The 57,671-nt window shown below is 74.6% G+C and carries 45 protein-coding genes and 1 riboswitch (2 of these 46 cut by a window edge); of the genes, 23 read left to right on the top strand and 22 right to left on the bottom strand.

Annotated features, from left to right (window positions below; all coding sequences use genetic code 11):
- Positions 1-711, bottom strand: the 5' portion of a protein-coding gene (locus ACFCY1_RS04715; RefSeq protein ID WP_375873492.1) for an EamA family transporter. Its footprint begins 414 nt before the window's first position; the window shows 711 of its 1,125 coding nt (coding positions 1-711); it begins with the start codon at positions 709-711; the stop codon falls past the left edge of the window.
- A gap of 132 nt (positions 712-843) precedes the next feature.
- Here ACFCY1_RS04715 and ACFCY1_RS04710 point away from each other — a divergent pair, with 132 nt between their 5' ends.
- The 5 genes from ACFCY1_RS04710 (at position 844) to ACFCY1_RS04690 (ending at position 4,682) form a co-directional block, all read left to right on the top strand.
- The gene (locus tag ACFCY1_RS04710; RefSeq protein WP_079272471.1) at positions 844-1,287 is read left to right on the top strand and encodes a gamma-glutamylcyclotransferase family protein; all 444 of its coding nucleotides are present in this window, start codon (positions 844-846) and stop codon (positions 1,285-1,287) included.
- A gap of 61 nt (positions 1,288-1,348) precedes the next feature.
- Positions 1,349-2,632 (top strand): precorrin-6y C5,15-methyltransferase (decarboxylating) subunit CbiE, encoded by a 1,284-nt coding sequence (cbiE, locus tag ACFCY1_RS04705; protein WP_375873491.1) that lies wholly within the window; start codon positions 1,349-1,351, stop codon positions 2,630-2,632.
- Positions 2,629-3,390 carry a precorrin-4 C(11)-methyltransferase gene (gene cobM, locus ACFCY1_RS04700; protein WP_074004354.1) on the top strand — a complete coding sequence of 254 codons (762 nt, stop codon included), beginning with the start codon at positions 2,629-2,631 and terminating at the stop codon, positions 3,388-3,390. Before cbiE ends, cobM begins: the two co-directional genes overlap by 4 nt.
- Positions 3,390-4,127, top strand: coding sequence for a cobalt-precorrin-6A reductase (locus ACFCY1_RS04695; RefSeq protein ID WP_375873502.1), 738 nt, complete (start codon positions 3,390-3,392; stop codon positions 4,125-4,127). Before cobM ends, ACFCY1_RS04695 begins: the two co-directional genes overlap by 1 nt.
- A 51-nt stretch (positions 4,128-4,178) precedes the next feature.
- Entirely contained in the window at positions 4,179-4,682 is a 504-nt protein-coding gene (locus ACFCY1_RS04690; RefSeq protein ID WP_375873490.1) for a DinB family protein, read from the top strand.
- A 158-nt stretch (positions 4,683-4,840) separates the two neighbouring features.
- Here the strand turns inward: ACFCY1_RS04690 and ACFCY1_RS04685 are convergent, their stop codons facing one another.
- On the bottom strand, positions 4,841-6,370 hold the full coding sequence (locus tag ACFCY1_RS04685) for a UDP-N-acetylglucosamine 1-carboxyvinyltransferase (protein WP_049649821.1): 1,530 nt from the start codon (positions 6,368-6,370) through the stop codon (positions 4,841-4,843).
- A 147-nt stretch (positions 6,371-6,517) separates the two neighbouring features.
- Positions 6,518-7,738: a cobalt-precorrin-5B (C(1))-methyltransferase gene (locus ACFCY1_RS04680; RefSeq protein ID WP_375873489.1), complete on the bottom strand. Its 1,221-nt coding sequence runs from the start codon at positions 7,736-7,738 to the stop codon at positions 6,518-6,520.
- A 334-nt stretch (positions 7,739-8,072) separates the two neighbouring features.
- Between ACFCY1_RS04680 and ACFCY1_RS04675 the strand changes: the two genes are divergently transcribed.
- Entirely contained in the window at positions 8,073-9,812 is a 1,740-nt protein-coding gene (locus tag ACFCY1_RS04675; protein WP_107418848.1) for a TIGR03767 family metallophosphoesterase, read from the top strand.
- A 97-nt stretch (positions 9,813-9,909) separates the two neighbouring features.
- Here ACFCY1_RS04675 and ACFCY1_RS04670 read toward each other — a convergent pair whose 3' ends face one another.
- From ACFCY1_RS04670 to ACFCY1_RS04660, 3 genes are read right to left on the bottom strand one after another with little or no spacing between them, the layout of a single operon-like run.
- Positions 9,910-11,427 carry a precorrin-2 C(20)-methyltransferase gene (locus tag ACFCY1_RS04670; protein WP_375873488.1) on the bottom strand — a complete coding sequence of 506 codons (1,518 nt, stop codon included), beginning with the start codon at positions 11,425-11,427 and terminating at the stop codon, positions 9,910-9,912.
- On the bottom strand, positions 11,424-12,050 hold the full coding sequence (locus tag ACFCY1_RS04665; RefSeq protein ID WP_049649824.1) for a precorrin-8X methylmutase: 627 nt from the start codon (positions 12,048-12,050) through the stop codon (positions 11,424-11,426). The genes ACFCY1_RS04670 and ACFCY1_RS04665 overlap by 4 nt, the downstream gene beginning before the upstream one ends.
- A complete protein-coding gene (locus ACFCY1_RS04660; protein ID WP_375873487.1) occupies positions 12,047-13,414 on the bottom strand; it encodes a hypothetical protein in 1,368 nt (455 codons plus the stop codon). Before ACFCY1_RS04660 ends, ACFCY1_RS04665 begins: the two co-directional genes overlap by 4 nt.
- 214 nt (positions 13,415-13,628) lie before the next feature.
- Positions 13,629-13,714, top strand: a riboswitch (cobalamin riboswitch).
- 47 nt (positions 13,715-13,761) lie between these two features.
- Between ACFCY1_RS04660 and ACFCY1_RS04655 the strand changes: the two genes are divergently transcribed.
- The 3 genes from ACFCY1_RS04655 (at position 13,762) to lnt (ending at position 19,447) form a co-directional block, all read left to right on the top strand.
- Positions 13,762-14,022 (top strand): hypothetical protein, encoded by a 261-nt coding sequence (locus tag ACFCY1_RS04655; RefSeq protein ID WP_147409322.1) that lies wholly within the window; start codon positions 13,762-13,764, stop codon positions 14,020-14,022.
- Positions 14,019-17,642, top strand: coding sequence for a cobaltochelatase subunit CobN (gene cobN, locus ACFCY1_RS04650; RefSeq protein ID WP_375873486.1), 3,624 nt, complete (start codon positions 14,019-14,021; stop codon positions 17,640-17,642). Before ACFCY1_RS04655 ends, cobN begins: the two co-directional genes overlap by 4 nt.
- A 206-nt stretch (positions 17,643-17,848) precedes the next feature.
- Positions 17,849-19,447, top strand: coding sequence for an apolipoprotein N-acyltransferase (lnt, locus tag ACFCY1_RS04645; RefSeq protein WP_375873485.1), 1,599 nt, complete (start codon positions 17,849-17,851; stop codon positions 19,445-19,447).
- Here lnt and ACFCY1_RS04640 read toward each other — a convergent pair.
- The 3 genes from ACFCY1_RS04640 to gdhA form a co-directional block, all read right to left on the bottom strand.
- A complete protein-coding gene (locus ACFCY1_RS04640; protein ID WP_375873484.1) occupies positions 19,423-20,187 on the bottom strand; it encodes a VOC family protein in 765 nt (254 codons plus the stop codon). The genes lnt and ACFCY1_RS04640 overlap by 25 nt on opposite strands.
- 225 nt (positions 20,188-20,412) lie before the next feature.
- Positions 20,413-21,288 (bottom strand): GyrI-like domain-containing protein, encoded by an 876-nt coding sequence (locus ACFCY1_RS04635; RefSeq protein WP_375873483.1) that lies wholly within the window; start codon positions 21,286-21,288, stop codon positions 20,413-20,415.
- A gap of 157 nt (positions 21,289-21,445) precedes the next feature.
- Positions 21,446-22,840: an NADP-specific glutamate dehydrogenase gene (gene gdhA / locus ACFCY1_RS04630; protein WP_074004345.1), complete on the bottom strand. Its 1,395-nt coding sequence runs from the start codon at positions 22,838-22,840 to the stop codon at positions 21,446-21,448.
- A 331-nt stretch (positions 22,841-23,171) separates the two neighbouring features.
- On the opposite strand from gdhA, the gene ribA reads away from it, so the two are divergent.
- On the top strand, positions 23,172-23,801 hold the full coding sequence (gene ribA, locus ACFCY1_RS04625; RefSeq protein WP_049659023.1) for a GTP cyclohydrolase II: 630 nt from the start codon (positions 23,172-23,174) through the stop codon (positions 23,799-23,801).
- 137 nt (positions 23,802-23,938) lie between these two features.
- Here the strand turns inward: ribA and ACFCY1_RS04620 are convergent, their stop codons facing one another.
- The 3 genes from ACFCY1_RS04620 to ACFCY1_RS04610 form a co-directional block, all read right to left on the bottom strand.
- Positions 23,939-27,520 carry a hypothetical protein gene (locus tag ACFCY1_RS04620; RefSeq protein WP_375873482.1) on the bottom strand — a complete coding sequence of 1,194 codons (3,582 nt, stop codon included), beginning with the start codon at positions 27,518-27,520 and terminating at the stop codon, positions 23,939-23,941.
- A gap of 318 nt (positions 27,521-27,838) precedes the next feature.
- On the bottom strand, positions 27,839-29,956 hold the full coding sequence (locus tag ACFCY1_RS04615) for a bifunctional diguanylate cyclase/phosphodiesterase (protein ID WP_079272470.1): 2,118 nt from the start codon (positions 29,954-29,956) through the stop codon (positions 27,839-27,841).
- Positions 29,957-30,095: 139 nt separating this feature from the next.
- The gene (locus tag ACFCY1_RS04610; protein ID WP_049659216.1) at positions 30,096-30,902 is read right to left on the bottom strand and encodes an SAM-dependent methyltransferase; all 807 of its coding nucleotides are present in this window, start codon (positions 30,900-30,902) and stop codon (positions 30,096-30,098) included.
- A 248-nt stretch (positions 30,903-31,150) separates the two neighbouring features.
- On the opposite strand from ACFCY1_RS04610, the gene ACFCY1_RS04605 reads away from it, so the two are divergent.
- The 7 genes from ACFCY1_RS04605 (at position 31,151) to ACFCY1_RS04575 (ending at position 39,249) form a co-directional block, all read left to right on the top strand.
- Positions 31,151-31,660, top strand: coding sequence for an SRPBCC family protein (locus tag ACFCY1_RS04605; protein ID WP_375873481.1), 510 nt, complete (start codon positions 31,151-31,153; stop codon positions 31,658-31,660).
- Between the two features lie 50 nt (positions 31,661-31,710).
- Positions 31,711-32,958, top strand: coding sequence for an aminotransferase class I/II-fold pyridoxal phosphate-dependent enzyme (locus ACFCY1_RS04600; RefSeq protein WP_375873480.1), 1,248 nt, complete (start codon positions 31,711-31,713; stop codon positions 32,956-32,958).
- A gap of 273 nt (positions 32,959-33,231) precedes the next feature.
- Positions 33,232-34,512: an ergothioneine biosynthesis glutamate--cysteine ligase EgtA gene (gene egtA / locus ACFCY1_RS04595; RefSeq protein WP_241853032.1), complete on the top strand. Its 1,281-nt coding sequence runs from the start codon at positions 33,232-33,234 to the stop codon at positions 34,510-34,512.
- Positions 34,509-35,915: an ergothioneine biosynthesis protein EgtB gene (gene egtB, locus ACFCY1_RS04590; RefSeq protein ID WP_375873479.1), complete on the top strand. Its 1,407-nt coding sequence runs from the start codon at positions 34,509-34,511 to the stop codon at positions 35,913-35,915. Before egtA ends, egtB begins: the two co-directional genes overlap by 4 nt.
- Positions 35,915-36,664, top strand: a complete 750-nt coding sequence (egtC, locus tag ACFCY1_RS04585; protein WP_074004339.1) for an ergothioneine biosynthesis protein EgtC — start codon at positions 35,915-35,917, stop codon at positions 36,662-36,664. The genes egtB and egtC overlap by 1 nt, the downstream gene beginning before the upstream one ends.
- 44 nt (positions 36,665-36,708) lie before the next feature.
- Positions 36,709-37,680: an L-histidine N(alpha)-methyltransferase gene (egtD, locus tag ACFCY1_RS04580; protein ID WP_074004338.1), complete on the top strand. Its 972-nt coding sequence runs from the start codon at positions 36,709-36,711 to the stop codon at positions 37,678-37,680.
- A gap of 141 nt (positions 37,681-37,821) precedes the next feature.
- Positions 37,822-39,249, top strand: coding sequence for a sugar porter family MFS transporter (locus tag ACFCY1_RS04575; protein ID WP_375873501.1), 1,428 nt, complete (start codon positions 37,822-37,824; stop codon positions 39,247-39,249).
- 107 nt (positions 39,250-39,356) lie between these two features.
- On the opposite strand, the gene ACFCY1_RS04570 is transcribed toward ACFCY1_RS04575, so the two are convergent.
- Positions 39,357-40,019 carry a TetR/AcrR family transcriptional regulator gene (locus ACFCY1_RS04570; RefSeq protein ID WP_375873478.1) on the bottom strand — a complete coding sequence of 221 codons (663 nt, stop codon included), beginning with the start codon at positions 40,017-40,019 and terminating at the stop codon, positions 39,357-39,359.
- A 173-nt stretch (positions 40,020-40,192) separates the two neighbouring features.
- Between ACFCY1_RS04570 and ACFCY1_RS04565 the strand changes: the two genes are divergently transcribed.
- The 4 genes from ACFCY1_RS04565 to ACFCY1_RS04550 all read left to right on the top strand — a co-directional run bounded on the left by ACFCY1_RS04565 (position 40,193) and on the right by ACFCY1_RS04550 (position 45,143).
- Positions 40,193-41,356, top strand: coding sequence for an acyl-CoA dehydrogenase family protein (locus ACFCY1_RS04565; RefSeq protein WP_375873477.1), 1,164 nt, complete (start codon positions 40,193-40,195; stop codon positions 41,354-41,356).
- Positions 41,357-41,427: 71 nt separating this feature from the next.
- A complete protein-coding gene (locus ACFCY1_RS04560; protein WP_375873476.1) occupies positions 41,428-42,627 on the top strand; it encodes a thiolase family protein in 1,200 nt (399 codons plus the stop codon).
- Between the two features lie 177 nt (positions 42,628-42,804).
- On the top strand, positions 42,805-43,563 hold the full coding sequence (fabG, locus tag ACFCY1_RS04555) for a 3-oxoacyl-ACP reductase FabG (protein WP_375873475.1): 759 nt from the start codon (positions 42,805-42,807) through the stop codon (positions 43,561-43,563).
- 209 nt (positions 43,564-43,772) lie between these two features.
- Complete coding sequence (locus ACFCY1_RS04550) at positions 43,773-45,143, top strand: S8 family serine peptidase (RefSeq protein WP_049655521.1); 1,371 nt, start codon at positions 43,773-43,775, stop codon at positions 45,141-45,143.
- Positions 45,144-45,277: 134 nt separating this feature from the next.
- Here the strand turns inward: ACFCY1_RS04550 and ACFCY1_RS04545 are convergent, their stop codons facing one another.
- Positions 45,278-47,563, bottom strand: a complete 2,286-nt coding sequence (locus tag ACFCY1_RS04545; RefSeq protein ID WP_375873474.1) for a hypothetical protein — start codon at positions 47,561-47,563, stop codon at positions 45,278-45,280.
- Between the two features lie 172 nt (positions 47,564-47,735).
- On the opposite strand from ACFCY1_RS04545, the gene ACFCY1_RS04540 reads away from it, so the two are divergent.
- Both ACFCY1_RS04540 and ACFCY1_RS04535 read left to right on the top strand, forming a co-directional pair.
- Complete coding sequence (locus tag ACFCY1_RS04540) at positions 47,736-48,284, top strand: HAD domain-containing protein (RefSeq protein WP_375873473.1); 549 nt, start codon at positions 47,736-47,738, stop codon at positions 48,282-48,284.
- A gap of 15 nt (positions 48,285-48,299) precedes the next feature.
- On the top strand, positions 48,300-48,602 hold the full coding sequence (locus ACFCY1_RS04535; RefSeq protein ID WP_063780422.1) for a hypothetical protein: 303 nt from the start codon (positions 48,300-48,302) through the stop codon (positions 48,600-48,602).
- A gap of 63 nt (positions 48,603-48,665) precedes the next feature.
- On the opposite strand, the gene ACFCY1_RS04530 is transcribed toward ACFCY1_RS04535, so the two are convergent.
- The 8 genes from ACFCY1_RS04530 to ACFCY1_RS04495 all read right to left on the bottom strand — a co-directional run.
- Positions 48,666-52,727, bottom strand: coding sequence for a LysM peptidoglycan-binding domain-containing protein (locus ACFCY1_RS04530; protein ID WP_375873472.1), 4,062 nt, complete (start codon positions 52,725-52,727; stop codon positions 48,666-48,668).
- The gene (locus tag ACFCY1_RS04525) at positions 52,727-53,176 is read right to left on the bottom strand and encodes a hypothetical protein (protein ID WP_049658128.1); all 450 of its coding nucleotides are present in this window, start codon (positions 53,174-53,176) and stop codon (positions 52,727-52,729) included. Before ACFCY1_RS04525 ends, ACFCY1_RS04530 begins: the two co-directional genes overlap by 1 nt.
- Positions 53,177-53,336: 160 nt before the next feature.
- Positions 53,337-53,714: a pilus assembly protein gene (locus tag ACFCY1_RS04520; protein ID WP_375873471.1), complete on the bottom strand. Its 378-nt coding sequence runs from the start codon at positions 53,712-53,714 to the stop codon at positions 53,337-53,339.
- 104 nt (positions 53,715-53,818) lie between these two features.
- Positions 53,819-54,193 carry a TadE/TadG family type IV pilus assembly protein gene (locus ACFCY1_RS04515; protein ID WP_234348625.1) on the bottom strand — a complete coding sequence of 125 codons (375 nt, stop codon included), beginning with the start codon at positions 54,191-54,193 and terminating at the stop codon, positions 53,819-53,821.
- A gap of 38 nt (positions 54,194-54,231) precedes the next feature.
- Positions 54,232-54,531 carry a hypothetical protein gene (locus tag ACFCY1_RS04510; protein WP_049658132.1) on the bottom strand — a complete coding sequence of 100 codons (300 nt, stop codon included), beginning with the start codon at positions 54,529-54,531 and terminating at the stop codon, positions 54,232-54,234.
- Between the two features lie 59 nt (positions 54,532-54,590).
- Positions 54,591-55,469 (bottom strand): type II secretion system F family protein, encoded by an 879-nt coding sequence (locus ACFCY1_RS04505; protein ID WP_049658133.1) that lies wholly within the window; start codon positions 55,467-55,469, stop codon positions 54,591-54,593.
- A complete protein-coding gene (locus ACFCY1_RS04500) occupies positions 55,466-56,431 on the bottom strand; it encodes a type II secretion system F family protein (protein WP_375873470.1) in 966 nt (321 codons plus the stop codon). The genes ACFCY1_RS04505 and ACFCY1_RS04500 overlap by 4 nt, the downstream gene beginning before the upstream one ends.
- Positions 56,431-57,671, bottom strand: partial view of a CpaF family protein gene (locus ACFCY1_RS04495; protein WP_074004329.1) — the 3' portion only. It continues 400 nt past the right edge of the window; 1,241 of the gene's 1,641 nt are visible here — the last part of the coding sequence; the start codon falls outside the window, past its right edge; it ends in the stop codon at positions 56,431-56,433. The genes ACFCY1_RS04500 and ACFCY1_RS04495 overlap by 1 nt, the downstream gene beginning before the upstream one ends.

Genomic DNA, 57,671 nt, shown 5'->3' with positions numbered 1-57,671 from the left:
GCCGGCCAGCATCTGGTAGGCGCTCGCGGCGAGCACGTTGCCGGGCATCGGGATCTTCTTGCTCACGAAGGAGCCGGTCGCCCAGAGCAGGGTGGCGCCGATGATCAGGATCACGCCGCCCGGCTCGATCGACCCGCCGATCGCGGGGGCCGACAGGACGCCGAGGCCGACCAGTCCGAGCAGCACCCCGGCCAGCTCGGCGGGCTTCGGGCGATCGCCGCCGAACGCCGTCAGCACCACCATCCACAGCGGGACCGCGGCCACCAGCAGGGCCGCCAGGCCGGAGGGGACGGAGGTCTCGCCCAGGACCACCAGTCCGTTGCCGCCGGTCAGCAGCAGCAGCCCGACCAGGGCGGAGGAAGCCAGCTGGCGCCGGGTCACCTTCAGGCCGGCCGGGCCCTGGCGCACCAGGAGGTAGCCGGCCAGCAGCAGGCCGGCGGTGAGGAAGCGGGCGCTGGCGGAGAGGAAGGAGGGCATCGTCTCGACCGCGACCCGGATCGCCAGGTAGGTCGATCCCCAGACGATGTAGACCACGAGGAGGGCCAGCCAGACCGCGCCGCCGAGGCGGGGGACGGGGCTCGCCCCGGCCTTGGCCCCGGCCTCGGTCCTGGCTTCGGTCCTGGCTTCGGCTCCGGCCTTGGTGGTGGCGGGGGTGTCGGGGGCTGAGCCGGGGGTCGCGGCCGGTTGGGAGGGTGAAGCGGGCGGTGTCATGTGTGTCCCCCTTGGACGGTACTGGCCGAACACCCGACATGACAGCGCATGGACGGCCCGGTGCGCCAGTCGGTATCAGGAATCGGACCGCGGGACGTACCGTGAACGCTCCCCAGCGAGGAGGTCGAACCCGTGTCCGCATCCGAGGAGGCCCTGCCGTTCTTCGTGTACGGCACCCTGCGCAGCGGCGGCCGCAATCATGCCGTCCACCTGGCCGGGCGCTGCGCCGACGTCCGGCCAGCCGTGCTGGAGGGCGCCGCACTGCACGAGGGCCCCGGCTTCCCGTACGCGGTGCCGGACCCGGCGCCCGGACGTCGGATCGTGGGTGAGCTCGTCACAGTACGCCCTGGCGCGTACGCCGGAGCCCTGGAGGCCCTGGACCGGCTGGAGGAGTGCCGGGCCGACGGGACCGGGCTGTACGTCCGGCGGCGGATGACGGTGCGGACCGCGACGGGCGAGCCGCGGGCGGCCTGGGTCTACCTCGCCGGGCCGAGGGCCGAGGCGCGCTTGCGGGAGCGGCCGGCGCTGATCGAGTCGGGGGACTGGGGAGCGGGTGGGGGACAGACCGCCAGGTAGGCTGCCCCGGCCAGTCAGATTTCCCACTCATTGGCCCATTCGAACGACGAGGAGCCACCCGGTGCCCGAGCTGCCACCCCCGATCACCGTCGTCGGGATCGGGGCCGACGGCTGGCCCGGCCTCGCCGTCGGCTCCCGGGCCGTGCTGCGGGAGGCCGAGGTCGTCGTCGGCGGCCCCCGCCAGCTGGACCTGCTCCCCCGCGACGAGGTCGCCGCCGAGCGCGTCCCCTGGCCGTCCCCGCTGCGCCCCGCCGTCCCCGGGCTGCTCGCCGCCCACGCCGGCCGCCGCACCGCCGTCCTGGCCAGCGGCGACCCGATGTTCTACGGCATCGGCCGCACCCTCGCCGAGACCGTCGGCGCCGAGCGCCTGCGCGTCCTGCCGCACCCCTCCTCCGTCTCCTACGCCTGCGCCCGGCTCGGCTGGCCGCTGGAGGCCACCGAGGTCGTCAGCCTGGTCGGCCGACCGCTGGACACCCTCTCCCTCGCCCTCCACCCCGGCCGCCGCCTGCTGGTGCTCAGCGCCGACTCCGCCACCCCGGCCGCCGTCGCCGGACTGCTCACCGCCCGCGGCTACGGCACCGCCCGCCTGCGGGTCCTCGAACAGCTCGGCGCCCCGGCCGAACGCCACCTGGACGGCCCCGCCGACGGCTGGCCGCACCCGCCCGGCGACCCGCTGAACGTCATCGCCGTCGACCTCGGCGACGGCCCCCGCACCTCACTCGTCCCCGGCCTGCCCGACACCGCGTACGAGAGCGACGGCCAGCTCACCAAGCGCCACGTCCGCGCCGCGACTCTCGCCACGCTCGCCCCCTCCCCCGGCGAACTGCTCTGGGACGTCGGCGGCGGCTCCGGCTCGATCGCCATCGAGTGGCTGCGCGCCCACCGCGACTGCCGGGCCGTCAGCGTCGAGCGCGACCCGGTCCGGGCCGAGCGGATCACCCGCAACGCCGCCGCGCTCGGCGTGCCCCGGCTCCGGGTGGCGACCGGACCCGCCCCCGCCGCGCTCGCCGGACTCCCCACCCCCGACGCCGTGTTCATCGGCGGCGGCCTCACCGCGCCCGGCCTGCTGGAGAGTTGCTGGGCCGCGCTGCGCCCCGGCGGCCGGATCGTCGCCAACACCGTGACGCTGGAGTCCGAGGCGCTGCTCACCGAGTGGTACCGGCGCCACGGCGGGGAGCTCGTCAAGCTCGCCGTCGCCCACGCCGTCCCCGTGGGCGGCTTCACCGGCTGGCGGCAGGCCATGCCGGTCACCCAGTGGTCCGCCGTCAAGCCCGACGCCCGTGCCGCCGAGGACCGCACCGCGGCCCGCACGTCCGACAACCCCCTTCAGGAGAACGCCTCGTGACCGTCCACTTCATCGGAGCCGGCCCGGGCGCCGCCGACCTGATCACCCTGCGAGGCCAGCGCATCCTGGCCCGCGCCGAGGTCTGCCTGTACGCGGGCAGCCTCGTCCCGCGCGAGCTGCTGGACGAGTGCCCGCCCGGCGCCCGGCTGATCGACACCGCGCAGCTCAACCTGGACCAGATCACCGCCGAGCTGGTCGCCGCGCACGAGGCCGGCCAGGACGTGGCCCGGCTGCACTCCGGCGACCCGTCCGTCTTCTCCGCCGTCGCCGAGCAGATGCGCCGCCTGGACGCGGCCGGCGTGCCCTACGAGGTGGTCCCCGGCGTGCCCGCCTTCGCCGCCGCCGCGGCCGCGCTGAAGCGGGAGCTGACCGTCCCGACCGTCGGCCAGACCGTCATCCTCACCCGGATCGCCAAGCGCGCCACCCCGATGCCCGAGGGCGAGGACCTCGCCACCCTCGGCCGCAGCGGCGCCCTGCTGGTGCTGCACCTGGCCGCCGGGTACGTGGACGACGTGGTCGAGCAGCTGCTCCCGCACTACGGCGCCGACTGCCCGGTCGCCGTCGTCGCGATGGCCAGCCGCCCCGACGAGCTGGTGCTGCGCGGCACCGTCGGCGACATCGCCGAACAGGTCAAGGCCGCGGGCGTGGTCCGCACCGCCGTCATCATCGTCGGCCGCACCCTGGCCGCCGAGCAGTTCCGCGACAGCCACCTCTACTCGGCGGACCGCGAGCGCCCGCACGAGCCCTGCGGGGCGTGATGCGACACGTCCTGGTCCTCGGCGGGACCACCGAGGGACGGACGCTGGCCGCCGAACTCGCCCCCATCGCCCTCCGGGTCACCAGCTCGCTGGCCGGCCGGGTCGCCCGACCCCGGCTGCCCGCCGGGGAGGTGCGGATCGGCGGCTTCGGCGGACCGGAGGGCCTGGCCGACTGGCTGCGCACGGAACGCGTGGACGCGGTAGTGGACGCCACCCACCCGTTCGCCGCCGGCATCTCGCACAACGCCGCCCTCGCGGCCGCCGCCACCGGCGTCCCCCTGCTGGTGCTGCGCCGCCCCGGCTTCACCCGCGTCGACGGGGACCACTGGCTCCCCGCCCCCTCGCTCGCCGCGGCCGCCGAACTGCTGCCCAGGCGCGGGGAACGGGTCTTCCTCACCATCGGCCGGCAGGGCGTCGCCGCCTTCGCCCACCTCGACGGCGTCCACTTCCTCGCCCGCTCGGTGGACCCGCCCGAGCCCCCGCTGCCGCCCTCGTTCGAAGTCCTGCTGGACCGCGGCCCGTTCACGATCGAGGGCGAGGAGGCGCTGCTGCGCGGGCACGACATCGACGTCCTGGTCACCAAGGACAGCGGCGGCGCCGCGACCGCCCCCAAGCTGACCGCCGCCCGCGGACTGGGCCTGCCCGTCATCATCGTGGAACGCCCGCCCGTACCCGAAGGCGTCCCCGTCGCACCCGACGTCCCGGGCGCACTGCGCTGGCTGGAGCACCTGGGCTAGGAACGGGGAAATTGGGCGGCGGGCCCGTCGGATGGCGGGCAGGATGGCCCGATGACCGATGATCAGCGCACGCAGACCCCCCGCACCGCCGACGAACGCGCCACACTGGCAGGCTTCCTGGACTACCAGCGCGACACCCTCGCGATGAAGTGCGAGGGCCTCACCACGGAGCAGCTCCGCGCCCGCGTGCTGGAGCCGTCCGGGCTCTCCCTGCTCGGGCTGGTCCGCCACCTCGCCGAGGTGGAGCGCAGCTGGTTCCGCAACGTCCTCAACAAGGAGGACGCGCGCGGCTTCTGGGCGCACCCCGACGGCTCCTTCGCCGAGTTCGACGCCGAGACAGCCGACCCCGACGAGGCCTTCGCGATCTGGCGCCGCGAGTGCGACCACGCCAGGGAACTCGTGGCCGCCGCGGAGTCGTTGGACGTCCTGGGCCACTACGGCGAGGAGGTCTTCTCGCTGCGCTGGATCCTCACCCACATGATCGAGGAGTACGCCCGCCACAATGGCCACGCCGACCTCCTCCGCGAACACCTCGACGGCACCACCGGCGAGTAGCACCGCAGGGCACCGGACAGCGCCGGGCACTCGGAGGGAACACGTCGTCCGGGCACTGGACAACCCGGTGTTCGTGGAGTACCTGAACACCGGGTTGGAGGTTTCCGTGCTGCTGGCCGGGCTCAACGGGTGAGGCCGGCCAGCGGTGTGACGGTCGGTCAGATGTCGCGGAAGGTCTCGATCCGGGCGCCGATGGAGTTGAGGCGCTCGGCGAGGTCCTCGTAGCCGCGGTTGATGACGTAGACGTTGCGCAGGACAGAGGTGCCCTGGGCGGCGAGCATGGCGAGCAGGATGACCACGGCGGGGCGCAGGGCCGGCGGGCACATCATCTCGGCGGCGCGCCAGCGGGTGGGGCCCTGGACCAGTACGCGGTGCGGGTCGAGGAGCTTGACGTCGGCGCCGAGGCGGGTCAGCTCGGTCAGGTAGATCGCGCGGTTGTCGTACACCCAGTCGTGGATCATCGTGGTGCCGTGCGCGGCCGCGGCGATGGCGGCGAAGAACGGCACGTTGTCGATGTTGATGCCGGGGAACGGCATCGGGTGGATGGTGTCGATCGGCGCGGTCAGCTTGGAGGGGCGCACGGTGAGGTCGACCAGTCGGGTCTGACCGTTGTGGGCCCGGTACTCGGGGGTGCGGTCGTAGTCGAGGCCCATGCCCTCCAGCACCGCGAGCTCGATCTCCAGGAACTCGATCGGCACCCGGCGGATGGTCAGCTCGGAGGAGGTGACGACGGCGGCGGCCAGCAGGCTCATCGCCTCCACCGGGTCCTCGGCCGGGGTGTAGTCGACGTCGCAGGTGATCTCCGGGACGCCGTGCACGGTGAGGGTGGTGGTGCCGATGCCCTCGATCCGCACGCCCAGCTTCTCCAGGAAGAAGCAGAGGTCCTGGACCATGTAGTTGGGCGAGGCGTTGCGGATGACGCTGACGCCGTCGTGCCGGGCGGCGGCCAGCAGGGCGTTCTCGGTGACGGTGTCCCCGCGCTCGGTCAGGACGATCGGGCGGTCCTGCGGGGTGCCCGGCTCGACCGAGGCGTGGTAGGCGCCGCCGGTGGTGGCGACCTCCAGGCCGAAGCGGCGCAGCGCGGTCAGGTGCGGCTGCACGGTGCGGGTGCCGAGGTCGCAGCCGCCGGCGTACGGGATGGCGAAGCGCTGGGCGCGGTGCATCAGCGGGCCGAGGAACATCAGCACGCTGCGGGTGCGGCGGGCCGCCTCGACGTCCATCGCCGCGAGGTCGAGCTCGGCGGGCGGGGTGAGTTCGAGGTCGCGGCCCTCGTTGATCCAGCGGCTCTTGACGCCGATGCTGGTGAGCACCTCGAGGATGCGGTAGACCTCTTCGATCCGGGCGACGCTGCGGATCGTGGTGCGGCCGGTGGTCAGCAGCGAGGCGCAGAGGATCGCCACGCAGGCGTTCTTGCTGCTGCGGACGTCGATCGCGCCGGAGAGCCGGGTGCCGCCGGCGACGCGCAGGTGCATCGGGCCGGAGTAGCCGAGGGAGACGATCTCGCTGTCGAGGGCTTCGCCGATGCGGGCGATCATCTCAAGGCTGACGTTCTGCTTGCCCTGTTCGATGCGGTTGACCGCGCTCTGGCTGGTTCCGAGGGCTTCGCCGAGCTGCGCCTGGGACCAGCCGCGGTGCTGGCGCGCGGTACGGATGAGGGTGCCGATACGGGTGAGGTAGTCGCCTGTCACTCGCCAGACGATATCTCATGGTTGAGATGGCGACAGAACCGGGGGGCCGCCCTACTGCTCCATTTGTCCGATTCTTGCCCTGTTTGGGCGTCAGTTCTTCACGTCACCGGGCGATGTTGTCGCTCCGTCGTGACACCCGTGACATTGTCACGGCCCGAGCGGCTCCGCCCGGCCGACGACGGTGCCCGCGCGGTCGATGCAGATGACGTCCACCGCGACCGGCGAGCCCACCAGCACGCCGAGCGCCGTCGCCCGGGCCGCCTCGGCGACCAGGTCCCCGAGCGGCACCCCGGCCGCACGGCACAACTGCACGGCCTCCAGCGCGGTGTTGGCGCCCGCGACCGCCTCGGCCAGCGCCTCGTCCGCGCCGCCCCGGCGGGCCAGTCCGGCCAGGTAGCCCTTGTCCACCTGGGAGCGCGCCGAGTGCAGGTCGAGGTGGCCGGCCGCGAGCTTGGACAGCTTGGCGAAGCCGCCCGCGATGGTCAGCCGGGGCACCGGGTGGCGCTTGAGGTACTTGAGCACCGCACCGGCGAAGTCGCCCATGTCCAGCAGCGCGTCCTCGGGCAGCCCGTGCTCCGCGACCGCGACCTTCTCCGAGGTCGAGCCGGTGCAGCCGGCCACGTGGGTGCGCCCCGCCGCGCGGGCCACGTCCACGCCGCGGCGGATCGAGTCGATCCAGGCCGAGCAGGAGTAGGGGACGACCACCCCGGTCGTACCGAGGATGGACAGGCCGCCGAGGATGCCGAGCCGGGGGTTCCAGGTGGAGCGGGCGATCTCCTCGCCGTGGTCGACCGCGATCTCGACCACCACGTCCCCGCTGCCGCCGTGCGCGGCGGCCACCTCGGCGACGGCGTCCCGGATCATCTGCCGGGGCACCGGGTTGATCGCGGGTTCGCCGACGGGCAGCGGCAGGCCGGCCTTGGTGACCGTCCCCACCCCGGGGCCGGCCCGGAACACCACCCCGGTACCGGGCTCGCCGGACCGTACGGTCGAGCGGATCAGCGCGCCGTGGGTGACGTCGGGGTCGTCGCCCGCGTCCTTGACCACCCCGGCCATGGCGGCGGTGCGCCCGCCGGGGCCGGTCGGCTGCTCGGCTGCGGTCGGCTCCTCAGTACCGGTCGGCTGCTCGGCAACGGTCAGCTGCTCGGCCGCGAGGGCGAAGGCGGGCTGCTGCCCCTTGGGGAGGGTGATGACCACCGGGTCCGGGAACTCGCCGGTGAGCAGCGCGGTGTACGCGGCCCTGGTGGCGGCGGTGGCGCAGGCGCCCGTCGTCCAGCCGGGCCGCAGGCCGCTGCTCTTCAGCTGGCCGGCCCGGCCGCCCGCTCCGGCGCCGACCCCGGCTCCCGCCTCGGATCCCGCTGCGGCCACCTGCGCCCCGTTTCCGACGGCGCCCGCGCCGTCCTGCTCCGCTCCGGCGGCCGCACCGGACGCCGTCGCCGATTTTCCCCCACCGGCCCTGGTGGGGCCCGACCGGGGTGGCGGCGGCCGCGCCTCGCCCCGCTCGATGGAACCCCTCGTGCACGAGTTGCGGAGGGTCGCGCCGTCCCGCGTTCCCGAAGAGTTCTCCGCACGGGCCTCGCCCGCCGCGGCTACCAGTGAGTAATCTGGCGGTCCGCCAGAAGCGGGTTCATGACAGACGTGGGCCCGGCCGGGGTCGACTGCCCCGCCGGGCCACCAGCATGTGGGGGTTTTTGTGGCAGGGATGAGTCGGCGTACGTTCCTCACCGGTACGTCGGTGGCCGCCGCCTGGTCGGCCTTGTCGTTGGGCGGCGCGCAGTTCGCCTCGGCCGCGGCGCGCGACCAGGCCCTGGCGACGACGGCCGCGCGGGCGGTCAGGGTCACCGGGACCACGCTGGAGCAGGTGGCCACGCCGGTCGGCACCGGCGGCTACAAGCGGCTGACGGCCGGGCCGGGCTGGCCGCTGGTGGTGCGCGGCGACCTGGCGTCGGCGACCACCGGGCGGGACGACCGCCGGACCGGGCTGGCCAGCTTCGTCCAGTTCAGCGACCTGCACCTGGTGGACACCGAGTCCCCGGTGCGCTTCGAGTACCTGGCCAAGCTCAACGGCAGCGCGTACCGGCCGCAGGAGGCCCTGAACGCCCGCGGTGTCTCGGCCCTCGTCGAGCGGGTCAACTCGCTCGCCGGCGGCCCCTACACCGGGATGCCATTCAGCATGGTGATGGCCACCGGCGACAACACCGACAACCACGAGCTCGCCGAACTCGACTGGTACCTCAAGGTCATGGGCGGTGGACGGCTGGCCCAGAACACCGGTGACCTCAGCCGCTACGAGGGCGTGCAGAACTCCGGCAACGCCGCCTACTGGAACCCCGAACTCTCCTACAACGACGGCTACAAGGCGAAGGGCTTCCCGCAGATAGCCGGCTTCCTGTCCGCCGCCGGCCGCCCCTTCGACGCGCCGGGCCTGCGCACGCCCTGGTACACCACGGTCGGCAACCACGACGACAGCATCGAGGGCTCGCTGCCGGACCTCGGGCTGCTGAACGACCTGTACACCGGCCAGTACAAGCTGGAGGGCTGCGACGACGCCACGGCCGCCCAGCTGACGGACTCACTGCGCCGCGACCCGGCGGGCGCCGTGCTGCTGCTGGCGAAGCTGATCGCCAGTGGCGACCTGGTCCGCAAGGTCACCCCGGACGAGCGCCGCCGGCCGTTCACGCTCAAGGAGTTCGCCAAGGCCCACCTGAACCCGGCGGTCACCGGCGCCGGCCCGTACGGGCACGGCTTCACCTCGGACATGGCGAACAGCGGCAAGCTCTACTACACCTTCCGCATCTCGGAGAAGGTGGTCGGCATCAGCCTGGACACCACCAACCAAGCCGGGTTCGCCGACGGTTCGCTGGGCACCGCGCAACTGCGCTGGCTGGAGCAGCAGTTGCAGGCGCACAGCGGGCACTGGTACGACGCCGACGGGCGCAAGGTGACCGGCGGGAGCACGGACGAGCTGATCCTGCTCTTCAGCCACCACACCAGCGGCACGATGGGCAACCTGCTGCCGGACCCGCGCAACATCTTCGAGGGGCGGCACGACGGCAACGAGCTGGTGGCGCTGCTCCAGCGCTACCCGAACGTGGTCGCGTGGGTGAACGGGCACACCCACATGAACAAGATCACGCCGCATGGCCACGCGGTGCCGGAGCGGGCGTTCTGGGAGATCAACACCGCCTCGCACATCGACTACCCGCAGCACGGGCGGATCATCGAGATCGCGGACAACGGGGACGGCACGCTCTCGCTGTTCACCACGCTGATCGAGTCCTCCGCCCCGTACGGGACGGACTTCGGCGGCACCTCGGACGCCAACCTCGCGGCGCTCTACCGCGAGCTGTCGTACAACGACCCGAACGGCCGCCCGGCGGCGCTGCTGGGCGCGGGCGGGGACCACAACACGGAGCTGCTGCTCACCAAGCCGACCCGGTAGCGGTCGGCAGCCGGAGAACAGGGAACGGATACCAGCGAACAGAGAACAGATGACAGCGAACAGATGATGAAATCTGTTCGCTGTCATCTGTCACCCGTCACTCCTCCGGGTACCGCCGCGGCGTCCAGACGACCTCCACGCCGCCGCCCCGCTCGACCGCCCGGGTCTGCGAGGAGCCGATCAGCAGGATGGTCCGCATGTCGACCAGCGCCGGGTCCAGCTCGCCCAGTCGGACGATCCGCACCCGCTCGGTCGGGCCGCCGACGTCGCGGGCCATCACCACCGGAGTCTCCGGCGCCCGGTACTCCAGCAGCAGGTCCCGGGCGAGCCCGACCTGGGTGGTCCGGGACTTCGAGCCCGGGTTGTACAGGGCGAGCACCAGGTCCGCCTCGGCCGCGGCCCGCAGCCGCTTCGCCACCACGTCCCACGGCTTGAGCCGGTCCGAGAGCGACACCGTCGCGTAGTCGTGCCCGAGCGGGGCGCCGGCCCGGGAGGCGGCCGCGTGGGCGGCGGTCATCCCGGGGAGCACCCGCACCGGGACGTCCCGGTAGGCCTCCTCGCAGGCGACCTCCAGCACGGCGGTGGCCATCGCGAACACCCCCGGGTCACCCGAGGACACCACCGCGACGCGGTGCCCGCGCCGGGCGAGTTCCAGGGCGAACTCGGCGCGCTCCGACTCCACCTTGTTGTCCGAGCCGTGCCGCCGCTGCCCCGGCCGCTCCGGCACCCGGTCCAGGTAGGTGGTGTAGCCGACCAGGTCGGTGGCCTCGGAGAGCGCGCCGCGCGCCTCGGCGGTCAGCCAGAGCGGCCCGGCCGGCCCGGTGCCGACCACGGTCACGCTGCCGACGCCGTCCGACAGCCGGACCTCCGGCTCCAGCGGCGCGACCTTGCTCGGCAGCACCGCGACCGAGAAGTACGGCACCGTGTCGCCGTCGACCTCGGCGAGCGGCGCGATCCGCTCCCCCGCCATGAAGGCCCGCTCCACGTACTGTGCGTCCGCCAGCCGCCCGGCCCGCTCCAGGGCCCGGCGGACGGTCGGGAAGGTGCGCCCCAGCTTCATGATCACGGCCGAGTCGGCGGCCGCGATCCGCGCCGTCAGCTCCTCCTCGGGCAGCGTGCCGGGGATGACGGTGAGCGTCTCCTCGGCCTCGGTCAGCGGCTGCCCGAGCCGGGCCGCGGCCGCGCTGAGCGAGGTCACGCCCGGCACCACCTCGGTCGGGTAGCGGTGCGCGAGCCGCTTGTGCATGTGCTGGTAGGAGCCGTAGAAGAGCGGGTCGCCCTCGGCGAGGACGACCACGTCGCGCCCGGCGTCCAGGTGGGCGGCCAGCCGGGCGGCGGCCTCCTCGTAGAAGTCGTCCAACGCGCCGCGGTAGCCGCCCGGGTGGTCGGTGGTCTCGACGGTGAGCGGGTAGACCAGCTTCTCCTCGATCTGACCATCCGTCAGATACCGTTCGGCGATCGACCGTGCGATGGACCGGCCGTGCCGGGCGCTGTGGTAGGCCACCACGTCGGCCTTGCCGATGAGTTCGGCGGCGCGGACGGTCACCAGCGACGGGTCGCCCGGGCCGAGCCCGACGCCGTACAGCCGACCCGTGCTGCTCTGACGGTCCGTCACTCTTCTTCGCTCGCAATCGCGTTGATGGCGGCGGCGGCCATCGCACTGCCGCCGCGCCGACCGCGCACCACCAGGTGCTCCAGGCCGGACGGGTGCTCGGCCAGGGCCTGCTTGGACTCGGCGGCGCCGATGAAGCCGACCGGGACGCCGATCACCGCGGCCGGTCGCGGCGCGCCCGCCTCGATCATCTCCAGCAGCCGGAACAGCGAGGTCGGGGCGTTGCCGACGGCGACCACCGCGCCCTCCAGCCGGGGCAGCCACAGCTCCATGGCCGCGGCGCTGCGGGTGTTGCCCATCGTGCGGGCGAGTTCGGGCACCGAGGGGTCGGTGAGGGTGCAGATCACCTCGTTGTCGGCCGGCAGCCGCCGACGGGTGACGCCGCTCGCGACCATGTTGACGTCGCAGAGGATGGGCGCACCCGCGTGCAGCGCGGCGCGCGCGGAGGCGACCACACCGGGCGAGTACACCAGGTCCTCGACCAGGTCGACCATCCCGCAGGCGTGGATCATCCGCACCGCGACCTGGGAGACGTCCGCCGGGAGGGCGGCCAGATCGGCCTCCGCGCGGATGGTGGCAAAGGACTGGCGGTAGATGGACGCGCCGTCCTTCTCGTACTCGATCACTTCGTGGTCCTCCTGGCCTCGGCGACCGCCTCGGCCATCTCCTCGTTCGTCACAACGGCGTTCGTCACAACGGCGTTCATCTCATGGGCCTTCGCCGCATCGGGCTCCGGCACGTCGGCGTTCGCCCCGTTCACCGTCACCCGGTAGCCGCGCCCCGTGGCGAGCACGTCCACCCACCGCCCGGCCGGGTGGCCGCAGCGCCGTTCACAGCCCGACCAGTGGACGGGCAGCAGACCATCGGGGCCGGCACCGGTCCTCACGACGGCACCGGCCCTCACCGTGGCACCAGCCCTCACGGTGGCACCCGAGTCCAGCGCCCGGGCCGCGTCCGTACGGACGTCGGCCAACGACTTGGCGCAGCCCGGCAGCCCGGTGCAGGCGGTGGCCCGCTCCCAGACCGAGCCGGGCTCGGTTCGGAAGCCGGCCGCGGCGAGCCCCGGCAGCCGGTCGGCCGGGGCGCCGGGCAGCACGGCCCCGCGCCAGGGGGTCAGCCGCAGCTCACCGGCCGAGGCGGCGACCAGCGTCCGCCACTGCCCGGCGCTCGCCCGGCCGAACCGCAGCCCCACCGAGAGCCCGCCGGGTAGCGCACCGACGACCGGCGCGGTGCCGGCGAAGGCGGGCAGCGGCACCGTGCCGGCCGGCAGCAGTTCGGGGACCTCGCGCAGGTGCCAGGCCTTGCGCCCGTGCGTCCGCAGCGCCGCCAGGAAGGAGCGGGCCGCGTCCAGCACGGCCGCGACCTCCCGCCCGGCCTCGACCGGGTGTCCGCGTCCGTCGCGTCCGAGGCGCAGCAACCGCGTGCCGTCCGGGCCTGCGACCAATGTCACATCGGCGTCGAGCGCGGCGACGTCGCCCCGCCCGTCGTCCAGTGCGAACAGGAACTTGCCGGACAGCCCGGCCGCCCAGTCGGCGGCGCACAGCCGCGCGTCCAACTCCCGTACCCAGGACTGCACATCGGCGTTGCCGACGGCTCCCTCGGCGGCGGTGTCCAGTCCGGCCGTCGGCGAGGCGACGATGTTGCGGACCCGCTCGTGGGTGTCCGAGGGCAGCAGCCCGACGGCGCGCAGCCGGTCGGCGAGCTCGGCCGCGCAGTGCGGGGCCAGGCCGCGCAGCTGGACGTTGCCGCGCGAGGTGGTCTCCAACTCGCCGTCGCCGAGGGCCTCGGCGGCCTCGGCCAGCGCGAGGGCCTGACGGTCCGTCAGCAGGCCGCCGGGCAGGCGGATCCGGGCGAGGGCGCCGTCGTCGGCCGTATGCAGACGAAGTGCTCCGGGGCAGGCGTCCGCACGCCCCCGGTCGGGCACCTCCCGGTCGGGTCCTGCGGCGCCCGGCGCGGTGGCGTCGGGTGTCGGTGGCATGGCGGCGAGCATACAGATGATCCGATCGCTTGCCTCCGTCCGCTGCATCACACCCCGGCCCCGCCCCCGCCGCACCTGCCGGACACCCCGAGCCCCCGTCCGCCGGACATCCGAGCCCCGTCGGCCGGACGTCCGAAAGCTCACCCTCCCCCAGGTCAGCCGCACCCCGTACGATGCTGGCGGGCGGTCCCTCACGGACCGTCCGCACGCCAGCGACGGCGCAGGGGAGGAAACCGGTGCGAACCCGGTGCGGTCCCGCCACTGTGACCGCGGTTCACCGGTAGACCGGTCGGCCGCGGGAGCCAGGAACTCCTGCCGTCCTCCACCGGCCCGGGGCGCGGACCCCGAGGAAGGCAGAAATGTTCCAGCGCTGTCGCATGCCCGCGCCCGCGTCCCCGGCCGCCACCACGGCCGTCCCGACCGCCACCGCGGCTGTCCCGACCGCCGTCATGCCCGTTCCGGCCGCCGCCACGACCACCCCGGTCGACCGTGCGACCGCCCCGGCCCGCGCCGCGACCACCCCGGTCGACCGCGCGGCCGTCCGTGCCACCCCAGCGGCCGCCCCGGCCCAGATCCCGGCCACCCCGGCCACCGACGAGGCCGGGAGGGCCTTCACATGATCCTGCTGCTGTCGACGTCCGACACCGACCTGCTCAGCGCCCGCGCCTCCGAGGGGCCGGTGCGCTACCGCCTCGGCAACCCGGCCCGGCTCACCCCCGAGGACCTGCCCGCGCTGCTGGAGGGCACCGAGCTCGTCGTGGTCCGCCTGCTCGGCGGGCGCCGCGCCTGGCAGGAGGGCCTGGACGCGCTGCTGGCCGGCCCCCGCCCGGTGGTGGTGCTGACGGGCGAGCAGGCCCCCGACGCCCAGCTGATGGAGCTGTCCACCGTCCCGGCCGGCATCGCCGCCGAGGCGCACGCCTACCTGGCCCACGGCGGCGCCGCCAACCTGGCCGAGCTGGGCGCCTTCCTCTCCGACACCGTGCTGCTGACCGGCCACGGCTTCGCCCCGCCCGCCTCCGCCCCGGCCTGGGGCCCGCTGGAGCGCGAGGCCCGTACGCCCGAGGGTCCGACGGTGGCGGTGCTCTACTACCGCGCCCACCACATGAGCGGCAACACCGCCTTCGTGGAGACGCTCTGCCGGGCCGTCGAGGACCAGGGCGCCCGGGCCAGGGCCTACTACTGCGCCTCGCTGCGCGGCGCCGAGCCCGAGCTGCTGGCCGCGCTCGGCGAGGCGGACGCGATCGTCACCACCGTGCTCGCCGCCGGCGGCACCCGCCCGGCCGACGCCCAGGCCGGCGGGGACGAGGAGGCCTGGGACGCGGGCGCGCTGGCCGCGCTCGACCGCCCGATCCTCCAGGCGCTCTGCCTCACCTGGTCGCGCGCCCAGTGGGAGGCCAGCGACGACGGCCTGTCCCCGCTGGACACCGCCACCCAGATCGCCGTCCCGGAGTTCGACGGCCGCCTGATCACCGTCCCGTTCTCCTTCAAGGAGCTGGACGAGGACGGCCTGACCGTCTACGCCGCCGACCCGGAGCGCGCCGCCCGCGTCGCCGGCACCGCCGTCAAGCACGCCCGGCTGCGACACGTCCCGGCCGCCGAGCGCCGCCTCGCCCTGGTGCTGTCCGCGTACCCGACCAAGCACGCCCGGGTCGGCAACGCCGTCGGCCTGGACACCCCGGCCAGCGCGGTGCGGCTGCTGGAGCGGCTGCGCGCGGAGGGCATGGACCTCGGGGACGACCTCCCCGCGTTCGACGACGGCGAGGGCGGCCACGAGGGCGACCCGCTGATCCACGCCCTGATCGCGGCCGGCGGCTACGACCAGGACTGGCTCACCGAGGAGCAGCTGGCCCGCAACCCGGTGCGCATCCCCGCCGCCGACTACCGCCGCTGGTACGCCACCCTCCCGCAGGGCCTGCGCGAGCAGGTCGAGGAGCACTGGGGCCCGGCCCCCGGCGAGCTGTACGTCGACCGCTCGCAGAACCCGGACGGCGACATCGTGCTGGCCGCGATCCGCTCCGGGAACCTGCTCGTGCTGATCCAGCCGCCGCGCGGCTTCGGCGAGAACCCGGTGGCCATCTACCACGACCCCGACCTGCCGCCGAGCCACCACTACCTGGCCGCCTACCGCTGGATCCAGGCCGCCCAGGAGGACGGCGGCTTCGGCGCCCACGCGGTGATCCACCTCGGCAAGCACGGCAACCTGGAGTGGCTGCCGGGCAAGACCGCCGCGCTGTCCGCGGAGTGCGGCCCGGACGCCGTCCTCGGCGACCTGCCGCTGGTCTACCCCTTCCTGGTCAACGACCCGGGCGAGGGCACCCAGGCCAAGCGCCGCGCCCACGCCACGCTCGTCGACCACCTCGTCCCGCCGATGGCCCGCGCCGACTCCTACGGCGACATCGCGCGCCTGGAGCAGCTGCTGGACGAGCACTCCAACATCGCCGCGATGGACCCGGCCAAGCTGCCGGCGATCCGCGCCCAGATCTGGACCCTGATCCAGGCCGCCCGGCTCGACCACGACCTCGGCCTGGACGAGCGCCCCGAGGACGACGGCTTCGACGACTTCCTGCTGCACGTCGACGGCTGGCTCTGCGAGGTCAAGGACGCCCAGATCCGCGACGGTCTGCACGTCCTCGGCCAGGCGCCGACCGGCACCGACCGGGTCAACATCGTGCTCGCCATCCTGCGCGCCCGGCAGATCTGGGGCGGCGTCAGCGCCCTGCCCGGCCTGCGCGAGGCGCTCGGCCTGGACGAGGCGGCGCTGACCCTGGGCGCCACCGACGCGGCCGAGGCCCGGGCCCGCGCCCTGGTCGAGGCGATGGAGGCGGAGGACTGGGCGCCCGAGGCGGTCGAGAAGGTGACCGCCGAACTGCCGGAGGCCGTCCAGGAGGCCGTCCGCGCGGTGCTGGACTTCGCCGCCGCCCAGGTGGTGCCGCGGCTCGCGGCCACCACCGACGAGCTGGACGCCGTGCTGCACGCGCTCCAGGGCGGCTTCGTCCCGGCCGGCCCGTCCGGCTCGCCGCTGCGCGGCCTGGTCAACGTGCTGCCCACCGGCCGCAACTTCTACTCCGTCGACCCGAAGGCCGTCCCCAGCAAGCTCGCCTGGGAGACCGGCCAGGCGCTCGCCTCCTCCCTGGTCGAGCGCTACCGCTCGGACAACGACGGCGCCTACCCGCCCTCGGTCGGGCTCTCGCTCTGGGGCACCAGCGCGATGCGCACCGCCGGCGACGACATCGCCGAGGCCTTCGCCCTGCTCGGCGTCCGCCCGGTCTGGGACGACGCCTCGCGCCGGGTCACCGGCCTGGAGCCGATCCCGCTGGACGAGCTGGGCCGCCCGCGCATCGACGTCACGCTGCGCATCTCCGGCTTCTTCCGGGACGCCTTCCCGCACGTGGTCGCCCTGCTGGACGACGCGGTGCGCCTGGCCGCCGCCCAGGAGGAGGCCCCGGAGTCGAACTACGTGCGCGCCCACGTCCAGGCCGACCTCGCCGTGCACGGCGACGAGCGCAAGGCCACCGTCCGCGTCTTCGGCTCCCGCCCGGGCACCTACGGCGCGGGCCTGCTCCAGCTGATCGACAGCCGGGACTGGCGCACCGACGCCGACCTGGCCGAGGTGTACACGGTCTGGGGCGGCTACGCGTACGGCCGCGGGCTGGACGGCCGCCCGGCCCGCGAGGAGATGGAGACCGCGTACAAGCGGATCACCGTCGCCGCGAAGAACACCGACACCCGCGAGCACGACATCGCCGACTCGGACGACTACTTCCAGTACCACGGCGGCATGGTGGCCACCGTACGGGCCCTCACCGGCAAGGCGCCGACCGCCTACATCGGCGACTCGACCCGGCCGGAGACGGTCCGCACCCGCACCCTGACCGAGGAGGCCGCCCGGGTCTTCCGCGCCCGGGTGGTCAACCCTCGCTGGATCGAGGCGATGCGCCGCCACGGCTACAAGGGCGCCTTCGAGATGGCCGCGACGGTGGACTACCTGTTCGGCTACGACGCCACCACGGGCGTGGTCGCGGACTGGATGTACGAGAAGCTGACCCAGGAGTACGTCCTCGACCCGGTCAACCGGGAGTTCCTCGCGGGCGCCAACCCGTGGGCGCTGCACGGGATCAGCGAGCGGCTGCTGGAGGCGGCGAGCCGCGGGCTGTGGGAGCAGCCGGACCCGGAGCTGATCGAGCAGCTGCAGGCCGCGTTCCTGGAGACCGAGGGGGACCTGGAGGGCGGCGAGGAGTAGGACCGCGCACGGTGATCGGAGGGGCGGGCCCCCTCGGGGCAGCCCTCCTCGGGGCCGCTCCTCCTTGGGGCCACCCCTCCGATCGCCCGTTCTGGCAAGGCCACTGGTACGGCCGGGACCACTGGTTCCGAACATGGGGCTCTTGTCACCCGTTCGGCTGAACGGCGTACTGGTGGTGTACGCCCGTCAAGCGGACAATACGGGTCATGTCGCGTCGCTCCGCTCCCGCCAGCCCGACCCTGAGCACGACCGCCGCCGAGGAACGGGAGCCGCACGCGCCGCACCGGTACCGCGCGCGGACCGGTGCGCTGGCGGCCGGAGCGGTTCCGGTGCTCGCCTTCCCCGCGCCCGGGCAGGCCTGGCTGGCCTGGGTCGCGCTCGTCCCCGGACTGCTGCTGATGCAGCGGGCGCCGTCGGGCCGGGAGGCGGCGGTGCGCGGCTGGTGGTTCGGCGCGGGGTTCATCCTGACCGCGATGTACTGGCTGGTCCCGTCCGTCGGGCCGGGGCTGCCGGTGATCGCGGTGCTGTTCGGGGCGCTCCAGAGCGCCGTCGGGTACACCGTGCACCGGCTGCTGCACCCCCGGCTGACCGCCCGTCGGGCCCTGCTCGCACTGCTGGTCGTACCGGCCGTCTGGGTGACGACCGAGTACGCGCGGTCCTGGCCCGCGCTCGGCGGGCCATGGGCGCTGCTCGGCGCCACCCAGTGGCAGCACCCGGCGGTCCTCGGGCTGGCCTCGGCCGGCGGGATCTGGCTGGTCAGCGCGGCGGTGGCGGCGGTGAACACCGGGGCGCTGATCGCGCTGACCGCGGTGCACCGGCGGCCGCGGGCCGTCGCGGCCGGGACCGTCGTGCTGGTCCTGGCCTCCGGTCCGCTGCTGTTCGCGCTGCGCGAGGCACCCGCCGCGGACGGGGCCGTGACCGTGGCACTGGTCCAGCCCGGCATCGTCGAGGACCCCCAGGCCCGCTTCGAGGCGAGCGCGCGGATCACGGCCGGACTGGTCGGGCAGCCGGTGGACCTGGTCGTGTGGGGCGAGAGCAGCACCACCGCCGACCTGGACCGCGACCCGGCCGCGCTGGACACCCTGCGCCGGCTCGCCGCGACCAGCGGCGCCGAGGTCGTCGCCGGGGAGGACGCGCGCAAGGCGGACGGGCGGATCTCCAAGGACGCGGTGCTGGTCTCCCCCGCCGGCGTGGTGGACCGCTACCGCAAGATCCGGCTGGTGCCGTTCGGCGAGTACATCCCGCTGCGGCCGGTGCTCGGCTGGATCGCCGGGGTCAGCCGGGCCGCGGGCGAGAACCGGGCGCCCGGCACGTCCTTCCACGTCCTGCCCGCCACCGACCGGGCGGGCGCGCCGCTGCCGGTCGGGGCGCTGATCTGCTTCGAGTCGGCCTTCCCCGACATGGCCCGCACCGCCGCCCGGGACGGCGCCCGGGTGCTGGTCTACCAGTCCTCGACCTCGACCTTCCAGCGCACCTGGGCGCCCGAGCAGCACGTCTCGCTGGCCGCGATCCGGGCCGCCGAGACCGGCCGGCCGGCCGTCCAGGCCTCGCTGACCGGGGTCTCGGCCGCCTTCGACGCCCAGGGCCGGGAGCTCGCCCGGCTCGGCACCGACGGCACCGGCGTGCTGACCGTCCGACTGCCGCTCACCGCGCCCCGGACGCTGACCTGGTACGACCGGATCGGCGACGTGGTGCCGCTGGGGGCGCTGCTGGTCACGGCGGGGGCGGCGGGCGCGGGCGTCGCCGGGTGGCGGCGCTCGCGCGCCCTGCGGCGTGCCGGTCAGCCCTCGGTACCGGCGGTGTAGACGCCGAACGCGGCGCCCTGGGGGTCGCGCAGCACGGCGATCCGCCGGCCGCCCGGCATGCCGGTGGCGGGCGTCAGCACGTCCCCGCCGAGCGCCACCGCCCGGCCGACGGTGCCGTCCACGTCGGCGGCCGCGAAGTACGGCAGCCAGTGCGGCGGCGCCTCGGGCGGGAAGCGGTCGTCCATCGTCAGCATGCCGCCGAAGTCCCGTCCGTCCAGGCCCCACTGGGGGTAGTGCTCGGACGGGGCGACGGACCAGCCGAAGACCTCCGGGTAGAAGGCGAGCGCGCCGGACGGGTCGCGGGTGAGCAGTTCCACCCAGCCGAGCGCGCCGGGCTCGTTGAACACCCCGGCGCCCCGGAAGGCGCGGGCCTGCCAGAGGATGAACACCGCGCCGGACGGGTCGGCGGCCACCGAGAACCGGCCGAAGTCGAAGACGTCGCCGGGGTCCTTCCGGACCAGGCCGCCGCACTCCTTGATCCTCGCGGCGGTGGCGTCGGCGTCGGCGACCGCGATGCAGACCGTCCACGCGATCGGCTGCTGCGGGGCGTAGCGCGGGGTGATGGCGGCGGCCGGGACGCCCCGGACCAGCATCTGGGTGTAGTCGCCCTCCCCGGGGCGGGCCGTGTCGTCCGCCTGCCAGCCGAAGAGCTCGGTGTAGAAGGCCCGGGCGGCGGCCGGATCGGAGGTGCCCAGCTCGGTCCAGCAGGGGGCGTTGGTGGTCACGGAGGTCTGCTTCATGGCGTCTGTCCTCGCAGCTTGCTCGGGAACTCCCGGGTTTTCGGCGCCTCGGCCCCCGCACCTCCAGGCCCAGCATGCGGGGCGGGGCGGAGCTTGGCGGGCGGGGTGGGCCGAACGGGCGGCGAGACGGGCGGGCGAACACATGACAGATGACAGCTGACAGATTTCGAAATCTGTCAGCTGTCATCTGTCATCTGTTCGCTGTTATCCGTTAGCTGTCGGCTGTCAGCCGCGCACGGCCCTCGCCACCGGGATCCACAGCTCCGCCTCGGCGTCGGCCGTGCCCGGAACCGGGCTGACCCGCAGGATCTCCGGACCCGGCCGGGCCTCGTACGGGTTGGACGGGAACCACTGGCCGGCCACGTCCGCCCACATCTCCTGCAGGGCCTGCGGGAACGGCCCGGAGTTGGTGAACACCGCCCAGGTGCCGGCCGGGACGTCGAGCACATCCAGGTCCGCCGGGACGGCGGCCCCGTCGCGCGCCACCACCGCGTGCCAGTAGTCGAGTTCGGACCCCTCCTCGCGGTTCGGCGAGAAGTCGTCGCTCACCGACAGGATCCCGGCCGGGTCGTCCCCGGACAGCTCCGCGATCCGTTCGACCGTCTCCTTGCCGAGTCCCTTGATGAACTCGGCGATCCCCGGGTTGATCCCCAGGTAGATCAGGGTGACCCGGGCCTTCCTGCCGACGATCCGGAAGTCCGGCTTCTCGACGATCCGGTATTCCATACTGCTGCTTCCCTCCACGATGAGTCGGAAGGACATCCGGGGCTGGGAGACGAGCACCGCGCCGTCGCGCCGGGCCTCGCCCGGCCCGACTCCGTGCATGGCCCGGAACGCCCGGGCGAACGCCTCCCCCGAGGAGTACCCGTACCGGACCGCGATGTCGAGCAACGTCCGCTCGCCGTCCAAGACTTCGGCCCCGGCGACGGTGAGCCGCCGACGCCGGACGTACTCCGACAGCGGCATCCCGGCGAGCATCGAGAACAACCGCCGGAAGTGGTACTCCGACGTCATCGCGATCCGCGCCAGCTCGGCCACGTCGACCTCGCGGTCCAGGTCGTGTTCGATCCGGTCCATCGCCCGGTTCAGGTGCTCCAGCACGCCAACCCCGTCCTTCCCTTGCTGACCTTCACCGTAGGAAGGACCCACCCTGCCGCACCCGACAATCGGTGCCCGCTCCGGTCGGGTGCCGGGCTCCGATCGCCGGGTGCCTGGTGCCTGGTGCCTGACCGATCGCCGGGCGACGGCCGTCAGCGGCTCAGATCAGGCCCTGGGCCAGCATCGCGTCCGCGACCAGCTCGAAGCCGGCGATGTTCGCGCCGACCACGTAGTTGCCCGGGTGGCCGTAGCGCTCGGCGGTGGTGAAGCAGGAGTCGTGGACGTGCTTCATGATCCCGGCCAGCCGCTCCTCGGTGTGCTCGAAGGTCCAGGAGTCGCGCGAGGCGTTCTGCTGCATCTCCAGGGCGCTGGTCGCGACGCCGCCCGCGTTCGCCGCCTTGCCCGGACCGAAGGCCACCCCGGCCTCCTGGAACACCCGCACCGCCTCCGGGGTGGTGGGCATGTTCGCACCCTCGGCGACGGCCAGCACCCCGTTGCGCACCAGCGCCAGCGCGTCGGCCTCGGCCAGCTCGTTCTGGGTGGCACAGGGCAGCGCGACGTCACAGGGCACGCCCCACACGCCCGGGCCCTCGACGAACCGGACGTGGCCGCCGCGCAGTCGGGCGTAGTCGGAGACCCGGCCGCGCCGGACCTCCTTGACCTCCTTGAGCAGGTCGAGGTCGATGCCCTTCTCGTCCACCACGTAGCCGGAGGAGTCGGAGCAGGTGAGCACGGTCGCGCCGAGCTGCTGCGCCTTCTCGATGGCGTAGACGGCGACGTTGCCGGAGCCGGAGACGACCACCCGGCGCCCGTCCAGGCTCTCGCCGCGGCTGTGCAGCATCTCGGAGGTGAACATGACGCAGCCGTAGCCGGTGGCCTCGGTACGGACCTGCGCACCGCCCCAGCCGAGGCCCTTCCCGGTGAGCACGCCGCTCTCGTACCGGTTGGTGATCCGCTTGTACTGGCCGAAGAGGTAGCCGATCTCCCGGCCGCCGACGCCGATGTCCCCGGCCGGCACGTCCGTGTACTCGCCGAGGTGGCGGTACAGCTCGGTCATGAAGGACTGACAGAACCGCATGATCTCGGCGTCCGAACGGCCCTTGGGGTCGAAGTCGGAGCCGCCCTTGCCGCCGCCGATGGGCAGGCCGGTGAGCGCGTTCTTGAAGATCTGCTCGAAACCGAGGAACTTGACGATCCCGAGGTTCACCGAGGGGTGGAAGCGCAGCCCGCCCTTGTACGGGCCGAGGGCGCTGCTGAACTCCACCCGGAAGCCGCGGTTGACGTGGATGTCACCGGAGTCGTCCGTCCACGGCACCCGGAACATGAGCTGCCGCTCGGGCTCGCAGATCCGCTCGATGATCCGGGCGTCGAGGAGTTCGGGGCGGTGGGCGAGCACCGGCGCCAGGGTCTCCAGCACCTCGTGGACGGCCTGGTGGAACTCGTCCTCGCCCCGGTTGCGGCGGACCACGTCCGCGTAGAGCGCCTCTATCGCGCGCTGCTCGGCTTCGAAGGAGCCGGGAGCGGAGGTGTGGGGGGTGGCAGGGGTCGTCGACATCTTCAGGACCCTTCCGTGGTCGTCGATGGGCGTGCGCAGTGTCCCGACGGGCCTGAGGGACGTGCCCAGGAAACGGCGCCAGTCTCGCAGTGTCCACACCGCGGGTCCCGCACCATCCACATGCTGGAAGCCCTGGTGGGAACAGCCGGGGCTGATGGGGTGTTGTGCGCCCCGGTGGTCGAGCCGGGCCCCGGCGGCCGCTAGTTGTTCAAATTGGAACTACCTAGTACGGTCGACCTCCGACGCACCACGACCCGTCCGGGTCCGACCGCGTCCACCCCGGTCCGCGCCGAACCGGCCCGGCCCACCCCCGATCCACGGAGGCCCACCCATGCCGCAGCCCGGCGCCGCCACGGTGCGCTCGCGTGTGCGCATCCCGCTGACCTTCCCCGACGGCTACCGCGCCGACGCGGAGGTCTCCACCTTCCACGGCCTCACCGACGGCGCCGAGCACCTGGCGCTCGCGCTCGGCACGGTCCCCGAAGGCGGCACGCCCCTGGTGCGACTGCACTCCGAGTGCCTGACCGGCGACGTCTTCGGCTCGGACCGCTGCGACTGCGGGCCGCAGCTGCGCGAGTCGGTGGAGCGGATCAGCGAGGCCGGCGGGTACCTGCTCTACCTGCGGCAGGAGGGCCGCGGCATCGGGCTCTACAACAAGCTGGACGCCTACGCCCTCCAGGACTCCGGCCTGGACACGTACGACGCCAACACCGCGCTCGGCCTGCCCGAGGACGGCCGCGACTACACCGCGGCCGCCCAGATGCTCGCCGCGCTCGACGCCACGGGCATCGACCTGCTGAGCAACAACCCGGACAAGGCGGCGCAGCTGGCCGACCTGGGGATCGTCGTGCGGCACCGGGTACCGACGGGGGTGCACCTGTCGGCCAGCAACGTCCGCTACCTGCGGGCGAAGGTGGAGCGGACGGGGCACTCGATCGAGCTGTCCCGGCTGGTCGGCTGAACTGCCGCACGGGCGGCTGGTGACAGATGACAGCTGACAGATTTCAAAATCTGTCAGCTGTCATCTGTTATCTGTTCGCTGTTATCTGTTTGCTGTCGTCTGTTCGCGGTGATCTGTCAGCTGTCAGCCGTTCGCTGTCACCCGCGCCCCGCGCGCCCCCGGACCGTCCGCAGCACCCCGTACGCCGCCAACGGCAGCGCCACCAGCAGCGCGGCCCAGAAGGCCCCGTGCCCCCACAGCCCGGCGATCGCCCGGAACAGCCCCTCGAACACCGGGATCCGCAGCGCCTCGACCGGGCCCAGCGGCCCCGGCCAGGCGCCCAGGAACAGCGTGGCCGGGACCCAGAGCACGAACAGCCCCTTGGCGGTGGCCGGCGTCCCGAGGGTGCTGACCAGCGACACCACCGCCAGCAGCAGGACGAACCCGGCCTGGTAGTCCGCACCGCCCTGCCCCGTCCCCCAGGAGTCGGGCGTCGGGTGCGCCCCGGTGGCCGCCAGCCGGACCTCGACCGCCGCCCACAGCAGCAGCACCAGCACCGCCGTCGTCCCGAGCGCGAACCGCAGCCGGTCGCGCGCACCGGCGCCGCCCGTCCGCCACCGCCCGGACGGCGCGCTCCCCGCCCGCTCGGCGGTGCCGGCCCCGGACGGCCCCGCGCCCCGCACACCCCGCACGCCCCGCTCCCGCCAGGCCTCCCGGGCCTGCCTTCGGGCCTCCTGAGCCGGCTTCAGCAGCCGGTTGGCGGCCCGCTCGATCAGGACGAGCGAGACGACGGTCGCCACCACCGCCGCGATGCCGGCCCAACTCCCCATCCCGCCCTCGAACACCACGACCCGGTCGGCCACCGACGGCGGCGTCTCCAGCACCGTCATCGGCGGTCCGAGCCGCAGGTAGCCGATGGCGAGGGCTCCGGCGCCGGTCAGCAGCGCCGTGCCGATGCCCACCCGGGCGGGGAAGAAGGCGATCACGGCGGCTGCGACGAGCCCCGCGCCGAGCTGTCCGGCCACCTGCCGGGCCGCGTGTTCGCCGGCGTTCCGCAGGGGGCCGCCGAACACGCCGGCGGGCGAGAGGTCGAGCTTCTCCCCCGCCTCGACCGGGTAGCGGAGCACCGCCCCCGCCCACAGCAGCAGCCCGAAGGCGAGGAGCAGCAGCAGGACCGCCCCGGCCCGGCGCGGCAACGCGGTGCGGGCGTGCGGCCACCAGGCCGCCAGCTGCTCCCGCCGCTCCTCCCAGCCCGTCGGCGGCCGGCGGCGCCGGTTGAGCCAGAGCCGGGCCACCCGTCCCTCCTGTCGCACCCCGGCCTCCGGTTCGGGCCGCTCGGGCCGTCCCCGGCCGCGCCGCCGCAGTGCCTCCGCCGCGACCAGGGCCGCCCGTCCGGCCGGCTGCGCCGGGTCGGCGCTCACCGCCCGACGGCGCAGCGCGGACCAGTGGCGCCGCACCACGTCCCGGGGAGTGGCCGCCGCCGGGTCGGGCGCCGGCTTGCGGGCCACGGTCCGTACGGCGGTGCGGGCGCCCGCGCCCATGGCCAGCGCGCCGTCCACCACCGAGGCGGCCACCGCGGCGGCGAGCTCCGAGACCCGCCCGGGCAGCGGCAGTCGGTGCAGTGCGGCGGGCAGCGGCGAGAGCCGGCCGAGCAGCCGCGCGCGTTCCTCGGGCCGGATGCTCAGCCAGACCGCCTGCCGGTGCGCCTCCTCGCGTTCCTCCGGGCTGAGCCCGTCGCCGCCGCGCCGGCCGCCGCCGACGGTGCGGGCCAGCCGGTCCACCTCGGCCAGCACCTCCGGCAGTGCGGCCAGTGCTAGCAGCCGCGAGCAGTGCTCGCCGGCGCACTCGGGGTGGAAGCAGTCGTAGCGGGCGACCACGGCCGGCACCCCGCCCCGGACGAGTTCGTCGATCAGCTCGGCGCCGTCCGGTGCGGTGACGACGCGTTCCAGCCCGGTGGTGTCGATCGGCCGGTCGCGGTAGTGGGGGACGGCGCCCGGGACGAAGGCGGCCCCCAGGGCGAGCACCGCCACCGCGGCCACGGACTCGCGCCGGGAGCCTGGCGCCTTGGCCACGTCGGAGAGGTAGTGCAGGTCGAAGACGGTGTCCTCGACCTCGTCCCGCAGCCAGTCGCGCACCCGTTCCGCTCCCCCGGTGGCCAGCCAGCGGGCCGCCGCGCCGGAGTTCTTGAGCAGCGCCTCGGTGAGCCGGACCGGGTCGGTGAACGGGTTGCCGAGGAAGGTGACCGGCCGGTGGGCCCTGGCCTGCGCCTGCGGTCGGCGGCGGATCACCTCGGGGGTGCCGCCGGCCAGCCAGCTGCGGACCTGCGGGGCGGTCCAGCGGTCCTCCGGCATCTTCGTGAACAGCCCCTGGAGGAGCAGCAGTTGGCGCGGGTCGCGGACGGCGCTGAGGTCGACCTCCTCGCCCATGACCAGTTCCAGCTCCAGCTCCTGGTCGTCCGGGCGCTCGCCGTCCGCGCCGACGAAGCGGGGCCGGCCGACGAACAGTTCGTACAGCACGTTGCCGAGCCCCCACCAGGGCCCGGCCTGGTGGTTCTTGCCGGCCAGCTGCTCGGGGGCCATGTAGGCGACGGTGACCATCATCGCGGAGGTGAACCGGCGGCTGTCGGTGAGCCGGTCGACGCCGCCGAAGTCGGCGATCACGAACTCCCCGGACCCGCTGCCGGGGCGCACCAGGATGTTGGCGGGCTTGAAGTCCAGCGGGTTGCGCTGGATCCGCTGCTGCCAGAAGTCGAGCAGGGCGACCAGCTCGTAGACGATCTGCTCGGTGGTCCGCCGGTCGCCGTGCCCGCCCGACCGCCACAGCCCGGCGACGTGGGCGGCGAGGGTGACCGGCAGGTACTCCATGGCCACCCAGTCGACCTGGGCGCCGTGGTGGCGGACCCGGCCGAAGTCGATCAGCTGCGGGACGTGCCGGCGGAAGCCGTCGTGGCCCAGGTGGGAGAGCAGGTCGTGGTCCATCGGCTGGCCCGCGACGGCCACCTTGACGGCCGCGTCACCGCCGCCGTCGGTGCGCCGGACGTACCAGACGGTGCCCTCGGAGCCGGCTCCGGCCCGGCCCAGCGGGATGAAGCGGCTCCGCAGGGCGTCCGGGAAGACGCCCTCGAACGGACCGCCGGTGTCCGGGGCCCCGCCGAACCCGTCCTCGGGGCCGGCCGGGCTCCCGCCCGCACTCCCGCCGCCGCCTCCCCCGGCCGGGGCGGGGCCGCCGGGCCCGATGCCGTCCTGCCAGGAGGACGAGCCGGCCCCCGAGCCCGACCGGGGCCGGACGACCTCGGTCACCGCCTCCGAGTCGGTACCCGGCGAACGTCCCGAGTGCCCCGAGTCCCCCGAACTGCCCGAGCCCCCCGGCCGGTTCGGCCGGAGCTCGGTCGGAGCGTGCGGGTCGAACCTCGGCCCGGTGTCCGGCCTGCGGCGGGTGGCCGCCTCCGGGTCGTACCGCGGCTCGTTGCCGGACACCCGACGCGTCGCGGCCTCCGGATCGAAGCGCGGCGGGGCGGCGGGCACCCGACGGGTCGCGGCCTGCGGGTCCACCCGGGCCCGCGGGGTCGCGCCGAGCCGGGACGACCGGTCCGGGGCGTCCTCGGAGGCGCGCCAGCGCCCCCGCGACCACCGCTCCACCCTGCTCCCCGGCGGATTCCCCGGCTCGGCTCCGGCGGCCGACCGGGGCCTCGGCCCGCGCCGACCGCCCTCGGCCGGGTCCGCGTCCTCCGTCGTGCCCATGCGACGCTCCCCTCCCCCGCAGCCCGGACCGGCGCGGGGCCGTGACCATGGGCGCACCGGTTCCGGGGTGGATTGTGACGCGTCATCATCCCTCATGGCGGGCGCGGGTGTCGGCCGCTTTCGCGGATCAGGACCGACCCATCGCAGGACCGGTACGCAAGCGCGATCCCCGACGGGGAACCGGCCGCTGTCGACGCCTCGGCCGGCACTGCCCGTACGGCGGTCGGGCCGGCACCGCGACCGCCGGAGCGGAGCAGGACCGGGAGGGAACGGACCGGCCCCCGAGCGGAACTCGAGTCGGCGTCCAGCCGGCCCGCCTCAGCGCTCCTCGACCGGGCGCCCCAGCGGTTCCTCCACGATCCGCCGGGCGATCTCCTCGGGCCGCACCGGGCGTCCGAAGTGCCAGCCCTGCGCCCAGTCGCAGCCCATGGTCCGCAGCCGTTCGGCGTCCCGGTGGGTCTCCACGCCCTCGGCGGTGACGTTCAGCCCGAGCGCGTGCGCCATCGACACCAGTCCGCTGACGATCCGCCACCCGGTGGACTCGTCCTTCCCCGGTTCGTGCAGGTCGCCGACGAAGGAGCCGGCGATCTTCAGCCCGGAGACCGGCAGGTCGCGCAGGTAGGCGAGGTTGGACCAGCCGGTGCCGAAGTCGTCCACGGCCAGCGACACCCCGAGGTCGACCAGCCCGTGCAGGGTGCGCAGCGCCTCGTCCTCGGGCCCGACCACCGTCGACTCGGTGATCTCCAGCTGCAACCGGGCCGGGTCCAGGCCGGTGCTGTCGAGGATCCGGGCGAGGTCGGTGACCAGGGCGGCACTGCGGGCCTGCCGGACCGCCAGGTTGACGTTGAGCTGCGGGGCGGCGTCGCCGTACCGCTTGATCCAGTCCGCGGCCTGGCCGCAGGCCTGCTCCAGCACCCAGCGGCCGAGCGGCATGATCAGCCCGGTCTCCTCGGCGGTGGTGACGAACTCGTCCGGGCCGAGCACGCCGAGCTGCGGGTGGCGCCAGCGCACCAGCGCCTCCACGGCGGCCAGCCGGCCGTCCGCGAGGCGGTAGAGCGGCTGGTAGTCGATGAAGAACTCGCCGCGGTCGAGGGCCGCGGGCATCCGCACCGACACCGCGTAGCGGCTGACCGCGCGGGCGTTCTCCTTGGGGTCGAAGAGCGTCCAGCGGCCGCGGCCGGCCTCCTTGGCGCGGTACAGGGTGAGGTCGGCGGCCCGGACGGCGGCGCCCGGGGTGGTGGTGGACACCCGCCGCTCCAGCACGCCGACGCTGGCGCCGACGGCGAGCTTGTGGTCGCCGATCAGCACCGGCCCGGCCAGCGCCTTGAGCACGGTCTTCGCGGCGGCCACCGCCTCCTGCTCACCCCGGCACTTCTCCAGCAGGACGACGAACTCGTCGCCGCCGAGCCGGGCCACCAGGTGGCCGAGCGGGGTGAGGGCGGCCTTCAGCCGGGCGGCGACGGCGGCCAGCAGCTGGTCGCCCATGTCGTGGCCGAGGCTGTCGTTGACCACCTTGAAACCGTCGAGGTCGACGTAGCAGAGGCCGAAGCGGGCGCCCGGCTCGGGCTCCTCGAACAGCTTCTCCAGCCGCTCGAAGAAGGCCGCGCGGTTGGGCAGGCCGGTGAGCGGGTCGTGGGTGGCCTGGTGGCGCAGCCGCTCCTGGAGCCGGTAGCGGTCGGTGACGTCCTCCAGCATCGCGACCTGGTACTGCGGGATGCCGTCGTCGTCGCGGATCAGCGAGACGGTCAGGTGGGTCCAGATCACCTCGCCGTCCTGGCGGTAGTACGGCTTGTCGAACTGGAAGTAGTCCCGCTTGCCGCTGATCAGCTCCTCGTACGCCTCCCACACGCCGGGGGTGTCCTCGGGGTGCACCAGGTCGCCGACCCGGCGGCCGATCATGTCCTCCGGGCCCGCGCCGAACAGCTCCTGGAGGGCCTTGTTGACCGCCATGATGTTGCCGTCGGTGTCACCGATGCCGATGCCGATGGCGGCGCTCTCGAACAGCGCCCGGAACCGGGCCTCGGAGGCGCGCAGCGCCCGCTCGGCCTCCTTGCGGGCGCTGTCGGCGGCGGTGCGGATCGCCTCCTGCTCGGTCAGCGTGCGCTCGCGCAGGGCGGCCGCCCAGCCGGCCGCGAAGGCGCCGGTCAGGGCCGGGCCGCGGTCGTCCTGGACGGGCTGCGCCTGGAGCAGCTCGACCGCCCGGGCCAGCAGCACCGGGTCGGTGAAGTGCGCGTCGACCAGGTCGGCGCCGGCCTGCGCGGCCAGCCGCGGCTCGAACGGCTCGTCCTCCTGGGCGCGGTGCAGCAGCGCGGCGGTGCGCGCGACCAGCCGGCCGAGCAGGCCGGGGTGGACGGCGGTGCCGTGGTCGGCGGAGAGCAGCCGGGCCCACTCCTCGTGGAACCGCTCCGCGTTGCCGCGCACCGGGGTGGTACTCATCTGCTGAACCTGGTTCCTCTGGTGTACGCGCCGGTTCCGGCGGGCCCGGCAGGCCTTGCGGGCCGAGCGGGCCGGGCAGGCCTCACGACGGCCGCCGCGCGGGGCGTGCGGCCGTCGGTGCCTCGTCCGTCGCGTCCGCTCAAGGGCGGATCCCCACGCCCGCCACCCCGGCGATCCGCTCGGGGTGCTCACCGACCGTACCCGGCTGGTCCGGACGCCACAGCGGCAGGTGCACCACGCCCGGCTCGACCAGCTCGAAGCCGGAGAACATCGCGGTGATCTGCTCGTGGGTGCGCATGGTCAGCGGGGTCGGCGTCCGCTGGTAGAGCTTCTGGTGGTCCTCGGCCTGGTCGGGGCGGCTCTCCAGGGCGGCGTGCGAGAGCACCAGCGCGCTGCCGGGCGGGAGGGCGTCGCGGACCGTTCCGATCAGCCGCCACGGGTCGTCCTCGTCGCCGACGAAGTGCGCGACGGCGACCAGCAGCACGGCCACGGGCTCGCCGGCCGCCAGCAGCTCGGTGACCTCGGGGCGGGCCAGCAGGTCGTCGACGTCGCGCAGGTCGGCCTGGGCGACGGCGCAGTCGTGGTCGTCCTCCAGCAGCAGGCGGCTGTGCGCGACGGCGACCGGGTCGCGGTCCACGTAGACGACCTTCGCCTCGGGGCGGATCGCCCGGGCGATCTCGTGCACGGCGCCGAAGGTCGGGATGCCGGAGCCGATGTCCAGGAAGCGGGTGACGCCCTGCTCGGCGAGGAAGGTCACGGCGCGGCGCAGGAAGGCGCGGTTGGAGCGCATGATCTGCGGCAGCTCCGGCCACATGGCGATCGCCTTGCGGGCCATCTCCCGGTCGACCTCGAAGTTGTGCGAGCCCCCCAGGTAGTAGTCGTAGACCCGCGCGGCGTTCGGTTTGTCCAGGTCCGTACCCTCCGGTACCCAGCTCGGTCGCCGCATGCCTGTGACTCCTTCACTCCGGTTTCTGGGGTCGCAGCGCCCAGGGGATGCTGCCGTGACTGATGAGACTACAAGCACAGAAGATCCTCCCCCGCACCCCGAACGGGTGCAAGCGGAGTGCTTCCTTCCTCCCGGACGGGCGCTTCCGGAAGATTCACCTCCGGTTGCCGGCCGTGCCACGGACCAACTCGGCAACGGTCCAACGGCGTTCACCCCTCGGAGCGACCGGCCCGGACTAGGGTGGGGCCGTGGACCCCAACCACTACCGATTCCGGGGCGTCTGGCGGCTCGCGGCTCCGGCGACCGCCGTGTACGCGGCCCTCGAGGACGTGCGGAGCTATCCGCTGTGGTGGCCGGAGATCCGCGAGGTCCGACCGACCGGCGAGGACTCCGGGGACGTGGTGGTGCGCGCGCTGCTGCCGTACCGGTTGGTGATCGGGCTGGCGGCGAGGCGGCGCGACCCGGCCGCCGGGGTGCTGGAGGTGGCCATGCGGGGCGACCTGGCCGGGTGGTCGCGGTTCACGGTGACGCCGGACCTGGCGGGTGGGGCCGGCGAGGCGGGTGGACCGCGCGGGGCCTTCGCGCCGGGCGGCGCGGGCTGCCGGGTGCTGTTCGAGGAGGAGACCCGGCCCGGCAAGCCCCTGCTGCGCCGGCTCGCCCTGCCGCTGCACCCGCTGTTCCGAGCCAACCACGCGGTGATGATGCGCCGGGGGCGGCGGGGGCTCGCGGCGTACCTGGCGGGGGCGGCGGCGGGGTGACGGGCGTTGGGCGGGGCGACGAGCGTCGGAGGACGGATCGCGGCGAACAGATGACAGACGACAACTTTCAGCGAACAGATGACAGCTTTCGAAATCTGTCATCTGTTCGCGACACCCCTGGCCCCGCGCCCACCGACGTCCCCGCCCCCGACTTCGGCTTCGACGCCCCCTTCGACCGCACCGGCACCGGCAGCAGCAAGTGGGCCCGCGCGGACGCCCCGGGGACGATCGCGATGGGCCTCGCCGACATGGACCTGCCCGGCCCGCCCGCCGTCGCCGAGGCACTGGAGCGGCGCGCCCGGCACCGCGCGTACGGCTACACGGTCTGCGACCCGGCCGGCCGCGCGCTGGTGGCCGACTGGTACCGCACCCGGCACGGCGCCGCGGTCGACCCGGACTGGGTCCTGCTGCTGCCCTGCGGCCCGCGCACCGCGCTGCGCCTCCTCCTGGAGACCGTACGGCCGCAGGCCCCCGTCCTCTTCCCCACCCCCGAGTGGGGCGGCTTCGCCCAGCTCTGCCGCGCGGCCGGCCTCCCGTACCGCGAGCTGCCGCTGCACCCGCCACACCCAGGGCCTCCGCGCCCTGGCCCGAGCGGCTACCGGCTCCCGTCGGACCCGCTCCCCCGCCCCGTCGGCGCCGTACTGCTGAGCAACCCGCACAACCCCTCCGGCACGGTGTGGCCGGCCGACGCCGTGCGCGCGCTCGCCGCCCGGGCGGCCGAGAGCGGTGCGCTGCTGGTCTCGGACGAGGTGCACGGCGACCTCACCCACCCCGACCGCGCCCACCCCGTCGCCGTCACCACCGCCGACCCGGCGCACCGGCCCCTCGTCGTCACCCTCAACTCCGTCGGCAAGACCTTCAACTGCTCCGGCATCCCCAGCGGTTTCGCCCTCGTCCCCGACCCCGGGCTGCGCGCCCGGTTCACCGAGGCGCTGGCCGGCTACGGCCTCTGGGAGGGCGGCCTGCTGGAGCAGACCGTGCAGCAGGCGGCGCTGCGCGAGGGCGGGCCCTGGCTGGACGCGCTGCTCGCCCACCTGGTCGCCGCCCGCACCCGGCTGACCGACCGGCTCGGGCCCGCCGTCCGCGCCACCCCGCGGGCCTCCTACCTGCTCTGGCTGGACGCCGCCGCGCTCGGCCTGCCGCCCGCCGACGCCCGCCGGGCGCTGCTGGAGCGCTGCGGTCTGGAGGCCTCCGACGGCGCCGACTTCGGGCCCGGCGGCCGGGGTTCGCTGCGCCTGAACTACGCCCTGCCGGGGCCGGTGCTGGCGAGCGCCCTGGAGCGGCTGGAGCGCCTGTGACCCCGGCACGTGCCCCGGCCGGGTGCGGACCGCTCCCTGCCCGCCGATCGGCCTGACAGCCCCGAACTCACCCGTTCGCCACAGCTCTGACCTGCGAAAACGAACGTTCACACGATTTTTGCGGGGCATCCCCGCATGCTCCGTAGCAGACTGGGCAAAGTAGACCGGGCCGCAATCGTGATCCCGAGGATGGTGAGTCCGGTGATACCGGTATCCCGCACCACTCCGCCCGACCGGCAGAGCACGCCAACACCCCCGCCGGGGGTGACCCCGTTGACCGAATCGGGGGCGCGCAGCCACGTGTCGGGCGTCTGCTTCAAGATCGGACCGCCCCGTCTGGTGGGGGTGGAGGTCGAATGGTTCGTCCATGACGATCGATGTCCGTCCCGCCCCGTACGGCCGGAACTGCTCCACGCCGCACTGGAGTCGCTGCCACTCGGCGGACCGGACGGCGTCTCCCTCCCCTCCGGTTCGCGCCTCACGCTCGAACCCGGCGGACAGGTCGAGCTCAGCTCCCCGCCCGCCACCGGCCTCCTGGCCTGCGTCGAGGACACCCGACGCGATCTGACCGCCCTGCGGGCCGCCTTCGCGGCACAGGGCCTGCGACTCACCGGCACCGGGACGGACCCGTACGCCCGCCCCCGACGGATGGTGCTGGACCACCCCCGCTACCTCGCGATGGAACGCTTCTTCGACTCCGCCGGGCCCTGGGGCCGCATCATGATGACCGGCACCGCGTCGGTGCAGGTCTGCCTGGACGCCGGCGAGGCGGACGGGCCGCACGCGGTGGAGCGCCGCTGGCGACTGGCCCACCGGCTCGGCCCGGTGCTGGTCGCCGCATTCGCCAACTCCCCGACACTGGACGGTAGTTCGACCGGCCATCGGTCCACCCGGCAGGCCGTCTGGTCCCGGATGGACCCGACCCGCACGCTCGCCCCGGAGCCGGACCACGGCGACCCGCGCGAGGCCTGGGCACAGTACGTGCTGGATGCCCAAGTCCTGTGCGTACGAAGGCCCGAGGGCCTGCCCTGGACGGCCCCGACCGGGCTGACCTTCCGCGACTGGATCCGCGGCGCGGGCGAACGCCCGCCCACGCTCGACGACTTGGACTACCACCGCACCACCCTCTTCCCACCGGTGCGCCCGCGCGGCCACCTGGAGCTGCGGATGATCGACGCCCAGCCCGGAGACGGCTGGGTGGTGGTCGCCGCGCTGGTCACCGCGCTGCTGGACGACCCGGTGGCCGCCGATGCCGCGCTGGCCGCGCTGGAGCCGCTGGAACGCACCGACGGTCCGCGCCCACCGCGCAGCGAGGTCTGGCGCCGGGCCGCCACCCTGGCCATGGCCGACCCGGAGCTGCGCCGGGCCACCCTCACCTGCTTCGCCGCCGCCGACGCCGCACTGGGCCGCCTGCCCGGCGCCGGTCAACTGCGCACCGTCGTCGCCGAGTTCGCCGAGCGCTACCCCGCGCGCGGCCGCTGCCCGGCCGACGACCAGCTGGACGCCCTGCGCTCCGGCACCCGACCCGCTCCCCCGGAGGAGGCCGCACCATGACCGACGTCCGACCCCACGGGGGCACCGAGGCGGCCGGCGCGGACCGCAGCACCGGCCCGACCGCCGCCACCGCCACCCCTGACGCCGCCGCCATCGGCACCGAGGCGCTGCGCGAGAGCATCGCCACCGAGCTGCTGGCCGCCCGCGCCCGCACCGCCGCGCTGACCGACTGCGTCGGGGACGGCGACCTCACCGCCCAGCACTCCCCGCTGATGTCCCCGCTGGTCTGGGACCTCGCGCACATCGGCAACCAGGAGGAGCTCTGGCTGCTGCGCAACGTCGGCGGCCGCGACCCGATGCACCCTGAGATCGATCCGCTCTACGACGCCTTCCAGCACCCCCGCGCCGAGCGCCCCAGCCTGCCGCTGCTGCCGCCCGCCGAGGCCCGCGCCTACGCCCACGAGGTGCGCGGCCGGGTGCTGGACCTGCTGGCGGCGAGCCCGCTGGAGGGCGCGCCGCTGCTGGACGCCGGGTTCGCGTTCGGGATGATCGCCCAGCACGAGCAGCAGCACGACGAGACGATGCTGATCACCCACCAGCTCCGCCAGGGCGAGCCGGCCCTGGCCGCTCCACCGCCGCCTCCCGCGCCCGCCGACGCGGCCACCCTGCCCGCCGAAGTCCTGATCCCCGCGGGCCCGTTCACCATGGGGACGGACACCGAGCCGTGGGCGCTGGACAACGAGCGCCCGGCGCACACCGTCGACCTGCCGGCCTTCCTGCTGGACACCACCCCGGTCACCAACGCCGCCTACCAGCGGTTCATCGCGGACGGCGGCTACGACGACCCGCGCTGGTGGACGCCGGAGGGCTGGGAGCACCGCCGCCGCGCCGACCTGACCGCGCCGCTGTTCTGGCGCCACCAGGACGGCCAGTGGCTCCGCCGGCGCTTCGGCACGGTGGCGCCGGTCGAGCCGGACGAGCCCGTCCTGCACGTCAGTTGGTACGAGGCGGACGCGTACGCCCGGTGGGCCGGCCGGCGGCTGCCGACCGAGGCCGAGTGGGAGAAGGCGGCCCGGCACGACCCGGCCACCGGCCGCTCCCGCCGCTACCCCTGGGGCGACGGCCCGCCCGGCCCCGAGCACGCCAACCTCGGCCAGCGCCACCTGCGCCCGGCCGGGGCGGGCAGCTACCCGAAGGGCCGGTCCCCGTACGGGGTGGGCCAGTTGATCGGCGATGTGTGGGAGTGGACGGCCAGCGACTTCCGCCCCTACCCGGGCTTCCGGGCCTGGCCGTACCGGGAGTACTCGGAGGTGTTCTTCGGCCCCGAGCACAAGGTGCTGCGCGGCGGCTGCTTCGCGGTGGCTCCGGTCGCCTGCCGGGGCACCTTCCGCAACTGGGACTACCCGGTCCGGCGGCAGATCTTCGCCGGGTTCCGCACCGCCCGCGACCTGGAGGCGGACTGATGTGCCGTCACATCGCCTACCTGGGCGAGCCGGTGGCACCACGGGAGCTGCTGGTGCACCCGCCGTACGGGCTGTACCGGCAGTCCTGGGCGCCCCGGGTCCAGCAGTACGGCACGGTCAACGCGGACGGCTTCGGCCTCGGCTGGTACGCGGACGGCGACGAGGTACCCGCCCGCTACCGCCGGACCGGGCCGATCTGGGCGGACGAGGCCTTCGCCGACCTCGCCCGGGTGGTCCGCACCCGGGCGCTGCTGGCCGCCGTCCGGTCCGCCACCGAGGGCTGCGCGCCGGGCGAGGGCGCGGCCGCGCCGTTCGCCGCCGAGCGCTGGCTGTTCAGCCACAACGGCGCGGTGGCCGGCTGGCCCGGCAAGCTGGACGCCCTGGCCGCCCTGCTGCCCCCGGCCGAACTGCTGGACCTGGAGGCGCGCACCGACTCGGCGCTGCTGTGGGCGCTCACCCTGCACCGGCTGCGGGACGGCGCCGGGCCGGGCGAGGCCCTGGCGGGCACCGTCGCGGACGTCACCGCGCACACCACCGGGCGGCTCAACCTGCTGCTCACCGACGGCGCCTCGATCGCCGCGACCACCTGGGGCGACACCCTGTACCACCGCACCCTGCCGGGCCTCGGCACGGTGGTGGCCTCCGAACCGTACGACGACGCGCCGGGCTGGACGTCCGTCCCCGACGGTTCGCTGCTGCTGGCGGACTCGCGCGGCGTCACCGTACGCCGCCTTCCCGGCCGCGACTGATCCCCACTCTTCCTTCACCTTCTGAACAGAGGAACCACCCTGTCATGGACACCTTCGAACTCACCCGACTGCTGCCCGCCGACCACTTCAGCACCGCGCTGCGCCACGACGTGCAGCACGGACTGACCGCGCGGCCCAAGTGGCTGCCGCCGAAGTGGTTCTACGACGCGCGGGGCAGCGAGCTGTTCGAGGAGATCACCCGGCTGCCCGAGTACTACCCGACCCGGGCGGAGCGGGCCATCCTGACCGCCCGGGCCGGCGAGATCGCCGCCGCCACCGGGGCCCGCACCCTGGTGGAGCTGGGCTCCGGCTCCTCCGAGAAGACCCGGCTGCTGCTGGACGCCCTGCGCGCGCTCGGCACCCTGGAGACGTACGTCCCGGTGGACGTCAGCGAGAGCGCGCTGACCGCGGCCGGCGCCGCCATCTCCGCCGAGTACCCCGGGCTCGCGGTGCACGGCGTGCTCGCCGACTTCACCGCCGGGCTCGGCCTGCCCCCGGAGGGCGGCCCGCGCCTGGTCGCCTTCCTCGGCGGCACCCTCGGCAACCTGCTGCCCCTTGAGCGCGCGGCCTTCCTGCACGGCCTGCGCACCGCCCTCGACCCGGGCGACTTCCTGCTGCTCGGCACCGACCTGGTCAAGGACCCGGCGGTGCTGGTCGCCGCCTACGACGACTCCGCCGGGGTGACCGCCGAGTTCAACCGGAACGTGCTCAACGTGCTCAACCGCGAGCTGGGCGCCGACTTCGACCCGGACGCCTTCGAGCACGTCGCGCTCTGGGACGCCGAGCAGGAGTGGATCGAGATGCGGCTGCGCTCGCTGCGCGCGCAATCCGTGAAGATCCCGGCCCTGGACCTGCCGGTGCACTTCGCCCGGGGCGAGGAGCTGCGCACCGAGGTGTCGGCGAAGTTCCGCCGGGAGCGGGTGGCCGGGGAACTGGCGGCGGCCGGGCTGCGGCTGAGCCACTGGTGGACCGACCCGGAGGGCCGGTTCGGGCTCTCGCTCGCCTCGCCGGCCTGACCGCCACTCCCGGACGGCCCAATTTGCTTGTTCACCTTACGAATTCTCAGAGCGAAACTTGAGGTTCCCGGCGTACAAGACTTAAACGAATAGGGGTTACGATCTCGGCTACCGAGCTCAGCGTTGAGTACCAGGAGTCAGATCGTGAGCGTCACCCAGAAGCCCTCCGGGGCGGTCGAGGCCCCCGCGCCCGGCCGCCTCGGCTTCGTCGTCTTCATCACCGCGGCAGCGGCCCTCGGCGGCTTCCTGTTCGGCTACGACAGCTCCGTGATCAACGGCGCCGTCTCCGGCATCCAGGAGAAGTTCGGCGTCGGCAGCGGCGTGACCGGCCTGATCGTCTCCTCGGCGCTGCTGGGCTCGGCGGTCGGCGCCGCGATCGCCGGACGGTTCGCCGACCGGTACGGCCGCATCAAGGTCATGAAGGCGGGCGCCCTGCTGTTCGCGATCAGCGCGGTCGGCTCGATGCTGCCGTTCTCCGCCTGGGACCTCGCCCTCTGGCGCGTCCTCGGCGGCGCGGCCATCGGCATCGCCTCGGTGATCGCCCCGACCTACATCGCCGAGGTCGCGCCGACCAAGTACCGGGGTCGGCTGGCCTCCTTCCAGCAGGCCGCGATCGTGCTCGGCATCGCGATATCCCAGCTGGTCAACTGGGTGCTGGCGCAGGCGGCCGGCGGCGACACCCGCGGCCGGCTGCTCGGCCTGGAGGCCTGGCAGTGGATGCTCGGCATCTGCGTCGTCCCGGCCGCGGTCTACTTCGTGCTCGCCTCGGTGATCCCCGAGTCCCCGCGCTACCTGATCCAGGCCGAGCGCCTGGACGACGCCCGCAAGGTGCTCGCCGAGGTCGAGGGCGAGGGCGTGGACACCGACGCCCGGATCGCCGAGGTCCAGGCGCTGATCGCCTCCGACCACCGCCCGCGCTTCCGCGACCTGCTCGGCGGCCGCTTCGGCCTGCTCCCGATCGTCTGGGTCGGCATCGGCCTGTCGGTCTTCCAGCAGCTGGTCGGCATCAACGTGATCTTCTACTACTCGTCGATCCTGTGGCAGTCGGTCGGCATCGACCAGGGCAACTCGCTGCTGATCAGCTTCGTCGGCTCGGTGATCAACATCCTCGGCACCGTGATCGCGATCGTGCTGGTCGACCGGGTCGGCCGCAAGCCGCTCGCCCTGATCGGCTCGGCCGGCATGGCGGTCGCGCTCGGCACCGCCGGCTGGGCCTTCTCCTCGGCCACCGGCAGCGGGGACAACCTCACCCTCCCCGACTTCCAGGGCACCGTCGCGCTGGTCGCCGCCAACGCCTTCGTGCTGTTCTTCGCGATGTCCTGGGGCGTCGTCGTCTGGGTGATGCTCGGCGAGATGTTCCCGAACCGGATCCGCGCCGCCGCGCTCTCCGTCGCCGCCTCCGCGCAGTGGATCGCGAACTGGGTGATCACCGTCTCGTTCCCGTCCATGTCGCGCTGGAACCTGTCGGCGACCTACCTGATCTACGCCGCCTTCGCGGCGCTCTCCATCCTCTTCGTGGCGAAGTTCATGAAGGAGACCAAGGGCGTCCGGCTGGAGGACATGGGCTGACCCGCCCGTCGGCCCGCCGACCTCTCGGCCCCCGTACCCCCGGCGCGATCAGCGCGGGGTGCGGGGGCCGAATCGTTTCCGCTCGACCGGGCCCCTCCAGCCTCGTCTCAGGGCCGCTCGGCGAGCCGGGCGTAGCGCAGGGCGAGCCCGTCGAGCAGCGCCTCCAGCCCGGTCTCGAAGGCGCCCTCGTCCACCGTCCCGCGGTGCCCGGCCAGCCGGTGCGCCTCGCCGAGGTGCGGGTAGTCGGCCGCGTCGTAGACCTCGGCGTCGGCGGGGAAGCCGGCCGCGAAGGAGGCGAGCGCCGAGCCGGTGACGAAGTAGCGCATCAACGCGCCGATCCTGGTCGCCTGGCCGCGCGGCCACCCGGACTCGACCAGGTGGCCGAAGACGGCGTCGGCCAGCCGCAGGGCGTTCGGCCGGCGCCCGGGGCCCTGGGCGAGCACCGGGACGATGTTGGGGTGGGCGGCCAGCGCGGCCCGGTAGGAGCGGGCCCAGTCGCGCAGCGCCTCCGGCCAGGGGCCCCCACCGGCTCCAGCAGCCCCGGTGGTGCCGAACATCGACAGGTCGACCTCGCCGATGACGCTGTCCACCACCGCGTCCAGCAGCTCGTCCTTGGTGGCGAAGTGGTTGTAGAGCGAGGGCCCGCTGACCGACAGCTCGGTGGCGAGCCGGCGGGTGGAGAGGGCGTCCAGCCCCTCGTCGTCGATCAGCCGCAGGGCGGCGGCGACGATGCGCTCGCGGCTGAGCAGCGGGGTGCGTGGACGGGCCATCGCGGCGGGTGCCTCCGGTTCCTCCGGTCGGGTGTGCTGGGGACCGATTCTGGCAGGTGCCCCTTCCCAGCGCGGGCGGGGCGGGGCTACAGTCCCCCCATAAAACTTGCAGCGCTAGTTTAATGGGTCCGGCCCTGGGGTCGGGGCCCTGGACACCGGATTCGGGAGCCGCCGTGAACCTGGAGTTGTCCGAGGAGCAGAGCGCCGTCCGGGACCTCGCCGCCTCCTTCACCGACCGCGAGGTCGTGCCGCACGCCGCCGAGTGGGACCGCGCCGAGTCCGTCGACCGCGCGATCATCGGCAAGCTGGCGAAGGTCGGCTTCCTCGGGCTGACCATCCCGGAGGAGTACGGCGGCAGCGGCGGCGACCACCTGGCGTACTGCCTCGTCCTGGAGGAACTCGGGCGCGGCGACTCGGCCGTGCGCGGGATCGTCTCGGTCTCGCTCGGCCTGGTCGGCAAGTCGGTCAACGCCTTCGGCACCGAGGAGCAGAAGCGGCACTGGCTGCCCCGGCTCACCTCGGGCGAGGCGCTCGCCTGCTTCGCGCTCACCGAGCCGGGCACCGGATCGGACGCCGCCAACCTCACCACCCGCGCCGTCCGGGACGGCGGGGACTGGCTGATCAGCGGCGCCAAGACCTTCATCACCAACGGCACCTGGGCCGACGTCGCCCTGGTCTTCGCCCGCACCGGCGGCGACGCGCCCGAGCAGCGGGGCCACCGGGGCATCACCGCCTTCCTGGTCCCCACCGGCCTGCCCGGCTTCACCCGCACCGAGATCCACGGCAAGCTCGGCCTGCGCGGCCAGGCCACCGCCGGCCTCGCCTTCGAGGACGTCCGGGTGCCGGACAGCGCCCGGCTCGGCGAGGTCGGCAAGGGGTTCACGGTGGCGATGGCCGCGCTGGCCAAGGGCCGGATGTCGGTGGCGGCCGGCTGCGTCGGCATCGCCCGGGCCTGCCTGGAGACCGCCGTCCGCTACGCGGGCGAGCGCGAACAGTTCGGCAAGCCGATCGCCTCGCACCAGCTCGTCCAGGAGCTGCTGGCCGGCATCGCCGTGGACGTCGAGGCGGCCCGGCTGCTCACCTGGAAGGTCGCCGACCACATCGACCGCGGCCTGCCCTTCGCCACCGAGTCCTCCGTCGCCAAGCTGTACGCCAGCGAGGCCGCCGTCCGGGCCGCCAACAACGCGCTCCAGGTCTTCGGCGGCTACGGGTTCATCGACGAGTACCCCGTCGGCAAGTACCTGCGCGACGCGCGGGTGATGACGCTCTACGAGGGCACCAGCCAGATCCACCAGCTGCTCATCGGACGCGCCCTCACCGGCGTCAACGCCTTCTGACGCCGGCCCGCCGCCTGCCCCGCTCCCGTCCCGACCCCTGCCACCCGTTTCCCGACAAGGAGCCCGACGACGTGCGTCCCGTCTACTTCGCCGCCGCCCGCCGCACACCCATCGGCCGACTGCGCGGCGCGCTCGCCACGGTCCGCCCGGACGACCTCTCGGCCACCGTGCTGCGCGCCCTGCTCGCCGACGTCCCCGCGCTCGACCCGGCCCGGATCGACGACGTCTACTGGGGCGCCGCCAACCAGGCCGGCGAGGACAACCGCAACGCCGCCCGGATGGCCGTGCTGCTGGCCGGCCTGCCGGAGACCGTCCCCGGAGCCACCGTCAACCGGCTCTGCGCCTCCGGCCTGGAGGCCGTCACCCTCGCCGCCCGGGCCATCGGCTCCGGCGAGGCGGACGTGGTGATGGCCGGCGGCTGCGAGTCGATGACCCGCGCCCCCTTCGTCCTCCCCCGTCCCGACGAGGCGCTGCCGCACCGGATGGAGACCTTCGACACCCGGCTCGGCTGGCGGCTCACCAACCCGCGGATGGCCGAACTGCACGGCGTGCTCAGCATGGGCGAGACCGCCGAGGAGGTGGCCACCCGGTACGGCATCGGCCGGGAGCGCCAGGACGCCTTCGCGCTGCGCAGCCACCAGCGGGCCGGCGCCGCCCGCGAGGACGGGCACTTCGACGCGGAACTCGTCCCGGTCGAGCGCCCGGACGGGGTGACGGTGGGCCGCGACGAGGGCATCCGCGAGGACACCAGCCTGGCGAAGCTCGCCGGCCTCAAGCCGGTGTTCCGGCCCGGGGGCACGGTCACCGCCGGGAACGCCTCGCCGATGAACGACGGCGCGGCCGGGCTGCTCCTGGTCGGCGAGGAGGCGCTGCACGACCTCGGGCTGCGGCCGCTCGGCCGGTACGTGGCCGGCGCCTCGGCCGGGGTGCACCCGGACGTCATGGGCATCGGCCCGGTCCCGGCCACGGCGAAGGTGCTCGCGCGGGCCGGCTGGTCGCTCGCCGACCTGGACACCGCCGAGCTGAACGAGGCCTTCGCGGCCCAGGCGCTCGCCTCCGCCGACGGCATCGGGTTCAGCCCGGAGCGGGCCGAGGAGGTGGTCAACCCCAGCGGCGGCGCGATCGCGCTCGGCCACCCCCTGGGCGGCTCCGGCGCCCGCATCCTCACCACCCTGCTGCACCGGATGCGCCGTACCGGTGCCCGGCGCGGTCTGGCCACCATGTGCGTGGGCGTGGGGCAGGGTACGGCCGTGCTCGTCGAGAACGTCTGACGACCGGCGCTCCCCGTCCGTCGATCCACACCTCTGTCGATCCACAACTCTGTTGGTCCACAACTCTGTTGGTCCACAACTCTGTTGGTCCACAGCTCTATTGGTCCACACCTCCGTCGGTCCGAGCCTCCAAGGCCCGGATCAACCTTCAAACCTCCAGACTTCCGAGGAGTTCACATGACGCGGTTCGCGGGGAAGGTCGCCGTGGTGACCGGCGCGGCCCAGGGCATCGGGGCGGCCACCGCCCGCCTGCTGGCGGAGGAGGGCGCGGCGGTCGCCGTCGTCGACCTCACCGCCGAGCGGGCGGCCGGGACGGTCGCCGAGATCACCGCCAAGGGCGGCACCGCCCGGGCGTACGGCTGCGACGTGGCCGACTACGACGCCGTGGAGACGGTGTTCGCGCAGGTCGCGGCGGACCTCGGCGGGGTGCACATCCTGGTCAACAACGCCGGGATCACCCGGGACAACCTGTTCTTCAAGATGCCGAAGGCCGACTGGGACGCGGTGCTGACGGTCAACCTGACCAGCGCGTACAACTGCAGCCACGTCGCGCAGAAGTACATGGTGGCGCAGAAGTACGGGAAGATCGTCTCGCTCAGCTCGCGCTCCGCCCTCGGCAACCGGGGCCAGGCCAACTACGCGGCCGCCAAGGCCGGCATCCAGGGCCTCACCGCGACCCTGGCGATCGAGCTCGGGCCGTTCAACGTCAACGTCAACGCCGTCGCGCCCGGGTACATCGCCACCGCGATGACCGCGGCCACCGCCGAGCGGGTCGGCAGCAGCGCCGAGGAGCACCAGACCGAGGTCGCCGCCCGGACGCCGCTGCGCCGGGTCGGGCAGCCGGAGGAGGTCGCCTCGGTCGTCGCCTTCCTGGCCAGCGAGGAGGCCTCGTACGTCAGCGGGCAGACGCTGTACGTCAACGGCGGAGCACGCTAGGCGGTCGTCTGACGTGTCGTCATATCGCCGTCCCGGGTGGGAGGTTACTTTCCCCTGGGACGGCCTTTACCTTTTCGCGTGGCCGAGTATGACCATGTCCTTGATCACATGGCCCCACCAAATGACTATGGCATGATCATGCAGCTCTCGATGGGATGGCCGCACCGACCCGACCGAACCAGGTCGGGCCCTGCGCCCCAAGGAGTCCCATGGGCAGCCCCGCCACCCTCCGCCGCGCCCTGGCCCTGCTCGCCGTGGGGGCCACCGCCCTCACGGCCGGTACCGTCGCCGTACCGGCCGCCGGCACCGCGATCGCCGCCCCCGCGCACGATCTCACGGGCGTCCACGTCCGCCCCGCCTCCTTCGGGCACCACAACGCCCAGGGCCGCCCCGCCCCGCTGAGCACCACCCAGTGCGTCAGCCAGGTCGGTATCCACTGCTACTCGCCGCTGCAGTACCGGACCGCCTACAACCTGGACCCGCTGTACCAGGAGGGCATCACCGGCAAGGGCCGCACCATCGTCATCGTCGACTCCTTCGGCTCGCCGACCATCCAGCACGACCTGGAGGTCTTCGACAAGCAGTGGGGCATCCCGGACACCAACGTCGAGGTGGTCAAGTGGGGCAACGTCCCCACCTGGGACCCGAAGAACCCCGACCACACCGGCTGGGCCGGCGAGACCACCCTGGACGTCGAGTACGCCCACGCGATCGCCCCCGACGCGCACATCATCCTGGTCGAGACCGGCGTCGCCGAGACCGAGGGCACCACCGGCCTGCCCGAGATGATGGACGCCGAGAAGGCCCTCATCAAGGCCGGCCGCGCCGACGTCATCTCGCAGAGCTTCGGCGCCACCGAGAACACCTTCCCGGGGTACGACAAGGGCGACTTCAAGTCGCTCACCGACCTGCGCTACGCCTTCCAGGCTGCCGCCGACCACAACGTGACGGTGCTCGCCGCCTCCGGCGACAACGGCGCCACCGACGCCCAGGAGAACGGCACCGACCTGTACCCGTACAAGGTCAACTCCTGGCCGTCCTCGGACCCGCTGGTCACCTCCATCGGCGGCACCCAGCTCACCCTGGACGACAAGGGCAACCGCACCGCGCCCGACAAGGTGTGGCACGACAAGTCCGGCGCCGGCGGCGGTGGCGTCTCGGGCATCTTCGAGCGTCCGTGGTACCAGGCCGGCGTCGCCAACGTCACCGGCAACCACCGCGGCACCCCGGACATCAGCATGAGCGCGGCCGTGGACGGCGCCGCCTGGACCTACGAGTCCTACGACCCGACCTCGGTCGGCTGGCACCTCACCGGCGGCACCAGCGAGGCCACCCCGCTGTTCTCGGGCGTCGTCGCGCTCGCCGACCAGCTCGCCGGCCACCGCCTCGGCCAGCTCAACTGGCGCCTGTACGGCATGAACCTGCTGCCGAGCAAGTGGAGCGGCATCGTGGACGTGAAGCAGGGCGACAACGGCTGGAACGGCGTCACCGGCTACAACGCGACCGAGGGCTACGACCTCGCCAGCGGCCTGGGCACCATCGACGGCGCGAAGTTCGTGCACGCGGTCGCCGGTCGGTGAACCGGCGGGTCACCGGGTGACGGGTGACAGGTAACAGATAACAGACGACAGCGGACAGATTTTGAAATCTGTCCGCTGTTCGCTGTTTTCCGTCTGCTGTTATCCGTCAGCTGTCGCCCGCCGACCGCCGGTTGTCAGCCGGTCGCGGCCAACTGGGCGAGGTAGCGCTCGGCGGCGCGGAGCTTGCGGCCGTCGGGGCCCGGGAGGTAGGCGCGCAGCTCGATGATCTCCGGGGCGATCCGGATGGCCTCCGCACGGTCGGCGATCGCGCGCCAGCAGGCCTCGGCGTTGGTGGCCGCCCGCTGGGTCTCCACGTGGTCCGGGCCCTGCGAACGGAGCAGGGTCAGCGCCACCTCGCGGTAGATGTCCGCGGCCTCGGCCGACCGGCCCGCGAGCCGGCAGACGTGCGCCCGGACCTGCCGGACCTGCAGCACCGGCTCGGAGACGGCACCGTGCTCGGCGATCGCCTCCAGTTCGAGGGCGAAGGCCAGGTCGGTGGCGGCGGCGTGGTCCCCGGCCTCGGCGCTACGGACGATCCGTCCGATGACCTCGCGGTAGTCCGCGCGGGGCGTAGCGGCCGCCGCTGCCTCGTCGGCTTCGTCGGCCGGCGCGTCGGCAGGGACGTCACTCGGGGCGGGCGGCGCGTCGGCGGGAGCGTCCTCGGCCGGCGCTTCGTCCTGCGGCACGGCGTCGGCCGGCACCTCGTCAGAAGGTGTCCCGTCCACCGGAACGACGTCGGCGGGAGCCTGCTCGGCGGACTCCTGCTCGGCGGGCGCCTCGTCCGTCGGCACGGACTCCACCGGGACGGCGTCCCTGGGCTCCTCCGCGGTCTCGGGAGCCTCCTCGACGACCTCCCCGGCAGCGCCCTCGGCTGCCTCCTCGCTCGTCTCCTCCGCCGTCTCCTCCGCTACCTCCTCGGCCACCGGCTCGGCCACGGTCCCGACCGCCTCCGCCGCGGCTTCGGCGGCCACCGCGGCTTCCTCCTGCGGGAGTTCGGGCTCGGCGACGGCACCGTCCACCGGCTCCGGCCGGGACTTGAGGAGCGTGACGCCCGCCGGGTGCGCGCTGTCCTCGGGCACGGTGTCGGCCGGGGCGGGCTTGCGCAGGGTCACGCCCGGTGCCTCGACGCCCCCGCCCGCCTTCTGCAGGCTGACCGGGCGGGCCGGCCGCGGCGGGGTGGGCGGTACGCCCGGCTTGACCAGGCTGACCGGACCGCCCACGGCCACCGGAGACCCGGCGAACGCAGCGGACCCGACCGCCCCCGCCGACGACGCGGGCGCCCCGGCCGGGGCCGCTACCGGCCACTCGGGAGCGGCGTCCCGGGGCTCCGCCGGACGCGGCAGCGGCGCCGTCGGCGCCACCGGGGGCGGCGGCGCGTCGGAGGGCGCCGTACCGGCGGTCGGCAGCGGCGCCACCTCGGCCGGCAGGCCCTCGCCGCGACGGGCGGTGTTGCGGAAGAACGGCCGGTCCGGGGCGTGCGTGGCCAGGATGACCACATCCGGCCGCAGCACCGAGTACACCTGCTGACGCAGCTGCTCCGGCGCGAGCACCTCGCCCGCGCCGGGCCGCCCGCCGTGCAGCGCCTCGATCAGGGCGCGGGTGAAGGTGCCGATCTGTTCCGGGTCCGGGCTGACCACCGCCCAGAGCGGGATCCCCTCGCTGAGCGGCGAGACGGTGCCCTGGAGGTACGGCCAGGCGTTCTGGTCGGCGCTCAGGTCGGCGATGACGAGGGTCTGCCACTCGGCCGGACGGTGGCTCAGCTCGGCGGCGACGGCCTGCCAGGGGAGGCCGTCCTGCTTGGCGTCGCGCAGGGTCAGCTGGAGCTGCCCGCCGCGCTTGTCGGCGACGACGTGGCCGCCCAGGTGGATCAGCAGCGGTCCGGGGTGCCGGGAGGCGGCGCGCAGGTGGGCGAGGACGGTGTGCGGGTCCCCGGCGCCGGGGAGGTGGACGGCGTCCACCGCGTCCGCGGCGAGCAGCACCTGCGGCGAGACGGCGGCGAGCATCGCCGAGAGTACGGGTGCCTGGGTCGGTCCGCCGCGGCCCCAGGTGCGGCGGCCGGACGTTCCGTACCCGCCCTCGATGACCAGGATCCGTCCGCGCGGCGCGGCTCCGAGCCCGCCCGCGCCGACAGCGGCGGCGCTCGGCGCCGCGCTCTGGACCGGGAACGGCGGCGGGGTCGCCGTGGACGCGGCCCCGGCGGCGGGCAGCCCGGTGAGGGTCCATCCGGTGGGCGGGACGGGCGGTGCGGGCGGCGGCGCGACCGGGGGAGCGGCCGGGGGCGCCGGCGGCGGCTCGTACAGCGCGGCGGGGCCGGGCGGGTGCTCCTCGGCCGGGAAGCGCGGGGGCGGCGGTACGGCGTCCCAGGGACCCGAGCCCCCGGCCGGGTCGGGACCTCCGGAAACCGCTGTCGTCTCCGCCATCTCCTGGTCACCGCCCCGCCCCGCCGCTCCCGCGGCGTCTGATGCCCTCGACTGCGTGGTGCCTGCCACCACACTCCGTGCGCGCCACCCTACGAGATCCCGGCTCGCCCGTTCCAGGCCGGGTGGCCGATCGGCGCGCCACACCGCCCGCGCCGCCCGCTAAGGTGCCGTCATGATCGATACCGATCGCCCGTTGCTCTTCCTCGACGTGGACGGTCCGCTGATCCCCTTCGGGGGCCCGCCGCCGGGCGGCTACCCCGTCCACCGCAGCCCGCACGTCCCGGCCGGTACGACACCGGGCGGGAACCCGCTGATCGCCCGCGTGGACCCGGAGTTGGGCCCTCGGCTGCTCCGCCTGCCGGCCGAGCCGGTGTGGGCCACCACCTGGCTGGAGGACGCCAACGAGTGCCTCGCGCCCTGGCTCGGCCTGCCCCGACTGCCCGTCGTCGACTGGCCGGTGGACGACTCCGACGACGCGGAGGACGCGGACACCGCGGACGCCACGCACCCGCCGCAGGGCCTGCACTGGAAGACCCGCACGCTGCTCGCCTGGGCGGGCGGGCGGCCGTTCGCCTGGGTGGACGACGAGATCACCGGGGCCGACCGCCGCTGGGTCGCCGCCCACTCCCCCGCCCGCGCCCTGCTCCACCGGGTCGATCCCCGACGCGGGCTCACCGACGCGGACTTCGCCGCGCTGGACGCCTGGCTGCGGACGGCCTGACTACACTGCCCCGCCATGGAACCCGTCGCCGGAACACCGTCCCGCTGGCATCTGGCCCTGCACGGCGGGGCGTTGGTCGAGCTGTGGGCGGACGGGTACGGCGTCGAGGGCGGGACGTACGTGTTCAGCTCGCTCGTCCGGGCGACGGCGGAGGAGCAGGAGCAGGTCGAGGTGGTCGCGCGGACCCCGGCGGACGACCGGCGGGTCCTGGTGGCCGTGGCACGGGTTCCGGAGGCCGTCGTCCAGGACGTCCACTCGGCCGCCGAACCGGCGCGCGACGGCACCTGTGCCTGCCGGCCCTTCTCCTGGGAGGAGTGACCGCTCCCGGAAACCCGTCCGGCCACCCCTGGAACAGGAGTGGCCGGGCGGGCGGTCGCGGCGTCAGGAGCCCGCGAGCAGGTCCCGCAGCAGGGCGACGGTGTCGGCGTCCAGGTCCCGGCCGGTCCGGCGGCTGAGGGCGTCCAACCGGTTGACGGCGCGCAGGAGTTGGTCCCGGGCGCCGGCCGAGGCGTAGGCGTAGAAGAGGTCCCGGTGCAGCAGTTCGACGTCCGGGGCGACGGCGAGGCCGCGGAAGACGGCGGCCTCGGCGCTGCGGTGGTCGCCGTACTGCAGGCGGCGGGCGGCCAGTTCGTGGGCCGTGTCGACGATCGCCGCGATCATGTCCTGCCGCTCGGCCTCGGCCCAGCCGTACGAGGCCGGCGGGGCCTCGGCGAACGGCGCGCCGCGGACCAGGGCCAGGGCGTGGGCGAGGGCCGCGTCGGCGGTGGCGCTGGTGCTGCGCATGCCGCGCCGGTAGAGGCCGCGGAACTCGTCCCAGTCGCAGGTGACCGCCGGGGCGAAGGAGTAGCCCTCGGTGCCCTCGGTGGGCAGGAAGACGCGGCCCTCCGGCGAGGTGCCGAACCAGGCGGCCAGGTCGGCGAGTTTGGCCGGCAGCGGGCTCTCGGAGCCGGCCGCGGTGGGGTGCGGGTCGAGGTGCGCCGCACCGGGGTGCAGGTCGTGGTCGAGCGCGTGGCGGTCGGAGCCGGGGCGCAGCGCCAGGTAGACGGCCAGTTCGGTGAGCCGGGGCAGCGCGCCGGGTGCGGCGGCGCCGAGGACTCCCGCGACGTCCACCGGGCCGAGCAGCCGGATCCGGGGGGCGTTGCGGGGGGCGTGCGCCTCCGGGGAGCGGAGGATGGCGAGCAGGTCGTCGCTGTCGCTGCGGCCGGGCGTCGTCCGGGCGACCGGGGCGACGGCGGCGGGGCCGGGCTGCTCCGCACCGACGGCCTCGGCGGCTTCGACGGCCTCCGCGGTCTCCGCCGTCCCGGCCGGTCCGGTCCCGAGGGCGACGGCGGCCTCGGGAGCGGCAGCGGCAGCGGCAGCGGCAGCGGGAACGGGCTCGGTCGACGGCACAAGGCCCTCGGCCGTCTTCGACGCGGTCGGCTCCGCCACGACGGGCTGCGGCACGACCGGCTGGACGGCGAGCACGACCGTCGCCGTGGACTCCGAACCGGTGTCCCCCGGCCCGGCCGTCCCCTCGTCCTCCGCCAGGCCCGGCCGCCGCAGGTCGCGGGTGGTCTCGTCGGTCGCCGCCTGCCGTCCCTGCCCGTTGACGGCGAACCGCGCCGGGCCGGCCGGAGCCGGGGCAGGCGCCGGAGCCGGACTCGACGCCGCGGGCGGCAGCGCGGCAGGGGTCGGAGCGGGCGCCACCGGATCGGTGCCCGCGAACGGGCTGGCGCCGGTGCCGATGACCCGGGCGAGCAGCCGGGGACCGGCGGCCGCGCCCTCCTCCGCCCCGCCTGCCGAAGCCCCGCCGGCCGAAGCCCCGCCGACGGAAGTCCTGCCGGCGGAAGCCCCACCGACGGAGGCCCCGCCGGTCGAAGCCCCACCGACCGGAGCCGCGGCAGCCGGACCTCCGATGGCCGGGACCGCCACGGCGGCCGAGGCCCCGACGGCGGCCAGCACCGGTACGGCGGCGGGCAGTTCGGTGGTGTCGGTGTCGTCCTCCGGCCCGTCCAGCGTCCAGGCCGGGGCCGGCTGCTGGGTGGTGTCGTCGGCGACCCGGAGCAGCTCGGCGACCTGGTCGTACTGCCGGTCGCTGAGCCGCTGCAGCTCGACCGTGAGGTGCAGGCCCGGGATCGCGGCCTGGCCGGAGGCCGGCAGGGTCCAACGGGCGACCGGGCCGGTGCCGCGCTCGGGGGCACGGGTGATGACGGCGACGCAGGTGCGCGGACGGGCGTCGAGCAGGCGTCCGAGCTCGGCCGGGACGTCCCCGCCGGGCTGGTGGGCGCAGAGCACGATCTCGGGCGTCCAGGACTCGTCGGCCTGGCCCCGGCTGCGGGCCTCGCGCGGGCTGGTGGCCTCGGCGGCGACGAGGGTGGCGCGGGCCTTGGCGGTGCGCGGGCCGAGGGCGGCGAGCGCGGCCTCCAGGGTGGGGTGGCGGTGCACGCGTTCGGCGGCCGGGCCGCTGATCGGCACCTCCTCGGCGAGGTCCACCAGGTGCAGGTGGAGCCGGTCGGCGAGCGGGCTGTGGGCCAGTTCGACGGCGAGGGTGCGCAGCACGTCGCGGGCGTCGTCCGGGTGGCCGGACAGGTGGAGCAGCCGGACGGCCTCCAGGTCGGCGAGGACCACCGAGCCGTCCGGCGAGGTGCCGAGGGTGACCAGCGCGGGGTAGGGCGCGGCGGTCTTCCGGGCCTGGCCGGGGCTGAGCAGGTCGCCCGAGTCGGCGCTGCACCACCACACGTTGGCGGCGTGCGCGGCGCGGAACGGCGCGATCGGGGTGGCCGGTCCGGACAGGTGCAGTTCGATGGTCCGGCCCGGGGTGATCCGGGCGGCGACGATGGCGGGCAGCCGCTTGCCGCCGCGCACGGTGTTGCGGGCCAGGGTGCGCAGGGAGCGGTCCAGCAGGTCCAGTCCGGCCTGGTCCTGCCGGGCCATCAGCTCGTTCTCGAAGGCGGCGGCCTCGGCCTCGGGCATCGCGATGCGGTGCCGGGGGCGGCGGGCGCGCTGCTGGGTGCCGCGCTTGTGGGCGACGGCGCCGACCATGACGGCCGCGAGCAGGACGCCGACGGTGGAGGCCGAGAGGGCGACGGTGTAGTCGTCGCTGGGGGCCGGGTCGGCGTGCGCGGCGGGGGCGGGCGCGTGGGCCGGCGCGTGCGTGGGCGCGGGCGCCGGGGCCGACTGCGGCGCGCCCGGCGCGGGAGCACCCGGCGCCGGAGCCTGGTCGGCGGGGGCCGGCGCGGGGGCCGGGGCCTGGTCGGCCGGAGTCTGATCGGCGGGAGCCGGTGCGGGCGCCGGTGCGGCACCCCCCGCCCCCGGGACGGTGAGCACCATCCCCGGCACCACCACGTCCGGGTCGGTCAGCTGCGTCCCGTCCGGGGCCTGCGCCCCCTTGTTCGCTTCGAACAGCTTCGGCCACTGCTCGCCGTCCCCCAGCTCCCGCTGGGCGATGGCCGACAGGCTCTCCCCGGTCTGGACGGTGACGGTCCGCTGGCCGCCGGAGCCGGCCGCGCCGCCCGCGCCACCGGGCCCGCCGGCCTCCGTCCCGGACTGCGGAGCGCTCTGCGGCGTCTCCTGCGGCGCGCCCTGCGCCGGGTCACCCGAGGGGGCCGGGGCGGGCGGCGCCGGCGTCCTCGCCTCGTCCGGCTTGGCGTCCGCCGGCATCAGCAGCTCCCAGCCGGGCTGGATCGGCCGGTCGGCGTCGAAGCGGATGCCCGAATCGCCCATCATCCGGCCGTCGTTGAGCTTGGCGATCTCCACCCAGCGTTCCCCCGAGCCCAGTTGGCGCTCGGCGATGGACCACAGGCTGTCGGCCGGCCGGGCGTCCCGGACGGTGTACGTGCTCTGCTGCTCGGCGGCCGGGGTCAGGGCCGGCGCGGCCTGCGCGGCGGGCAGTGCGGCGCGCTGCACGCCCGGCGTCAACTGCGCCTGGACGACCGGGCTGTGGTTCGGCTCGGGGACGGCCGCGAAGGCCGAGCCGGCCACCGGGAGCAGGGCGAGCACCGAGCCGACCAGCCCGGCGGCGAGCCGCTGGCTCCAGCCGAAGGCCGGGATGCGGCGGGCGATCCGGCCGCGCAGCTGGGCCGGGATCTCCAGCAGGACGGAGAGCGCGAAGCAGGCCCAGGCGATCCAGCCGACCACCACCAGCGCCCAGAGGAACAGGCTTCCGTCGTCCGGACTGGTGAGCGCCTCGCCCACCCCGCCCGAGGCGACCTCGCCCATCCCGGCGACCGCGTCGGTGCCGTACAGCAGCAGCGCGGGGACGCCGAACAGCAGCGCGAGCAGGGCGACCAGCGCGCCGAGCGCGGTGATCACGGCGCGGCCGCGGCCGCGGGGTGGTCGGGGCGCCGGGGCGGCGGGCCTTCGGGCACCGCCGGCCCGATGGGACGTCCCGGCCCGGCCGTTGGGGGCCTGGCCGTTTCGGGCCTGGGCGGTACGGGCCTGGTCCTTGGCACGTGGCGCGGCCATCAGTCGGTCTCCGCTTTCTCTACTCCGTGGACGAGGGTCGCACTGCCCTTGCCCGTAACCTTCCGCTCCCCGAGGGCGCCCAGCAGGACCGGGCGGTAGTCGGCCTGCACGGTGACGGTGACGACCCTGCCGTCACCGGAGAACTCGATGCCGCCCGCCCGCAGGCCGTACAGGCCCAGGTAGGCGTCGGCGGCGTCCCGCACGTACTTCTCCTGGACCTTGAAACCCTTGCCCTGGAGGACGGCCGCCCGGTCGAGCTGCTGGCCCCCGACCCGCGCGGCCTCCAGGGCGTAGGCGTCGGTCCGCTCGGCGACCCGCAGCCGGCCGCCGGCGTCGATCACCAGGGCGATGACGAGCACGACGTAGGCCGCGCAGATCGCCACGAAGAGGGCCACCGCGCCCCGGTCGGACCGGCGCGCCGACAGCCGTCGCCGCAGACGGCTCACCACTTCCGTCCCCTCCCCCCACTTCGCACGACGCTCTCCCCACCGGCCCCCACCGGGCGCCGCTCGGTACCGTTCCGCCATCCCCCGAGCGCTCTCCGCTTGCGTCTCCCCCGCACGGGCCGTCTCCAATCCCCTGTCTTCCCGGTGACGGCGCCGCGCGCTGTCATGTGCCCCGGTAACGGTCCACCACCGAGGTGAACTCGCCGACGAGGTGCTTCGTCACGGGTATCCCGGACGGTCCGCCGAGCAGGTCGGCCAGCTCCACGTCGCAGACCACCGTGACGGTGACGGTCGTGACCGGTCCGCCGGGCAGGTTCAGCTCCCCCCTGCCGACCCGCACGTCCCCGTCGCGGCACCACACGCCCTGCTGGCGCAGCGTCGCGAGGGCGGAGTCCCTGGCCGGCTGGTCCATCCCGTCCACGCTGCGCTGCAGGGAGGCGGTCCGGGCCCCGGCCCGGGCGGCGGCCTCCACGGTGCCGGCCGTGGTCTGCACCCGTCCGGCGGCGACGGCCAGCAGGACCAGCCCGACCACCCCCGGCACGACGATCGCCGCCTCGATCGCGATCCCGCCCCGGTCCGGCCTGCGCGGTCGCGACCGGAGTCCCGACCACCGCCGCCGTGGGCCCGGTGTCCGCAGCGCGTCCGTCACGGTGTCACCGCCGGCGGTACGAAGCGCTCGCGGGGCGCCTCGGCGAACTGGGTGATGTCGGGCGCCTTGAGCCCGGGTATCAGCAGCGGCGGGGTCAGCCGCACGGTGACCCGGATGGTCTGCGCCGTGCTGCCGTCGGTCCGCACCGTGTACCCGTGCACGCCCTGCCGGTCGAGGAAGTCGCGGGCCTGCCGCTGGGCCGCCTCGTTCTTCTCGCCGTCCGTCGCGCTGCCCTGCACCCGTCCGGCGTCCACGCCCTCGCGGGCGGCCGTGAGCGCGACCTGCCGGTCGTACCACCACAGCGCGGCCTGGACGACGAGCAGGACGAGCAGCAGGACGACCGGGAAGACGATGGCGAGGCTCACGCTCATCGACCCCCGGTCGCCCCTGCGGCGGAGAGCGGCACGCATCACGGGGTGGCGCCGCCCGCGCCGCCCGCTCCGCCCGCACCCGGCATGTTCGGGTCCTGCTCGACCTTCTTGACGACCTTGTCCTTCAGCAGGTAGAGCGCGGTCGCCACGGCACCCGCGACGAAGACCAACGCGATGATGGCGAGGGCGAGTTCGATGCTGATCGCACCGCGGTCGCCGCGCGCGCGGGCGGCCCGCAGCCGGCCGAGCCGCAGGGTGAACAGCAGGAGTGCGAACTGGACCGGTAGCAGGACGGGGCGCAGCACCCGGTCTGCCAGTTGGACGAGTCGTACGGTCATCGGGTCTCTCCGGAGGGACGTGGCGGTGTGGTGTGGTGTCGGCTGCTCTGGGACGGCTGTCAGTTGAGCATCTGGTGCAGCGCGGGGAAGACGATCAGGACGGTCATCAGCAGGGTCAGGGCGGCCCCGGGCGCGACCATCCGCTCGCTGTCGGCGTTCGCGCGGGCGAGGTCCTCGGCGAGCAGTTCCCCGCGCAGGCCCTTGGCCCGGGCCCGCAGGGTGTCGTACACGGCGGCGCCGTCGTTGCCGGACAGCCGCATGATGTCGGCCACGTCCTGGAGCGGGCTGAGCCCCAACTCCTCGGCCAGCGCGTCGAGTCCGGCCCACGGCGGGAGCCGGTCGGTGGCCGCGCGCTCCAGCGCGTCGCGGATCCGCCGGAACACCGCGCCCCGCCCGACCGCGGCGGCCCGGCGCAGCGCCTCGGCGGGGCCGCAGTCGGCGGCCCGCTCCATCGCGACGAGCTCCAGGTAGGCGGCGATGCCGTGCAGGTACTCGGTGCGCGCCTCCTTGGCCTCGCCGCGCACGACGGCGTCCGGGACGAACCAGAGCAGTCCGGCCAGCAGCGGCCCGGCGACCAGCGGCAGGGCGAACGGCAGGCCGACGCCCATCAGCACGGCCATCGCGCCCAGGTAGGCGGGCAGCAGCAGGCCGAGCGCGGAGAACAGCAGCTTGTGCACCATGAACCGGGCCGGGGTGCGGCCGATCAGGGCGAGCTCGCGGCGCGGGACGGAGACCCCGCGCAGGTGGACGGACCGCTCGCCGATCCGGTCGTACCAGCGGGGCCGCTCGTCCGGGTCCTGCTCGCGGTCGGCGGGGGTGGCGTGCAGCCGGTCCAGCGCCTGGCGCAGGTCCGGTGGCGCCGGCCGCAGTTCGGCGACCAGCAGGGCGAGGCCGCCGGCCGCGGCGGCGCCGGCCAGCACGGACCAGGGGGAGATCATCGGACCTCCCCGAGCTGCTCGGCCGGCTCCGGCCCGGTCGGCGCGGCGCTGGTCCGCCGTCCGCTCCTGCTGCGCCGGTCGGGCGTCAGCAGCCGGGGCACCGGCGGGTGGGAGGCCAGCGCCCGCATCCAGGCGATGATCGCCACGAACAGGGCGGCGACCACGGCGAGCACCACCTGGCCGAGGAAGGTCCCGTACGGCCGGGTGTACTCGGTGTTGAAGGAGCCGACGGTGACGACCAGCACGATGATGCCGACCAGCCAGCGGATGGTGGTCCGGTGCTTGGCCCGGTCGGCCTCGATGGCGCGGCGCTGGCGGACCTCCTCGCGCACCGAGTCGGCCATGTCGGAGAGCGTGCGGGCCAGGCCGGGGCCGCTGTCCCCGGCCCGCAGCACGAGCGCGGCGAGCACCTTGTCGGCGGTGGCGTCGGCGAGGCTGTCGGCGAAGGCGCGCAGCGCCTCCTCGGGCCGCCAGCGGGCCTGCAGCCGGGCGGCCAGCTCGCCGATCTCGTCCTCCAGGGCGGCCGGGGCGGTGCGCCGGCTGGTGACGATGGCCTGGTTGAGGCCGACCCCGAGCAGCAGCACGTCGGCGATCCGCTGGGTCCACTCGGAGAGCGCCTCCAGCCGCTCGATCCGGTGAGTGTCCGGGCGGGTGGTGTCGAACAGCCAGGGCAGGCCGAAGACGGCCAGCGGCACCAGCAGCGCGGTCAGCGGGATGCCGGTGAACAGCCAGGCCAGCGGCGCGCCGGCGAGCGCCAGCGGCAGCTGGACGCGGCGCAGCCGCACCATCCGGTGCCCGGCCGTCCCGGGCGCGCCGTACCAGAACACGTGGAGCCGGCCGGCCAGCGGGTTGACCGCCCGCTCGGCCTCGTCCTCCTCGACGGGCTCGCTGCCGCGGGCCCAGAGCGCCAGGGCGACCATGCCGCCCGCGACCGCCAGCCCGCACAGGGCGAAGAGCAGCATCACCGGGTGCCACCGCCGATCCGCAGCTGCAGCGGGGTGGCCCAACTCCCGTACCGGGAGCCGAGCAGCGAGGCGTCGAAGCCGGCCCGGCGCAGGTCGTCCAGGCACTGCGGCGGGGTGTGCGGGACGGCCCGCGGCTCGCCGAGGTCCGGCCGGGGGCCGAAGACGGTGTTCAGCGCGGGCCGGCCGCTCTCCCCGAGGCCGGTGACCTCCAGGACGTGGGAGACGAAGCGGTGCCGGCGGCCGCCGACGGCGGTCTCGTCGACCATGGTGACGTGCACGATGAGGTCCAGGGCGTTGGCGGTGAGCCGGTAGGCGAGTGAGTCGGTCATGTGCGAGCCGTACTCCAGGCAGAGTTCGGCGATGCGGTCGACGACCATGTGCGGGCCGCGGGCGTGCAGGGTGCACATCGAGCCGCCCTCGCCGTTGGTCATCACCCGCAGCATCGGGACGACCTCGCCGGAGCGGACCTCCCCGACGATGATCCGGGAGAGCGTCATCCGCAGCGCGGCCGGGATGAGGTCGCCGAGGGTCAACTCCCCGGCCAGGCGCCCCTCGACGCGCTCGCCGTTGCCCTCGCGGGCCTCCATCGGGACGACCTGGCGCAGGTGGCCGAGGGTGTGCAGCCAGAGTTCGAACTCCGACTCCAGGGTGCCGATCCGCTCGTCCGGCGGGATCTCGGCGGCCATCGCGCGCAGCAGGCTGGTCTTGCCGACGCCCTGGGTGCCGGTGATCATCACGTTCTTCCGGGCCCGGATCGCGGCAGCCAGGAAGGCGGCCAAGGTGGCGTCCAGGGTGCCGAGTTCGACCATCTCGGGGAGCGTCGCGGAGGCCACCCGGTGGCGCCGGATCGCCACGTACGGGCGGGGCGTCACCTCGGTGAGCGCCTGGAGGCGCATGCCGCCCTCCAGCCGCAGCGCGAGGGTCGGGCTGGCGGTGGACAGGCTGCGCTCGCCGCCGCCGTGCTGGCGGGCCAGGTCCTGGAGCAGTTCGACGAGTTCGGCGTCGCTGTCGGCCACCGGCGGTACCTGGCGCAGGGGTTGGTGCACCTTGGAGACCCAGACGTCGTCACAGCCGTTGATCAGGATGTTCTCGATCTCCGGGTCGTCCAGGTAGGGCTGGAGCCGGCCGGCCCGGAACAGCAGGTCGAAGACGGCCTCGGCGAGGGCGCGGTCCTGATCCCGGGTGGGCGGGATGCCGTGGGTCTGGGCGTACGCGTCGGACCACCGGGCGACGGCCT

The sequence above is a fragment of the Kitasatospora sp. NPDC056273 genome (assembly GCF_042268845.1).
Classification (GTDB): domain Bacteria; phylum Actinomycetota; class Actinomycetes; order Streptomycetales; family Streptomycetaceae; genus Kitasatospora.
The sequence above is the reverse complement of the archived record's forward strand: the minus strand, read 5'-3'. Positions and strand labels throughout refer to the sequence as shown.

What these genes read in the sequence shown, in the direction of transcription:
- ACFCY1_RS04695 (WP_375873502.1), top strand. Translation starts at nt 3,390, where the DNA reads ATGCGACACGTCCTGGTCCTCGGCGGGACCACCGAGGGACGGACGCTG.
- ACFCY1_RS04690 (WP_375873490.1), top strand. Translation starts at nt 4,179, where the DNA reads ATGACCGATGATCAGCGCACGCAGACCCCCCGCACCGCCGACGAACGC.
- ACFCY1_RS04675 (WP_107418848.1), top strand. Translation starts at nt 8,073, where the DNA reads ATGAGTCGGCGTACGTTCCTCACCGGTACGTCGGTGGCCGCCGCCTGG.
- ACFCY1_RS04660 (WP_375873487.1), bottom strand. Translation starts at nt 13,414, where the DNA reads ATGCTCGCCGCCATGCCACCGACACCCGACGCCACCGCGCCGGGCGCC.
- ACFCY1_RS04655 (WP_147409322.1), top strand. Translation starts at nt 13,762, where the DNA reads ATGTTCCAGCGCTGTCGCATGCCCGCGCCCGCGTCCCCGGCCGCCACC.
- cobN (WP_375873486.1), top strand. Translation starts at nt 14,019, where the DNA reads ATGATCCTGCTGCTGTCGACGTCCGACACCGACCTGCTCAGCGCCCGC.
- lnt (WP_375873485.1), top strand. Translation starts at nt 17,849, where the DNA reads ATGTCGCGTCGCTCCGCTCCCGCCAGCCCGACCCTGAGCACGACCGCC.
- ACFCY1_RS04640 (WP_375873484.1), bottom strand. Translation starts at nt 20,187, where the DNA reads ATGAAGCAGACCTCCGTGACCACCAACGCCCCCTGCTGGACCGAGCTG.
- gdhA (WP_074004345.1), bottom strand. Translation starts at nt 22,840, where the DNA reads ATGTCGACGACCCCTGCCACCCCCCACACCTCCGCTCCCGGCTCCTTC.
- ribA (WP_049659023.1), top strand. Translation starts at nt 23,172, where the DNA reads ATGCCGCAGCCCGGCGCCGCCACGGTGCGCTCGCGTGTGCGCATCCCG.
- ACFCY1_RS04620 (WP_375873482.1), bottom strand. Translation starts at nt 27,520, where the DNA reads ATGGGCACGACGGAGGACGCGGACCCGGCCGAGGGCGGTCGGCGCGGG.
- ACFCY1_RS04615 (WP_079272470.1), bottom strand. Translation starts at nt 29,956, where the DNA reads ATGAGTACCACCCCGGTGCGCGGCAACGCGGAGCGGTTCCACGAGGAG.
- ACFCY1_RS04610 (WP_049659216.1), bottom strand. Translation starts at nt 30,902, where the DNA reads ATGCGGCGACCGAGCTGGGTACCGGAGGGTACGGACCTGGACAAACCG.
- ACFCY1_RS04600 (WP_375873480.1), top strand. Translation starts at nt 31,711, where the DNA reads ATGACAGACGACAACTTTCAGCGAACAGATGACAGCTTTCGAAATCTG.
- egtB (WP_375873479.1), top strand. Translation starts at nt 34,509, where the DNA reads ATGACCGACGTCCGACCCCACGGGGGCACCGAGGCGGCCGGCGCGGAC.
- egtC (WP_074004339.1), top strand. Translation starts at nt 35,915, where the DNA reads ATGTGCCGTCACATCGCCTACCTGGGCGAGCCGGTGGCACCACGGGAG.
- egtD (WP_074004338.1), top strand. Translation starts at nt 36,709, where the DNA reads ATGGACACCTTCGAACTCACCCGACTGCTGCCCGCCGACCACTTCAGC.
- ACFCY1_RS04570 (WP_375873478.1), bottom strand. Translation starts at nt 40,019, where the DNA reads ATGGCCCGTCCACGCACCCCGCTGCTCAGCCGCGAGCGCATCGTCGCC.
- fabG (WP_375873475.1), top strand. Translation starts at nt 42,805, where the DNA reads ATGACGCGGTTCGCGGGGAAGGTCGCCGTGGTGACCGGCGCGGCCCAG.
- ACFCY1_RS04550 (WP_049655521.1), top strand. Translation starts at nt 43,773, where the DNA reads ATGGGCAGCCCCGCCACCCTCCGCCGCGCCCTGGCCCTGCTCGCCGTG.
- ACFCY1_RS04545 (WP_375873474.1), bottom strand. Translation starts at nt 47,563, where the DNA reads ATGGCGGAGACGACAGCGGTTTCCGGAGGTCCCGACCCGGCCGGGGGC.
- ACFCY1_RS04540 (WP_375873473.1), top strand. Translation starts at nt 47,736, where the DNA reads ATGATCGATACCGATCGCCCGTTGCTCTTCCTCGACGTGGACGGTCCG.
- ACFCY1_RS04535 (WP_063780422.1), top strand. Translation starts at nt 48,300, where the DNA reads ATGGAACCCGTCGCCGGAACACCGTCCCGCTGGCATCTGGCCCTGCAC.
- ACFCY1_RS04530 (WP_375873472.1), bottom strand. Translation starts at nt 52,727, where the DNA reads ATGGCCGCGCCACGTGCCAAGGACCAGGCCCGTACCGCCCAGGCCCGA.
- ACFCY1_RS04515 (WP_234348625.1), bottom strand. Translation starts at nt 54,193, where the DNA reads ATGAGCGTGAGCCTCGCCATCGTCTTCCCGGTCGTCCTGCTGCTCGTC.
- ACFCY1_RS04510 (WP_049658132.1), bottom strand. Translation starts at nt 54,531, where the DNA reads ATGACCGTACGACTCGTCCAACTGGCAGACCGGGTGCTGCGCCCCGTC.
- ACFCY1_RS04505 (WP_049658133.1), bottom strand. Translation starts at nt 55,469, where the DNA reads ATGATCTCCCCCTGGTCCGTGCTGGCCGGCGCCGCCGCGGCCGGCGGC.
- ACFCY1_RS04500 (WP_375873470.1), bottom strand. Translation starts at nt 56,431, where the DNA reads ATGCTGCTCTTCGCCCTGTGCGGGCTGGCGGTCGCGGGCGGCATGGTC.